Raw genomic sequence first — 57,671 nt, 5'->3', positions numbered from 1 at the left:
ATTTTGGTTTTGATCACGCCGTCAGCAGCAACGTTGCCTGCTTTTTTCGCTGCTTTAATAGCACCGGACTTACGCATGTTTTCGATTGCCAGCTCGATGTCGCCGTTAGCTTCAGTCAGTGCTTTTTTGCAATCCATCATGCCTGCGCCAGTACGCTCACGCAGCTCTTTTACCAGGGATGCGGTAATTTCAGCCATTCTAAAATCCTCGGAGATGTGATCTGCCCGGCATTAAACCGCACAGATATAAAAGTGAAAAAGGGGGCCATATGCAGGCCCCCTAACCAAACGTGTACTACCTGGTCTATAAGGGCTCTCCCCCTTCATATTTCGCGCCGCAGATGCGTTGTCTTCGCTCGCTCATCCCGGTCACTTACTGATGTAAGCTCCCGGGAATTCTCGAGCTTGCCGCCTTTCTGCAACTCGAACTATTTTGGGGGAGTTATCAAGCCTTATTACTCAGCTTCTACGAAGCTTTCTTCCGCCTGGGAAGCCAGATCCTGAGAACGGCCTTCACGTACGGTTGCAGCAACAGCGCCCAGGTACAGGGTCACAGCACGGATTGCGTCGTCGTTACCCGGGATAACGAAGTCAACACCGTCCGGATCAGAGTTGGTATCAACGATAGCAAATACCGGAATACCCAGGTTGTTTGCTTCTTTGATAGCAATGTGTTCGTGGTCAGCATCGATTACAAACAGAGCGTCCGGCAGACCGCCCATGTCTTTGATACCGCCCAGGCTGTTTTCCAGTTTCTCCAGCTCACGAGTGCGCATCAGCGCTTCTTTCTTGGTCAGCTTGTCGAAAGTACCGTCCTGAGACTGAGTTTCCAGGTCTTTCAGACGTTTGATGGACTGACGAACGGTTTTCCAGTTAGTCAGCATACCGCCCAGCCAGCGATGGTTCACGAAGAACTGGTCGCAGCTCAGAGCAGCGTCTTTCACCGCTTCGCTTGCAGCGCGTTTAGTACCAACGAAAAGGATTTTACCTTTGCGAGAAGCAATCTTGTTCAGTTCAGCCAGAGCTTCGTTGAACATCGGTACAGTTTTCTCAAGGTTGATGATGTGAACTTTGTTACGCGCACCGAAGATGAACGGCTTCATTTTCGGGTTCCAGTAACGGGTCTGGTGACCGAAGTGAACACCAGCCTTGAGCATGTCGCGCATGGAAACAGTTGCCATGATTAAAACCTCTATATAAAAGTTGGGGTTATGCCTCCACGTATCCCATATTACCGACCCCAAAGGGCACCCCGGAATATGTGCCGATACGTGTGTGTTGTTACACAAAGTGAGATTGTCGCTTCCGTCCAGTCTGTGTATACGAAATGGATCGGAAGTCCGGCGCGCTTTATACCACAAATACGTCGCGGACACCAATAATTGTTGGCGCTGTGTACAGCATCAGACGTTGAATTTTCTATTATAGAAAACCTTCAGTGGCACGTTTGGCGAAATTCAGAATGATTCTCAATTTGCCCGGGTGTGATACCATTGACGGCACTTACATATATATTGTCGGTATCACCGACGCTGATGGACAGAATTAATGGCTATCTCAATCAAGACCCCAGAAGATATCGAAAAAATGCGCGTCGCTGGCCGACTGGCTGCCGAAGTGCTGGAGATGATCGAACCGTATGTTAAACCGGGCGTCAGCACCGGCGAGCTGGATCGCATCTGTAATGATTACATTGTTAATGAACAACACGCGGTTTCTGCCTGCCTCGGCTATCACGGCTATCCGAAATCCGTTTGCATTTCTATTAATGAAGTGGTGTGCCACGGTATCCCGGACGACGCCAAGCTGCTGAAAGATGGCGATATCGTTAACATTGATGTCACCGTAATCAAAGATGGTTTCCACGGCGATACCTCGAAAATGTTTATCGTCGGTAAGCCGACCATCATGGGCGAACGTCTGTGCCGCATCACGCAAGAAAGCCTGTACCTGGCGCTGCGCATGGTAAAACCTGGCATTAATCTGCGCGAAATCGGTGCGGCAATTCAGAAGTTTGTCGAAGCAGAAGGCTTCTCCGTCGTTCGTGAATATTGTGGACACGGTATTGGTCGCGGCTTCCATGAAGAACCGCAGGTGCTGCACTATGACTCCCGTGAAACCAACGTCGTGCTGAAACCGGGGATGACCTTCACCATCGAGCCAATGGTCAACGCGGGTAAAAAAGAGATCCGCACCATGAAAGATGGCTGGACGGTAAAAACCAAAGATCGCAGCTTGTCTGCACAATACGAGCATACTATTGTGGTGACTGATAACGGCTGCGAAATTCTGACGCTACGCAAGGATGACACCATCCCGGCGATAATCTCGCACGACGAATAAGATGAAGCCGGCGAATGCCGGCTTTTTTAATGCGATAATTTAATCTTATGGGTGGCGCACAATGAATACCCTTCCAGAACAGTACGCAAACACCGCTCTCCCCACCCTGCCCGGTCAACCGCAAAATCCATGTGCCTGGCCCCGTGATGAATTAACCGTCTGTGGGATAAAAGCCCATATCGATACTTTCCAGCGTTGGCTGGGTGATGCCTTTGACAATGGGATCTCCGCAGAACAGTTGATTGAGGCACGTACCGAGTTCATAGACCAGCTCCTGCAACGATTATGGATTGAAGCGGGATTCAGCCAGATTGCCGACCTGGCATTGGTTGCCGTCGGTGGTTATGGTCGTGGCGAGCTGCATCCACTTTCCGACATCGATTTACTGATTTTAAGCCGTAAAAAGCTCCCGGATGATCAGGCGCAAAAAGTGGGCGAGCTGTTAACGCTGCTCTGGGATGTGAAGCTGGAAGTCGGTCATAGCGTGCGCACGCTTGAAGAGTGCATGCTGGAAGGATTATCGGATTTAACCGTCGCCACCAATTTAATCGAATCCCGCTTATTAATTGGCGATGTAGCGCTCTTCCTCGAACTGCAAAAACATATTTTTAGCGAAGGATTCTGGCCTTCCGACAAGTTCTACGCAGCGAAAGTTGAAGAACAGAACCAGCGCCATCAGCGTTACCACGGCACCAGCTACAACCTTGAGCCAGACATCAAAAGTAGCCCTGGCGGCTTGCGCGATATCCACACGCTGCAATGGGTGGCCCGCCGTCATTTTGGCGCAACATCGCTGGATGAAATGGTCGGGTTTGGCTTCTTAACCTCAGCGGAGCGAGCGGAATTAAACGAATGTCTGCATATATTGTGGCGTATTCGCTTTGCCCTGCATCTGGTCGTCAGCCGTTACGATAATCGCCTGCTGTTTGATCGCCAGCTTAGCGTCGCCCAGCGTTTGAATTACAGTGGTGAAGGTAACGAACCGGTCGAGCGGATGATGAAGGATTACTTCCGCGTTACACGCCGCGTCAGTGAACTCAACCAGATGCTGCTGCAACTGTTCGATGAAGCCATCCTCGCCCTTCCCGCCGATGAAAAACCACGTCCAATCGACGATGAGTTTCAGCTACGCGGTACGCTAATCGACCTGCGTGATGAAACACTATTTATGCGCCAGCCGGAAGCCATCTTGCGTATGTTCTACACCATGGTGCGCAACAGTGCGATCACCGGCATTTACTCCACCACGCTGCGCCATCTGCGCCATGCCCGTCGCCATCTGCAACAACCGCTGTGTAATATTCCGGAAGCACGAAAACTGTTTTTGAGCATTCTGCGTCACCCCGGAGCGGTGCGGCGCGGGCTATTGCCAATGCATCGCCATAGCGTACTCGGCGCGTATATGCCGCAATGGTCGCATATCGTCGGGCAAATGCAGTTTGATCTGTTCCACGCCTACACGGTGGATGAACATACTATCCGCGTGATGCTGAAACTGGAGAGTTTTGCCAGTGAAGAAACGCGCCAGCGCCATCCGTTGTGTGTGGACGTCTGGCCACGCCTGCCGTCAACTGAGCTGATTTTCATCGCCGCGCTGTTTCACGATATCGCCAAAGGACGCGGCGGCGACCACTCTATTCTCGGTGCTCAGGATGTAGTGCATTTTGCCGAACTCCACGGGCTGAACTCACGCGAAACACAGCTGGTCGCCTGGCTGGTTCGCCAGCACTTGCTGATGTCGGTGACAGCACAGCGCCGCGATATTCAGGACCCGGAAGTGATCAAGCAGTTTGCCGAAGAAGTTCAAACGGAAAATCGTCTGCGCTATCTGGTATGCCTGACAGTGGCTGACATTTGCGCCACCAACGAAACGCTGTGGAATAGCTGGAAGCAAAGTCTGTTGCGCGAACTCTATTTCGCCACCGAAAAGCAGCTACGACGCGGAATGCAAAACACGCCGGATATGCGCGAACGGGTTCGCCATCACCAACTCCAGGCGCTGGCACTACTGCGCATGGATAACATCGACGAAGAGGCGCTGCACCAAATTTGGTCACGCTGTCGTGCTAACTATTTTGTCCGCCATAGCCCAAATCAACTGGCCTGGCATGCGCGCCATTTATTACAGCATGATTTAAGCAAACCGCTGGTATTGCTTAGTCCGCAGGCTACGCGTGGAGGCACCGAGATTTTTATCTGGAGCCCGGACCGCCCCTATCTGTTTGCCGCCGTCTGTGCCGAATTAGACCGCCGCAATTTAAGTGTCCACGACGCACAAATTTTCACCACTCGCGACGGTATGGCGATGGATACCTTCATCGTGCTGGAACCCGACGGCAGCCCGCTGTCCGCAGATCGTCATGAGGTTATTCGGTTTGGTCTGGAGCAAGTACTGACACAAAGTAGCTGGCAGCCACCGCAGCCCCGTCGTCAACCTGCCAAATTGCGCCATTTTACTGTTGAAACCGAAGTAACGTTTTTGCCGACCCATACCGACCGCAAATCGTTCCTCGAACTGATCGCCCTCGACCAACCAGGTCTGCTGGCGCGAGTTGGGAAAATTTTTGCCGATCTGGGAATTTCGCTTCATGGCGCCCGAATTACAACCATTGGCGAGCGAGTAGAAGATTTATTCATAATTGCCACCGCTGACCGGCGTGCGCTTAATAACGAGTTGCAGCAGGAAGTGCATCAGCGGTTGACAGAGGCCCTCAATCCAAACGATAAAGGGTGATGTGTTTACTGATATGAAAAGAGTTTAACAATGCAGCAGTTACAGAACATTATTGAAACCGCTTTTGAACGCCGTGCCGAGATCACGCCAGCCAACGCAGACACCGTTACCCGCGAAGCGGTAAATCAGGTGATCGCCCTGCTGGATTCCGGCGCACTGCGTGTAGCGGAAAAAATTGACGGTCAGTGGGTGACGCATCAGTGGTTGAAAAAAGCGGTGCTGCTCTCTTTCCGTATTAATGATAATCAGGTAATCGAAGGGGCAGAAAGCCGCTACTTCGATAAAGTGCCGATGAAATTCGCTAACTACGACGAAGCGCGTTTTCAGAAAGAAGGCTTCCGCGTTGTGCCACCAGCGGCGGTGCGTCAGGGCGCGTTCATTGCCCGTAACACCGTGCTGATGCCGTCTTACGTCAACATCGGCGCATATGTTGATGAAGGCACGATGGTTGATACCTGGGCCACCGTCGGTTCCTGTGCGCAGATTGGTAAAAACGTCCACCTTTCCGGTGGTGTGGGCATCGGCGGCGTGCTGGAGCCGCTGCAGGCTAACCCGACCATTATTGAAGATAACTGCTTCATCGGCGCGCGCTCTGAAGTGGTTGAAGGGGTGATTGTCGAAGAAGGTTCCGTCATCTCTATGGGCGTATACATTGGTCAGAGCACCCGTATTTACGACCGTGAAACCGGCGAAATCCACTACGGTCGCGTTCCGGCGGGATCTGTGGTTGTTTCAGGCAATCTGCCGTCGAAAGATGGCAAATACAGCCTCTACTGTGCGGTTATCGTTAAGAAAGTTGACGCGAAAACTCGCGGCAAAGTCGGCATTAACGAACTGTTGCGTACCATCGACTAAAAGTATGCACACGGGCAGCACGACGCTGCCCGATTGCTTTCTGGTTCAGAATAATTCGTCCTACTCATTCTTCCTCCCCCTTTTTTAAATACTTTTTCATCTTGTTTCGGACTGTCATGTAATTCGCAAAACGAAGATAAATGTGCTAATCCATCCCATGGAATATCGCCACAATAAAGCAGGTAATTTTTTGATTTTTACGCCATGATAGAAGTCTGGAAGAAAAAGGCTTTCTGCGATCACAGTCGAGCCGGGCGGGCCAGGCCAAATGCTAAAATAAGCACAATTTACTGACTCATTTTGAGGTAACGCTATGTACGACAATCTGAAAAGTCTGGGTATTACCAATCCTGAAGAAATTGATCGTTACAGCCTCCGGCAGGAAGCCAACAACGATATTCTGAAAATCTATTTCCAGAAAGACAAAGGCGAGTTTTTCGCCAAGAGCGTGAAATTTAAATATCCGCGTCAGCGTAAAACGGTCGTCGCCGATGGTGTGGGTCAGGGTTATAAAGAAGTGCAGGAGATTAGCCCTAATCTTCGCTATATCATTGATGAGTTAGATCAAATCTGCCAGCGTGACCGCAGCGAAGTTGATCTTAAGCGTAAGATCCTCGACGACTTACGTCACCTGGAGTCAGTAGTAACCAATAAGATCAGCGAGATTGAAGCCGATCTGGAAAAACTGACGCGTAAATAATGCCATTCTGTGGGCCGGGTAAGGTCTCACCCGGCTGTAATTTTGTCATCGACCTACCGCTCTTCATCCAGTTGCAACGCGACATACAGCAGCAACCTGTCATCAAAATTGCCCAAATCCAGCCCGGTCAGTTCCGATATGCGATTAAGCCGATACTCCAGGGTATTACGATGAATAAACAGCGCCTTTGACGTTGCCAGCGGCTGCACGTTATGGCGAAACCACGCCGCCAGCGTACGTCGCAGCAAGCCGTTATTATCCATCGCTTTCAGCCGCGCCAGCGGTCGCGCCAGTTCGTTGGCCTGCCAGTCGCCACGCAAACTGTCGAGTAACACAGGCAACATCAGATCCTGATAAAAATAGCAGCGACTTTCTGGCATTCGCTGTTTACCCACCACCATCGTCGTTTTCGCCGTACGATAAGAGCGGGCAATACTGCCCGGTCCGGTAAAATAGTTGCCCAGCGAAACGCGAAAACGCAGCTGGCCGTACTCTTTCATGCGGGTAATCAGTTGTTCAACTCGCTTACGATGATCTTCTGCATCCCAGCGCCCAAAAGAGTTCAACGCCGGTTTCAACACCACCATTTCGGTCAGCGAAACAATTGCCACCAGATTATTACGCTCAGGCGTAGTCAGCGCGTTTTGCAGTTGCTGTAACTCCGCCATTGCGCTGTCCACGCCAAGCTGACCGCTGTCGACCTCAACAATAGCCACCACTCGCGGTTGATTGAGATCGATCCCCAGCCGTTGCGCCCATTCAGTAAGTGCGGGGGTATTCTCCTCAGCCTGAATCAGGTTCATCACCAGTTCTTCCCGCAAACGGCTATCCTGCGCCAACAGGTGCATCAACCGCGACTGTTCCAGCATCATTTCAGCCGTCATGCAGACCAGTTCGCCATATTTACGCAGGTTCTCTGGTTCACCAGTCAGGCCAATTACGCCGACAATTTCACCTTCCAGCCGTAACGGTAGATTAATCCCTTGCCGCACACCGTGCAGATGACGTGCCACCGCGTCATCGATATCGACGACTCGTCCCTGTGAAAGTACCAGCAATGCACCTTCGTGCAATTCACCAATACGCTCACGATCGCCGCTGCCGATAATTCGCCCGCGGGCATCCATTACGTTGATATTGGTATCGATGATGCGCATGGTACGTGCCACGATATCCTGCGCCATTTTGGTATCAAGATGCCAGCCAGCCATAAGTCCTCCGTTATGCACGGCTTAGCATAAGGAAGTACGTAACGTACGGCATTGTGCAAATGCCCAAAGGATGATGAAGATGTATGGAGTTGTGGTGAAGTTCACAGATTGTAAGGAGAACCCCTTCCCGTTTTCAGGAAGGGGTTGAGGGAGATTACTGCATTAACAGGTAGATGGTGCTGTCGCCACGCTGAATGTTCAGCGCCAGAACAGATGGTTTGCTATCGAGAATTTTACGCAGTTCAGCGATGTTTTTCACTGCCTGCTGGTTCGCGCCAATAATCACATCACCTTTTTTCAGGCCGATCTGCGCAGCCGGAGTGCCCGTTTTCACGTTGTTCACTACCACGCCCTGATCTTTGCCTTTGTTACTCATCTCAGCGCCTTCAATGCCGTTGAAGATGGTGCTGGAATCAACCTGATTCTGGCTGCTCTGCTGCAGTTCCAGGTTCACGTTAACCTGCTTCCCGTCGCGCAGTAAGCCCAGGGTCAGTTTGCTACCCACCGGCATAGTGCCCACCTGAGCACGCAGTGCGGCAAAGCTGCTGATTGGCTTACCGTTCAGGGAGGTGATCACATCACCCGCTTTAATGCCCGCTTTCGCGGCGGAAGAATTCGGCAGAACCTGGCTTACGAAAGCACCGCGCTGGGCGTCAACTTTCATCGCTTTCGCCAGATCGGAGTTCAGCTCAGTGCCCATAATACCCAACTCACCACGTTTCACCTGGCCGTATTCCACCATCTGCGAGGTCAGGTTTTTCACCATGTTGCTCGGGATAGCAAAACCGATACCGATGTTTCCGCCGTCCGGTGCGAGGATCGCGGTGTTGATACCGATCAGTTCGCCGTTCAGGTTAACCAACGCACCACCGGAGTTACCACGGTTGATCGCTGCATCGGTCTGGATGAAGTTTTCGTAGTTTTCAGCATTCAGGCCGCTACGCCCCAGCGCAGAGACAATCCCGGAAGTTACCGTCTCGCCCAGACCAAACGGGTTACCAATTGCTACGGTGTAATCACCCACGCGCAGTGCATCAGAATCCGCCATCTTAATTGCGGTCAGATTTTTCGGGTTCTGGATCTGGATCAGCGCGATATCAGAGCGCGGATCTTTGCCAACCATCTTCGCGTCGAACTTACGACCATCGCTCAGCTGGACTTTAATCACCGTCGCGTTATCAACAACGTGGTTGTTGGTGACGACATAGCCTTTATCGGCATCAATGATGACGCCGGAACCCAGCGCCATGAATTTCTGTTGCTGGCCGCCGCCATTACCGCCCTGGCCCCCCTGGCAGAACGGAGAGCTCTGGAACGGAGAACCTTCCTGGCAGAACGGAGAATCATCACCGAAGAACTGCTGGAAATTACGCGGCATACGCGGCGTATTAACGGTTGTGCTACCTTCTACGTTAATGCTGACCACTGAAGGCATCACCTTTTCGAGCATCGGTGCAAGGCTTGGCATCTGCTGGGCTGTCGTTGCTGAAGAAGTCTCAGCCGCCGTTGCAGAGAGCGGAGATAACGCCAAACCTAAACTCAGAGCCAGTGCACTCAGTGCTAATGTGGTTTTTTTCATGTATTTCAGTCTCGATTAACAGATAACGCAAAATTGCTGTGTTCTTCAGATTCGTTTTATAGCGCGAAGTTCCGAACTAAAGTTTCTGCAAAAGGTAAAAATTTATTGTTCGTCTTTACAAAAGCCTGGTTATTGTTCTACGGCCATCAGACGTCGGTATTCATCCCAGGCATAGAGGTCGGTCATACCGCTGATATAATCCTGCAGCAGGCGGCAACGGTAATAATATTCCCATAGCGGAAACTCAGGAGAATCTGACGGTAATTTACTGACAGCCTCGACATAGGCCAGCCGATGGCGCGTCGAGAGTTTGTGGAATAAGCGCGATTCAATAGGGAAACGTTTCACCCGTTCTTTTTCTACCAGTTCAGTAAAGTCTGATAACGACAGGCTTAATAAAGGACGATAAATCTCTAATAATCCGCTAATGACCCGATAGCCCTGCAATTCAAGCTGCTCGACATCTGGATGGCTAAACACATGTTTTACAGCGACATTTTTATATAACTTTAGAAGATCGCTGCATTCGCTGGCATCTTCCAATAATGCATGATTAAACGTTCCGGCGAAAATCGCAGGCAGATTATCAATAAATCGTTGTGCCGCGTAGGGTACCAGTTTATTTAGGGTGTTTACCCGTAAATACATAAAAAACTGATCTTCCGTACTGCGGCTTAAACTATTTGAGCGTGATTTTTCCCAGGCATTTTCAACCACCAGCGAAAAGAGCGAACCTTTCTCATGCTGGCCCCACGCCTCGTGCAAATGATGATAAAGCTGCTCAACGGTAAATATTCTTTTCTCTACCGCATCTTCAAGATCTGCCACACAATAGGAGATGTCGTCGGCAGCTTCCATAATCCACGTTAATGGAAAACGACTGTAAAGCGCCAAATTAAGTTCTTTACGCAACCGGGCAATATAGGCTTCCTCAGAAAGATAATAACCCGGCTTTTTCATTAAATAGTAATGTGTCTCAGGCGTTTCACCACGCCACCACGCCGGACGAGTATATTTTAAAATACCGCCAACCTGTGCCCAGGTGAGATTCATCCGCATCAATGTATGCACCAGACGAATGCCTTGTGCATTCCCCTCAAAATGACATAAGTCCTGACGTATTTTGCGCCGCAGCTCGTTAAGCGGTTCTTCCCCGTCCCGTAAACGTAGTGCTGCCACGCTGCAGCGATCGTCAGTCAGAGGCTGGCTTTCGGCATCTTCCGGGTGCAAACGCTGGCGAAACCAGTCATTTATCGCCGCTTCGCCAAAATGACCAAACGGCGGATTGCCGATATCGTGCATAAGGCATGACATCTCAACAATGCTTTCAAAGGGGCCGGTCAGTTCTTCCAGGCCGTATGCTTCCAGCAATTTAAGCTCTTTCAGACGGCTTAAAATTTCTTTGGCGATGTAGCGCCCCACCTGCTGGACTTCCATCGAGTGGGTAAGACGCGTGCGCACGGCGGCATTGCGCTCCAGTGGAAAAACCTGGGTCTTTTGTTGCAGACGACGAATTGCCGGAGAGTTGATGATACGCCCGCGATCGCTCTCGAAGATCCGCAGAATCTCATGTTCGGTTTTAACGCCCTGCGGTGAACGGTAACGACGATGCCAGTTTATTTTTTTTCGGAAATCAATCTGTGCCATGTCCTCTCCCGCGTGAGAAATACGCTTCCCCGTAAGCGCATGGTAAACTATGCCTTCAAATCGGGCTTATCGCGAGTAAATCTATGAAAATCGGCATCATTGGTGCAATGGAAGAAGAAGTTACGCTGCTGCGTGACAAAATCGAAAACCGTCAAACTATCAGTCTCGGCGGTTGCGAAATCTATACCGGCCAACTGAATGGAACCGAGGTTGCGCTTCTGAAATCGGGCATCGGTAAAGTCGCTGCGGCGCTGGGTGCCACTTTGCTGTTGGAACACTGCAAGCCAGATGTGATTATTAACACCGGTTCTGCCGGTGGCCTGGCACCAACGCTGAAAGTGGGCGATATCGTTGTCTCGGACGAAGCACGTTATCACGACGCGGATGTCACGGCATTTGGTTATGAATACGGTCAGTTACCAGGCTGCCCGGCAGGCTTCAAAGCTGACGATAAACTGATCGCTGCCGCTGAGGCCTGCATTGCCGAACTGAATCTTAACGCTGTACGTGGCCTGATTGTTAGCGGCGACGCATTCATCAACGGTTCTGTTGGTCTGGCGAAAATCCGCCACAACTTCCCACAGGCCATTGCTGTAGAGATGGAAGCGACGGCAATCGCCCATGTCTGCCACAATTTCAACGTCCCGTTTGTCGTAGTACGCGCCATCTCCGACGTGGCCGATCAACAGTCTCATCTTAGCTTCGATGAGTTCCTGGCTGTTGCCGCTAAACAGTCCAGCCTGATGGTTGAGTCACTGGTACAGAAACTGGCACATGGCTAAGTCACTGTTCAGGGCGCTGGTCGCCCTGTCTTTTCTCGCGCCGCTGTGGCTCAACGCCGCGCCGCGCGTCATCACGCTTTCTCCCGCCAACACTGAACTCGCCTTTGCCGCCGGGATCACGCCGGTTGGGGTCAGCAGCTATTCCGACTATCCTCCACAAGCGCAAAAGATTGAGCAGGTTTCCACCTGGCAGGGGATGAATCTGGAACGCATTGTCGCGCTGAAACCCGATCTGGTGATTGCCTGGCGTGGAGGTAATGCCGAGCGGCAGGTTGACCAGCTGGCTTCGCTGGGAATAAAAGTGATGTGGGTCGATGCGACAAGCATTGAACAAATTGCCAATGCGTTACGTCAACTGGCCCCCTGGAGTCCGCAACCAGACAAGGCCGAACAAGCCGCGCAATCCCTGCTGGACCAGTACGCGCAATTGAAAGCGCAATATGCTGATAAACCTAAAAAACGTGTTTTTCTGCAATTCGGCATTAATCCGCCATTTACCAGTGGAAAAGAGTCGATTCAGAACCAGGTACTCGAAGTTTGTGGCGGAGAAAACATCTTTAAAGATAGCCGGGTTCCCTGGCCGCAAGTTAGCCGCGAACAGGTGTTAGCACGCGCGCCACAGGCGATAGTCATTACAGGCGGACCGGACCAAATTCCTAAAATCAAACAATACTGGGGTGAACAGCTCAAAATTCCCGTTATTCCTCTCACGAGTGACTGGTTTGAACGTGCAAGCCCACGTATTATCCTCGCTGCACAACAGCTCTGTAATGCGCTTTCACAGGTAGATTAGCGCCTGACCTTTTCAGGTGCTCAGTGGGGATTGAACAATGCTCGTCTATTGGCTGGATATAGTCGGCACAGCGGTATTTGCTATCTCTGGCGTTTTGTTAGCCGGAAAATTGCGTATGGACCCTTTTGGTGTTCTGGTACTGGGCGTGGTTACCGCAGTAGGCGGCGGGACAATTCGCGACATGGCGCTGGATCACGGCCCGGTATTTTGGGTGAAAGATCCCACCGATCTGGTCGTTGCAATGGTCACCAGCATGCTGACCATCGTGCTGGTGCGCCAGCCAAGACGCTTACCAAAATGGATGTTGCCGGTGCTGGACGCCGTTGGTCTGGCGGTGTTTGTCGGCATTGGCGTGAATAAAGCCTTTAATGCGGAAGCCGGTCCGTTAATCGCGGTTTGTATGGGCGTCATTACTGGCGTTGGCGGCGGGATCATTCGTGATGTACTGGCCCGCGAAATCCCCATGATTTTACGTACAGAAATCTACGCAACAGCCTGTATTATCGGCGGTATTGTCCACGCTACGGCTTATTACACATTTTCCGTACCACTGGAAACAGCCAGTATGATGGGCATGGTCGTGACGCTATTGATTCGGCTGGCGGCTATTCGTTGGCATCTTAAGCTACCGACGTTTGCGCTGGATGAGAATGGGCGTTGAAGAGAGAAGATGTGCCGGATAGTTTATCCGGCACATGAACAACAGATTAGATGCTAAAGGAAGAACCGCAACCGCAGGTGCTTTTCGCGTTCGGGTTGGTCACGATGAAACGAGAACCTTCCAGTCCTTCGGTATAGTCAACGGAACCGCCGACCAGATATTGCAGGCTCATCGGATCAACCACCAGGCCAACGCCCTGTTTTTCGATGGTCATATCGCCTTCGTTCACCTGATCATCAAAGGTGAAACCATACTGGAAGCCGCTGCAACCGCCACCGGTGATATACACGCGTAATTTCAGATTCGGGTTATCTTCGTCAGCGATCAGGCTTTTAACTTTGTTGGCTGCTGCGTCGGTAAACTCCAGCGGCAGTGCTACGTCATCACTCATATTTTGCTCCAAACGACATCGGCAATTGGGCAAATTCTAACCCAATAATAATCGCCATTATCTAATACCCTGGTATTTCGTTCAAGTATTCTCGCTGGCTGATGCGGCCTTGCTTCGCGCCAGTTGCTCAGCTTCCTGTTTTGCCAGCGTGCGCGCAAGAATCGCCGAGTATAGCGGTTTCCCGCCGGTAAATTGCGCTAATAGTGTTGCGCCAAGACCGGTAATAATCATTGGCAAAATGAGCTGGTAGTTATCGGTCATCTCCAGAACCAGAATGATCCCCGTTAACGGCGCGCGAATAGATGCCGCCAGTAATGCCCCCATTCCGGCAATAGCAAATGTCCCCGCCTCAAGGTGATATTGCGGAAACAGCTCAACGGCAACCATTCCGAAAGCGGTTCCCAGCACAGTACCCAGCGCCAGCATCGGGGCAAAAATACCGCCCGGCGCGCCGGAAGAGAAGCAGAGCAAGGTGGTAATGACCCGCGCGACGAAGATAAACACCAGCATTCCCATGCTGAAATTCCCCGCGGTAGCGATAGGAATCAGGTTAAAACCGCCGCCCGACGTTGCTGGTGCCACAAACCCCAGCAATCCACACAGACCGCCAATCGCACCGCCCATCAGTACCCATTTGGTAATATTGCCGCCGTGCACACGGTGCAGCAAATCCTGCATTCCCAGCACCCATTTATTAAAAATAGGGCCGAAAATGCCAAAAATAATACCGAGGATCAGATAAAGCCACAGCGTATTAAGCGGCGCGTCAGAAAGTTTACCGACGTCAATCAACGCAACTTCATGATTAAAAATCCGGTACATAATGGTCGACATAATGACGCCAATAAATACCGCTTTAATCGAAATTAACGTATAGCGAAACTGCGGACGCATCTCTTCGATAATAAACAAAATACCCGCCAGCGGGGCGTTAAAGGCCGCAGCCAGCCCCGCCGCAGCACCGGTTGCCAGCAGCGTATGGCGCGCTTCATCACCTTTCAGGCGGAAAATATCAAGCACCATGCGACCGATATTGCCGCCGATCTGTACGGTTGGCCCTTCGCGGCCCAGCACCATGCCTCCGCCGAGTGTTCCCAGCCCGCCAAAGAATTTCACCGGCAACACACGCCACCAGCGAACGGGACGTTGATCTTCCAGCGCCCCTTCAATTTCCGGGATCCCCGAACCACCTGCTTCCGGCGCGTATTTGCGCACCAAAAAGTAGCCGAACATCGCCAGCACCGCCGAACAGAGAAAAGCGACGGTTAACAGAAGCGGATAATTATCAGCAGTATGTACCAGCGCCCCCATACGTTGGTTCTGCAACCAGGCGACACCTTTGTCAAAAGCAACCGCAGCCAGCCCGACAAGCGTGCCGACGACTGCCGCCATAAACAAAATGGCTAACGGGGTTTTATCGCGCTCAAGAAGTTGGCGAATCAGTTGTCTGCGTCGCAGGCGCGCGGCCTGCGGTGTTTCTAAAGAGGGAGTATCAGTTTTCATCCAATGATCACTTATTGGTCATACAAATAAGATGACGGCATTTTACTCGCACGTTCCATGAAAATCCTTTGCAAAGCGTAATGTTTCAAATGCACAAAACTTTTATACTCTAAGAAATCAGGATTGCACCAGTACAAGCAGCCTGATGTTTGACGAGTATTTAACTTGTTATGAATAACATAGAATAGCAGCCATTCACTTTTTCTACGAATCAGGAACCCTCCATGAGTAAGTCTGAAAATCTTTACAGCGCAGCGCGCGAGCTGATCCCTGGCGGTGTGAACTCCCCTGTTCGCGCCTTTACTGGCGTGGGCGGCACTCCACTGTTTATCGAAAAAGCGGACGGCGCTTATCTGTACGATGTTGATGGCAAAGCCTATATCGATTATGTCGGTTCCTGGGGGCCGATGGTGCTGGGCCATAACCATCCGGCGATCCGCAATGCCGTGATTGAAGCCGCCGAGCGTGGTTTAAGCTTTGGTGCACCAACCGAAATGGAAGTGAAAATGGCGCAACTGGTGACCGAACTGGTCCCGACCATGGATATGGTGCGCATGGTGAACTCCGGCACTGAAGCGACAATGAGCGCCATCCGCCTGGCCCGTGGTTTTACCGGTCGCGACAAAATTATTAAATTTGAAGGTTGTTACCACGGTCACGCTGACTGCCTGCTGGTGAAAGCCGGTTCTGGCGCACTCACGTTAGGCCAGCCAAACTCGCCGGGCGTTCCGGCAGATTTCGCCAAACATACCTTAACCTGTACTTATAACGATCTGGCCTCTGTACGCGCCGCGTTTGAGCAATACCCGCAAGAGATTGCCTGTATTATCGTCGAGCCGGTGGCAGGCAATATGAACTGCGTTCCACCGCTGCCAGAGTTCCTGCCAGGTCTGCGCGCGCTGTGCGACGAATTTGGCGCGTTGCTGATCATCGATGAAGTGATGACCGGTTTCCGCGTAGCGCTAGCTGGCGCACAGGATTATTACGGTGTGGAACCGGATCTCACCTGCCTCGGCAAAATCATCGGCGGTGGAATGCCGGTAGGCGCATTCGGTGGTCGTCGTGATGTAATGGATGCGCTGGCCCCGACCGGTCCGGTCTATCAGGCGGGTACGCTTTCCGGTAACCCGATTGCGATGGCTGCTGGTTTCGCCTGTCTGAATGAAGTCGCGCAGCCGGGCGTTCACGAAACGCTGGATGAGCTGACAACACGTCTGGCAGAAGGTCTGCGGGAAGCGGCAGAAGAAGCCGGAATTCCGCTGGTGGTAAACCACGTTGGCGGCATGTTCGGTATTTTCTTTACCGACGCCGGGTCCGTGACGTGCTATCAGGATGTGATGGCCTGTGACGTGGAACGCTTTAAGCGTTTCTTCCATATGATGCTGGACGAAGGTGTTTATCTGGCACCGTCAGCGTTTGAAGCGGGCTTTATGTCTGTGGCGCACAGCATGGAAGATATCAATAACACCATCGATGCTGCACGTCGGGTGTTTGCGAAGTTGTGATGATTTTGCCTCGCCCACCGGGCGAGGCATTCAATTAACGGCTCTGCTTTCTCAACAAATAGATAAAATATGGCGCGCCGATAAAGGTCGACAGCAGCCCCGCTGGGATCTGGAATGGAAACAGCACCATCCGCCCACACCAGTCAGCGAACACCAGCAGTAATCCTCCCACCAGCGCCGAAATTACGATGTGTGGCATCGTCCGTCGAAAGCCCATCATCCGCGCAATATGCGGTGCCATTAAACCAACAAAACTCAACGGTCCAATGGTCATTGTCGCAGTCGCTGTCAGGCAAGCCGCTAACAGCAGCAGCGCAATTCGCGTCGGCGTCAGCGCCATCCCCACGGCTCGTGCGGTATCACCTCCCAGCGGTAAAATGGTCAGCCAGCGGCGGCACAGCGGGGTAATCGCCAGCAAAATCACCATCACAATTCCGGTACGCCAGACCTGCGCATCGGTCGCGTTGTAGGTCGAACCGGAAATCCAGGTCAGAACTTGCGCCATTCGCGGGTCACCACTTGCCTGCAACATCATCAAAAGCATGGTGAACGCGGTACTTAACGCCATCCCCGCCAGTAACATGCGGTGTGGGGAAAATCCACCGCGTCCGGCGGCGATCATAATGATCAACAGCGTCACCGCCGCGCCGAGACTGCCTGCAGGTAACAGCCAGCCAAAGGCATTACCCGGCACCAGAAACAGCATCAACACCACGCCAAACGCCGCGCCGGAGCTAATCCCCAGCACTTCCGGGCTTGCCATCGGGTTTCCGGTCAGCCGCTGAATAATACAGCCCGCCACCGCCAGCATTACGCCCGCAAACAGCGCCGCCATAATTCGCGGCCAGCGCCAGGGCATCAAATCCTCGAGCAACGCCCCGCTCGCCCACGTCCAGCCGTGCGCATCACGACCAAACGACAGCGCCACCACCACAGCCATCAACAGCAGCACGCCGCCCGCGAGGGCAAACGCCAGCACGTGTTGGCGTTCAGTCGCGACACGATCGTTGACCTTCATATCCGGCACGCTAATGCTGCGTAAACGCGGCAGCAGCCACAGTAGCAGCGGCGCACCGATCAACGCAGTGACCGAACCGGTAGAAACTTCCATCCACACGCGAGTCAGCCAGAGGATGATTTGATCGGAAAGCCAGAGGATCAGTGCACCAATCAGCGACGCCAGCATCAACCTTGGTAGCAGACGCCGCGCACCCAGCATTTTTGCCAGCAACGGCGCGAACAACCCGATAAAGCCGATAATCCCCACCGCATTCACCAGCAGCGCACTGATGACTATCGCCAGCGACAGCGCCGCCAGACGCGCGAGCGACAAGGCCAGACCGAGATTGCGCGCCACGCCATCATCAAGCCCCATCAGGGTTAACGGGCGAAGTAGCAGTAACGTCAGCATCACGCCGCCCAGCAACTGCGGCCATAAACGCTCAACGCCGCCCCAGTCGGTTTGCGTCAGCGTTCCGGTGCTCCACAGGAACATGCTTTGTAGCTGGTCGTGATGGAAGATAACCAGTAACTGATTGATTGCCCCACAATAAAGGCTCACTACCAGCCCCGCGAGAATCAGCGTTACCGGCGACAGCCGTTTCCCCCACGCGACGCCAAAGACAATTAAGCCAACCACACAAGCCCCTGCCAGTGCAGCAAACTGGCTCGCCATAGCACCTGGGATCGCCCAGAGCGTGGTGACGGTAATCCCCAGTTGCGCGCCTGTAGCAACGCCCAGCGTCGTCGGTTCCGCCAGCGGGTTACGCAGCACTTGCTGAAACAGCACGCCCACCAGCCCCAGGCCCGCGCCCACCAGCAGCGAAATCGCCAGACGCGGCAACAAGCTGTAGTGAAAAATCATCTGCTCGATGACGTCAATATCCGGCGACCAGGCGGCCTGCGCCCACTGGCTACGCGGCAGCGCCTGCGAGAAGTTCATCCAGGTCAGTGCCGTAGCGACAATCACTAACAGCGCCAGCAATAACGCAGGAAAAAGCGCAATTCGTTTACTCACGCTTTACCTCCGATGGCGTTATCCAGAACGCGCACAAAGTGCATTGCAGAAAGCGTCGCACCATAGAACCAGACCGCCGGAACGCGCTGAAAGCGTCCGGCGCGGACAAACGGCATGGCCTGCCACAGCGGGGTTGCCATTAGCGCATCCATGTCTTTGCTGTTGTCGTGATCAAAACAGAGCACATCAACGTCTTTATACGCTGCCAGACGATCGATACTGACGGCGGTACTGCCCCAGAAGTTGGTTTCCCCTTGCCAGGCATTTGGGATGCCGTACTCATCAAGAATTTCCTGGAACAAGCTGTTTGGACCGAAGACCAACATATGGCGCGGATCGATAAGCGTCGTCAGCAATAACGGGCGTGCACCACGCTTCACAAAGCGGGGTTTCATGCTGCGGATAAAGTCTTCATATTGCGCTAAATGCGTTTCTGCTGCGCTTTGCAGGTTAAGTAAATCTGCCATTTCCGTCAGTGATTTACGCGCCATCGCCAGCGGCTGTTTGCCGTCGCTGAAGTTAAATCCACGCCCCGGCGCAATACGTGCCAGCATTTCTGGTGAAGGGCCATATCCTGCCGACCAGACCATAAACGACGGTTTCATTTCGGTCAGCAGTTCAAGGTTAGGTTCTGTACGCAAACCAACGTCGATCACTGAGTCCGGCAATGGCGGCTCGCTGACCCACAGGCGATAGTTGATGGTGTCCGCCACGCCGTAAGGCACGATGCCGAGCGCCAGCAGTAATTCCACCGGCAACCACTCCAGCGCCACAATACGATTGGGATCAATAGCCGCCGCGTGGGCGGTATTCATCTGCCATAACAACGGAGAAAGCGCCATCGCCGTTAACAGTCGACGGCGCGAAATAAGAGGTAAGCCGCTCATCAATAAACAAAACTCACAGGTGCAGCACCCGCCGGATGCGGCAAAATACCCATCGGGATGCCATAAATCATTTCGAGGGTTTCGCCGCGCATAATTTCCGCAGGCGTTCCCTGAGCAATCATTTCACCGCCGCGCAGGGCGACCAGATAATCACAGTAACGCGCAGCCATATTGATATCGTGCAGCACGGCAATGACCGTCAGGCCACGCTCCTGACTTAAACGATGCACCAGCGCCAGCACATCAACCTGGTGGGCGATATCCAGCGCCGAGGTCGGTTCGTCGAGCAATAGACAACGGCTATCCTGCGCCACCAGCATGGCGATCCACGCCCGCTGACGTTCGCCGCCAGAGAGACTATCGACCAACCGATGCGCCAGCGGTTTTAAGCCAACCAGCGAGATAGCTTCCTCGACCTTTTCGCGATCTGCAGCACCAAAGCGCCCTAGTGCGCCATGCCACGGGTAACGACCAATCGCCACCAGTTCACGCACGGTCATCCCTTCTGCCGGAGGAAGCTGCTGCGGTAAATAAGCCACTTTGCGGGCGAACGCCTTGCTGCTCCAGCTTTCCAGCGGCTGGGCATCAAGAAGAATTTCGCCTTCTGACGGTGGCTGATGACGGCCAAGCATTTTGAGCAGAGTGGATTTACCAGAACCGTTGTGACCAATCAGACCAGTCACTTTCCCGGCAGGAAAGGTTAACGACAGCGGATGCAAAAGCGTGCGCCCTGGCACACGAAAGGAGATATTACGCAGTGCAAAAGTGGTATCGGAATGATTCGTGTATTCCTGCATAACAGCCAACTTGTGAAGCGGGCACGGAAATCCGTGCCCCAAAAGAGAAATTAGAAGCGGAAGGTTGCGGTTGCAACGACCTGACGTTCTGCGCCCCAGAAGCAGCCATAGGTGTTAAAGCAGCTGGCGACGTATTCACGATCGAACAGGTTGTTGACATGCAGCGCCACGTTGGAGCCAGCCATGCCGACTCGTGCCAGATCATAACGCACTAACGCATCCACGACCGTATAACTTCCCACTTTAAAGGAGTTAGCCGGATCACCATAGCTGGAGCCAGTATAACGACCACCGGTGCCCAGCGTCAGACCTGAAAGCGGACCGTCAAAGAAGGTATAGTCAGCCCACAGCGAAGCCATGTGTTTTGGCACCTGTGCAGGCGTATTGCCTTTATAGGTAGTGTCGGTGGTGTATTCCGCATCGGTGTAAGTATAAGAACCGACTACGTTAACACTCGCCGACAGCGCCGCTTTCGCTTCGATTTCTACGCCACGAGCGCGGATCTCGCCACCTTCAACCGAGAAGAAGGAACCCTCAGGGTCCGCCATCAGGTTGTTGGTTTTAGTGAGATTATACACGGCACCAGTAACCACAATTGGACGATCTTCCGGTACATATTTCACGCCGACTTCATACTGCTTACCTTTAGACGGTGCAAAAATATTACCATCCTTCCCAACTTGCGAAGAAGGTTCAAACGATTCGCTATAGCTGAAGTAAGGTGTTACACCATTATCAAACAGGTAGTTAACACCACCACGCCAGGTAAACTGTTTGTCATCACGTTTATCGGTCGTTCCCGCTACGCGGTTAAGAGATTCTTGATCTGCCCAGTCGTAACGACCGCCCAGGGTGACCAGCACTTTATCCCACTGCGCCTGATCCTGAACATAAACGCCCGTTTGTTTCTGCTTATTCAGAATGCGGTAAGGACCGGAGTTTGCCGGATCTTTCGCATTGAAATCGAAATCGGTATTCACCGGATTGTACAGATCGAGCAATGGCACAGAGTCGTCGTAACCAAACCAGGCGTTGATGTCATTACGCATACGCATAAAGTCGACACCGGTCAGCAGGGTGTGGTCGATATCGCCAGTGGCAAACTTGCTCTGCAACTGGGTATCAACGGAGAAGTTTTGCAGCTTCTCATCATCAACGACGTATTTACGTGCCAGATAATGGCCTTTATCCGCTGGCGCTAATGCCGCACACTGTTTGCTGTAAGCATTCGCCGGATCGGAGCAGACGCCGTAACCATAAACGCTGTTTTGCGAGGTTTTGTTTTCAGCAAAGCGCAGGTTCTGACGCACAGTAAAGGTGTCGTTAAATTCGTGATCGAAGCTATAGCCCACCATCTTCTCATTACGAGAATAGGTGTTGTTCTTCGCCCCTTCGTTAAAATCTGTCGGCAGACGCTTACCGTTCGGCAACGGCTCAACGGTTCCCTCTTTCGGCAACCAGCCGTAATAACCGGTTTCCGGCTCGTTCTGGAAGTAAGAAAGGAAGGTGAAATTGGTTTTATCATCCGGACGCCAGGTGAACGCCGGTGCAATAGCATAACGCTGCTCTTCTGAGCCTTTCTGCTGGGCATTGGCAGAACGCGCAAGACCGGTCAGGCGATAAGAGTAAACACCGTCATCATCCAGCGCATCGCTAAAGTCAAAACCAGTCTGGAACAGGCTGTCAGTACCGGCTTTAAACTGAACTTCTTTCAGCGGTTCAGTAGTCGGACGCTTGCTGACCATATTCAACAGACCGCCAGGGCTGCTTTTACCGTAAAGCACGGAAACCGGGCCACGCATAATTTCAGCGCGTTCCAGCATATACGGGTCAATGACCGCATCGTTATAGAAGTTGCCCTGCAACTTCAGGCCATTCAGATAGTTATTCTGGCTTTGGCCTTCTGCCGCAAAGCCGCGAATGATCAGGTGGTCATAGGTGTTGGATGCGCCACGCGTACCAACAGAGACACCCGGCGTGTAGCTAAGCGCTTCTTTTACCGACTTCGGCTGATGCAGCGCCATCTCTTCGGCGGTCACAACAGAAATAGACTGTGGCACTTTTTGAATCGGCGTATCGGTTTTAGTGCCGGTAGCTGACTGTCGCGCCGCAATAGTTGCAGCCGGCCCCCATGCGCTTTCTTGCGGCGCAGGTGCAGCGGTAACGGTGATAGTGTCTTCTTTCGGTTCAACCGCTGCCTGTGCATAAACAGACATGCCGCTAACCGCTGTGGCTACTACAACTGCGATTTTACGCAGTGAGTGTTTTGGCTGAGCAGTTTTGGAACGCGCCATTGGTATATCTCTGATGTAAAGTGAATGATAACGTAAACGAGAATGATTATTATAAAGATAAGATAATATTCGAAACGCTGGCGGGTTCGCAAGCGGTACGCAATCTGAGCGTTCCTGAAGGGTTAATAAACAACCAGATGAAAAGAAAGGGTTAATACTTTGGGTGGGATGTTATTTTACCGGATGGCTGCTCGCCATCCGGTATGTCACGCTTAGACGTTAATTACTACCAAACATATCCTTGATCCAACCGGCTACACCGTCGCTGTCTTTCTGCTCTTGCTGAGCAGGTTGCTGTTGCGGCTGTTGCTGCGGCTGAGAAGACTGATCAAACGGATTGCCTGACGGCTGCTGCTGCATCTCACTCTGCTGGCACAGCGATTGCGGATCGCTGGTCCAGACCGGCAAGACACGCATACCACCGCTGCAAACAAAGTTGCCGTCGTAGTCCACGCCCATATCTGCAATATCTTCTGGCGGAACAAGATTTAGCGGCGTTGGCGTCTGGTTAGCCAGATAACGCTGATAAATCGACATTGCCCCGCTGGCTCCATACAGTTTGGTCGGCTGGTTGTTATCACGGCCGACCCAGGTGATGGTCACCGTGCTGCCGTCAATGCCCGCAAACCAGGTATCTACGTTATTGTTGGTAGTCCCTGTTTTCCCTGCCAGATGCAGGTTCGGGTATTTCGCCCCAAGCTGACGCCCCGTACCACGTTGTACCACCTGCTGCATGGTCCATAGTGTCAGATATGCCGCCTGCGCCGGAACCGCGCGTTCTGCCTGCGGGAAGCTCTGATACAGCACCTTGCCATCTTCTGCGATGACTGAACGCAGCGCAGAAAGCGGTGCACGGTTACCACCGCTGGCGATGGTCTGGAATGCCTGCGCCACTTCGATTGGCGTTAAGTTCAACGCCCCCAGCAGCATTGCCGGAACCGGATGCAGCTGATCTTTCGGTACGCCCAGTTTAATCCAGGTCTCCGTAACCGCAGGCAGCCCCAGCGCCATCCCCAGATTCACCGTCGGCACGTTCATCGAACGGGTCAACGCATCCACCAGCATCACTCTGCCGCTTTCGCTATAACGACGGTCATCGTTCTGCGGTGACCAGACCTGGCCATTCGGCTGACGTAGCGCGATTGGCGCATCCGCAATCCACGTGTTCAGGCGATAGATTTTCGGCTGGCTTAAGGCCGTCAGATAAGTCGCTGGTTTTGCAAGAGAACCAATCGAACGACGCGCCTGCATCGCACGGTTGTAGCCCGCAAACTGCGGCTCAGAACCACCGACCATCGCACGAACTTCACCACTAAAGCGGTCGACGACCACAATCGCAGTTTCAAGATCGCTCAACTTACGCTGTTTCTTCAGTGCCGGAATGCCTTCCACGGCGGCTTTTTCTGCCGCGTCCTGGGCCACCGAGTCAAAGGTAGTGAAGATCTTCACGCCGGAGAGATCTTTTACCTTATCGCCCAGTTTTGCCTGCAGCTCCTGACGCACCAGTTGCATAAAGGCTGGCTGAGGAGAGATCACCCCACCGCGCGGCTGAACACCCAGCGGACGTGCACTCAACATGTCATAGAGTTCTTGATCAATAATCTGTTGCTGTTGCAGCAAACGTAGCACCAGGTTACGTCGCTCCAGCGCCAGTTTCGGGTTACGCCACGGGTTGTAGATGGACGCCCCTTTCACCATACCCACCAACAGCGCCTGCTGATCGAGGCTCAATTCTTCTACCGGACGACCAAAGTAATACAAGCTCGCCAGCGGGAAGCCGCGGATTTCGTTGTCGCCGCTCTGACCGAGATACACCTCGTTCATATACAGCTCAAGAATACGGTCTTTGCTGTAACGCGCGTCCATGATCAGCGCCATGTAAGCTTCGTTCGCTTTACGCCAGTAAGAGCGCTCGCTGGAGAGGAACAGGTTTTTCACCAGCTGTTGCGTCAGCGTACTCGCACCCTGCACCGTGCGTCCGGCGGTCAGGTTTGCCAGCACCGCACGTCCGATGGAGTAGAGACTGATCCCATCATGCTCGTAGAAATGGCGGTCTTCTGTCGCCAGCAAAGTATCCACCAGCAAATCAGGGAAACCACTGCGCGGCACAAACAAACGCTGCTCACCGTTTGGCGAGGAGATCATGGTGATCAGACGCGGATCAAGACGGAAGAAACCGAACTGACGGTTGTTCTCCATATTGACGATCGTCGCCAGATGATCGCCATCAAAGGTCAGACGCGCACGCACCTGCCCTTCTTTACTGTCCGGGAAATCAAACGGACGGCGAATCATCTCAATGCTGTTGGCCTGCACGGTAAATTCGCCGGGACGGGTCATTTTCGACACCTGACGATACTGTGTTGCCTCCAGCAGCTTCACCATCTCGTTCTTGCTGATGGTCATGTCTGGCTCAAGGTTGACCATTCGGCCATAAACTGCCGCGGGCAATTGCCAGACCTTGCCATCAATACGGCTGCGAATTTTTTGATCGAGATAAACGCCGTAAATGGCGATCAGCACGGCAAAAACGATAGCCAGTTTTAGCAGCAGCCATAGCCAGCCGCGTTTGCCACGAGGCTTACGCCCTTTGCCTTTGCCCTTACCTTTGCGCGGCATCGGTTCTTCATCCTCATAGTCATCATAATCGTCGTAATCGTCATCTTCGTAACGACGACGGCTTACCTTTTGTTTGACCGGACGCGTCGGTTTCCCTTTGCGTCCAATTGGCTCGCGGTCATTCCCGGCCATGCTTTTTCTCCGCAATATTCAGGCGCAAAAGCCCGATTTTCTGTTCTTCTGTTGCAAGACAGAAGAAGATATCTCTCAAATTTGCTTTGGTCTTCACGAATACTTTTTCGTCCGTCGCGTCGGTGCAGTATTTGCCGGGTCGTCCGGCCAGACATGTTTGGGATAACGCCCTTTCATCTCCTTTTGCACCTCACGATACGCCCCTTTCCAGAAGGCCCCCAAATCACGCGTGATTTGCAGCGGCCTTTGGGCGGGTGAAAGCAACTCCAGCACCAGCGGCACGCGCCCCTGAGCGATCGTCGGATTGGTGGCCTCACCAAACATCTCCTGCATTCTCACCGCCAGCGCGGGCGGATTATCTTCATGATAACGAATGGCGATCCGGCTTCCCGTCGGCACAGTGTAATGCGCAGGCAATTCACTATCCAGACGTTGCTGCATTCCCCAATCAAGTAATCCGCGTAGTGCCTGATAAATGTCGAGTGATTTCAGGCCGCGTAGTGAATGTACGCCAGTCATATGTGGCAGCAGCCACGTTTCCAGCGCCGCCAATAAACTTTCATCATCAACCGCTGGCCAGTCATATTCCGGCAACCACTTTGCGGCGCATAACAAACGCAAGCGTAGCTGTTCCGCTTCCGCCGTCCAGTTGAGCACGCTTAAACCTTTATCACGAATGCCGTTAAGCATCGCCTGATGCAACTCGTCTTCCGAGGGTTTCGCCAGTGGCTGCACTTTCACCGTCAACTGACCGATTTGCAGCCGACGCCAGGCTTTCAGCGTACCTTGCGCGTCATCCCACTCCACAGTGTCAGACTGCTGTACCAGCTGCGGGCAGCGTTGTACTAACTCATCAATATCGACCGGCAGCGCCAGTAAAATCCGCGCATCCGGCGAGGCGCTGCCCTGCAATAATAACGGTGCGATCAACCATTCGTGGCGGCTTAGCGCATCGTCGGCATCGAGCATCGCCCCCATGCCGTTTGCCAGTTGATAGCGTCCATCTTGCCCACGGCGACGAGCAATGCGATCGGCATACGCCCCGGCAAGTAGCGGCGCGATAAGAGAACTGTCTGCCTCACCGCCGCGTACGTTTAAACGTTTTAACAGTTGCTGACTACGTTGCTGCCAGGCGGGTTGATTGCGCGAAAACGCCACGCCCAGGTCACAATTGCCCACCCGTGGCGGCTCTTCGAGAATAGCGGCAATTTTTGCAGCGGTAGCAGCTTCGTCGTCGCTCTTCGCTCTCACCACCATTGCTGCTAAACGCGGATCGTTACCCAGCGCCGCCATTTTTTGCCCCTGCGCACTAAGCCGTTCACCGTCCAGCGCCCCCAGCATCCGTAACAGGCGTTTCGCGGCCAGTAAATTCACTGCTGGCGGTTGATCCAGCCAGCTCATCTGCGCCGGATCGCTGCATCCCCATTGCAGTAATTCCATCAGCAAACCGGAAAGATCGCTTTGTAAGATCTCCGGTTCACTTTGCGCGGCAGCGCGTTCTGCTTGTTCTTTGGCGATTAAATGCAGGCAGATACCCGGCTCCAGACGCCCGGCGCGCCCGGCACGCTGCGTCATGGATGCCTGACTAACGCGTTGAGTAATCAACCGCGTAAGCCCCGTGCGCGGATCAAAACGCGCCACACGCTCCTGGGCACAATCCACCACCAGACGAATACCTTCGATGGTTAAACTTGTTTCAGCAATATTGGTCGCCAGCACCACTTTGCGCATCCCTTGCGGTGCCGGAAGGATCGCTTTTCGCTGATCGTTCAGCGACAACGCGCCATACAGCGGGCAGAGCAACACATCACTGCCGATGCGCGAAACCAGTTGTTCCTGCACGCGCTGAATTTCTCCGACGCCAGGTAAAAATAACAGTAATGATCCACTTTCCTGACGCAGTATTTCGGCGGTGGCTACCGCAACGGCTTCGTCAAAACGCTGATGCGTGGGCAGTGGTAAATAACGGCGTTCAACCGGAAACGAGCGCCCTTCTGAGATGATGACGGGCGCTTCTGGCAGCATTTGCTGCAAGCGGTCGTTGTCCAGCGTAGCCGACATAATCAGCAGTTTAAGGTCATCACGCAGACCTTGTTGCACATCGAGTAACAGCGCCAACGCCAAATCCGCCTGCAAGCTGCGCTCATGAAACTCATCGAGGATCACCAATCCAACACCGCTCAGTTCCGGGTCACGTTGGATCATGCGCGTCAGCACGCCTTCGGTAACCACTTCCAGGCGGGTATTCGGCCCGACGCAGTTTTGCGCACGCATCCGGTAGCCAACGGTATCGCCTGGCTTTTCGTTAAGCAGCTCCGCCAGTCGTTGCGCAACGTTACGCGCCGCCAGACGACGCGGCTCCAGAAGGATAATTTTCCCGTTAATGCCGGGATGCGCCAGCAGTTGCAGCGGCAGCCAGGTTGATTTCCCGGCCCCAGTCGGCGCACTTAATAATACCTGCGGCGCACAATCGAGAGCGGTAAGTAATTCAGGTAAGACGGCAGCAACGGGCAACGACGACACAAAACGCTCCAGAGGGTTAACATTCTTCGAGCCACATTGTAGCATCGCGGTAGTTCATAACCGAGTGCCTCACATGTCTGAACCGCAACGGCTGTTCTTTGCTATCGACTTACCTGCAGAAATCCGCGAACAGATTATCCACTGGCGCGCCACACACTTCCCACCTGACGCGGGACGTCCGGTCGCCGCCGATAATTTGCATCTGACTCTGGCATTTTTAGGCGAAGTGAGCGCCGAGAAAGAGAAGGCGCTTTCTCTTTTAGCCGGGCGGATTCGTCAACCGGGTTTCACACTCACGCTTGATGACGCCGGTCAATGGCTGCGTTCGCGTGTGGTGTGGTTAGGGATGCGTCAACCACCACGCGGCTTAATCCAGCTGGCGAATATGCTCCGTTCACAGGCTGCCCGCAGCGGTTGTTTTCAAAGCAATCGTCCGTTTCATCCACATATTACCTTATTGCGCGACGCCAGCGAGGCGGTGACAATCCCGCCGCCAGGTTTTAACTGGTCGTATACGGTGACGGAGTTCACCCTTTACGCCTCCTCGTTTGCCCGTGGACGCACACGCTACACGCCGCTAAAACGCTGGGCGCTAACGCAATAACAAGGATTGTCGTAATGGAATTTTCTCCCCCTCTACAGCGCGCGACGCTAATTCAGCGTTACAAACGTTTTTTAGCCGATGTGATCACACCCGATGGTCGCGAATTAACGCTACACTGCCCGAATACGGGTGCGATGACCGGTTGTGCAACGCCTGGCGATACCGTCTGGTATTCGACTTCAGACAACACCAAACGGAAATACCCACACACCTGGGAATTGACTCAAAGCCAGAGCGGCGCAATTATTTGCGTCAATACGCTTTGGGCTAACAGGTTGACGAAAGAGGCTATCCTTAATGAATCAATTTCAGAACTGTCAGGCTATAGCTCGCTGAAAAGCGAAGTTAAATACGGCGCAGAACGCAGCCGTATTGACTTTATGTTGCAGGCGGATTCGCGTCCAGACTGCTATATTGAAGTGAAATCGGTTACGTTAGCGGAAAACGAACAGGGATATTTTCCCGATGCGGTCACTGAACGAGGTCAGAAACACCTTCGGGAGTTGATGAGCGTAGCGGCTGAAGGCCAGCGTGCGGTTATCTTTTTTGCCGTGCTGCATTCAGCCATTACACGGTTTTCACCCGCGCGCCACATCGATGAGAAATACGCGCAACTATTGTCAGAAGCTCAACAGAGGGGGGTAGAAATTCTGGCTTACAAAGCGGAACTTTCTGCCGAAGGCATGGCTCTTAAAAAATCACTACCGGTTACATTGTAGTAGAGTAAGTAACTGGTTAATTTACATTCTGGTCGCGTGCGCAAATACGCTTTTCCTCACACAGTTGTCAAGTGTTACGTTTAGATAATTGCTATCCGGAAAAGCATCTGCTATTTATAGCGGCCTCATTTTTCCCCCGAACATGGGGATCGATAGTGCGTGTTAAGGAGAAGCAACATGCAAGAAGGGCAAAACCGTAAAACATCGTCCCTGAGTATTCTCGCCATCGCTGGGGTGGAACCATATCAGGAGAAGCCGGGCGAAGAGTATATGAATGAAGCCCAGCTGGCGCACTTCCGTCGTATTCTGGAAGCATGGCGTAATCAACTCAGGGATGAAGTCGATCGCACCGTTACACATATGCAGGATGAAGCAGCCAACTTCCCGGACCCGGTAGACCGTGCAGCCCAGGAAGAAGAGTTCAGCCTCGAACTGCGTAACCGCGATCGCGAGCGTAAGCTGATCAAAAAGATCGAGAAAACGCTGAAAAAAGTGGAAGACGAAGATTTCGGCTACTGCGAATCCTGCGGTGTTGAAATTGGTATTCGCCGTCTGGAAGCGCGCCCGACAGCCGATCTGTGCATCGACTGCAAAACGCTGGCTGAAATTCGCGAAAAACAGATGGCTGGCTAATTACAGCCGTTCCATCACGTTTACCACAGGCGGGAAATGCTCCCGCCTTATTTTTTGTTCAAAGAGATGACAGACACACACTATATTGGCCGCTTTGCCCCCTCTCCTTCCGGCGAGCTTCATTTTGGCTCTCTGATTGCCGCGCTTGGCAGCTATTTACAGGCTCGCGCTAGGCAAGGTCGCTGGCTGGTACGCATTGAAGATATCGACCCGCCTCGTGAAGTTCCCGGTGCCGCAGAGACTATCCTGCGCCAGCTGGAACATTACGGTCTGCACTGGGACGGCGACGTTCTCTGGCAATCGCAACGTCACCACGCCTATCGCGAAGCACTCGCCTGGTTACATGAGCAAGGATTAAGTTATTACTGCACCTGCACGCGTGCGCGTATTCAAAGCATTGGCGGTATTTACGACGGTCATTGCCGGGAATTACATCATGGACCAGACAACGCCGCAGTACGTATCCGCCAGCAGCATCCGGTCACCCAGTTTACTGACCTGCTGCGCGGCATTATTCACGCCGACGAAAAACTGGCACGGGAAGATTTTATTATTCATCGCCGTGATGGTTTGTTTGCCTATAACCTGGCGGTGGTGGTGGATGATCACTTCCAGGGCGTGAGCGAAATTGTCCGCGGGGCAGATTTGATCGAACCGACAGTGCGGCAAATCTCGCTGTACCAGCTTTTTGGCTGGAAAGTGCCAGATTACATCCATTTACCGCTGGCGCTTAATCCACAAGGCGCTAAACTTTCCAAGCAGAATCATGCGCCTGCGTTGCCGAAAGGCGATCCACGCCCGGTGTTAATCGCGGCACTTCATTTTCTGGGTCAGCAGGTAGAAACACACTGGCAGGATTTCAGCGTCGAGCAAATCCTTCAGTCAGCCGTCAAAAACTGGCGGCTCACCGCCGTGCCTGAGTCGGCAATTGTAAATTCAACATTCTCAAATGCGTCATGCTGAGCTATGATTAGCCGCTATTTTTTTGTCCTGAATGATGTTTGACACTACCGAGGTGTACTATTTTTACCCGAGTCGCTAATTTTTGCCGCAAGGTGCTAAGCCGCGAGGAAAGCGAGGCTGAACAGGCAGTCGCCCGTCCACAGGTGACGGTGATCCCGCGTGAGCAGCATGCTATTTCCCGCAAAGATATCAGTGAAAATGCCCTGAAGGTAATGTACAGGCTCAATAAAGCGGGATACGAAGCCTGGCTGGTTGGCGGCGGCGTGCGCGACCTGTTACTTGGCAAAAAGCCGAAAGATTTTGACGTAACCACTAACGCCACGCCTGAGCAGGTGCGCAAACTGTTCCGTAACTGCCGCCTGGTGGGTCGCCGTTTCCGTCTGGCTCATGTGATGTTTGGCCCGGAGATTATCGAAGTTGCGACCTTCCGTGGACACCACGAAGGTAACATCAGCGACCGCACGACCTCCCAACGCGGGCAAAACGGCATGTTGCTGCGCGACAACATTTTCGGCTCCATCGAAGAAGACGCCCAGCGCCGCGATTTCACTATCAACAGCCTGTATTACAGCGTGGCAGATTTTACCGTCCGTGATTACGTTGGCGGCATGAAGGATCTGAAAGACGGCGTTATCCGTCTGATTGGTAACCCGGAAACGCGCTACCGTGAAGATCCGGTACGGATGCTGCGTGCGGTACGTTTTGCCGCCAAATTGGGTATGCGCATCAGCCCGGAAACCGCAGAACCGATCCCTCGCCTCGCTACCCTGCTGAACGATATCCCACCGGCACGCCTGTTTGAAGAATCGCTTAAACTGCTACAAGCGGGCTACGGTTACGAAACCTATAAGCTGCTGTGTGAATATCATCTGTTCCAGCCGCTGTTCCCGACCATTACCCGCTACTTCACGGAAAATGGCGACAGCCCGATGGAGCGGATCATTGAACAGGTGCTGAAGAATACCGATACGCGTATCCATAACGATATGCGCGTGAACCCGGCGTTCCTGTTTGCCGCCATGTTCTGGTACCCACTGCTGGAGACGGCACAGAAGATCGCCCAGGAAAGCGGCCTGACCTATCACGACGCTTTCGCGCTGGCGATGAACGACGTGCTGGACGAAGCCTGCCGTTCACTGGCGATCCCGAAACGTCTGACGACGTTAACCCGCGATATCTGGCAGTTGCAGTTGCGTATGTCCCGACGTCAGGGTAAACGCGCCTGGAAACTGCTGGAGCATCCTAAGTTCCGTGCGGCTTATGACCTGTTGGCCTTGCGAGCTGAAGTTGAACGTAACGCTGAACTGCAGCGTCTTGTGAAATGGTGGGGGGAGTTCCAGGTTTCCGCGCCACCAGATCAAAAAGGGATGCTCAACGAGCTGGATGAAGAGCCGTCACCGCGTCGCCGTTCTCGTCGTCCACGCAAACGCGCACCGCGTCGTGAGGGTACCGCATGACAGTGGCGTATATTGCCATAGGCAGCAATCTGGCCTCTCCGCTGGAGCAGGTCAATGCTGCCCTGAAAGCATTAGGCGATATCCCTGAAAGCCACATTCTTGCCGTTTCTTCGTTTTACCGCACCCCACCGCTGGGGCCGCAAGATCAACCCGATTACTTAAACGCAGCCGTGGCGCTGGAAACCTCTCTTGCACCTGAAGAGTTACTCAACCACACACAACGTATTGAGTTACAACAAGGTCGCGTCCGTAAAGCGGAACGCTGGGGGCCGCGCACACTGGATCTCGACATCATGCTATTTGGTAATGAAGTAATAAATACCGAACGCCTGACCGTTCCGCACTACGATATGAAGAATCGTGGATTTATGCTGTGGCCGCTGTTTGAAATTGCGCCGGAGCTGGTGTTTCCTGATGGAACAGCATTAGGAAATTTATTAAAAATAAATAAATTTCATGAATTAAACAAATGGTGATTTAATGATTTCATGAATATAAATAAATTCCGAAAAATAGCCTTACCCCATTGCAATTAATATATTCCCTAAGCTACAACCATAATTAATATTATATACCCCGTTAACACCTTCCGCCTCACATACAATATTTTTCCTGCTTTGTACATTAAGTTTTACTTAAAGATGAATTAAGTGGATATATAAATTTAAATATGCACAATATCCCACTTGGTGATGAACAGATGTTACATTCAGTAAATCTTCACATTCATCATTAACAAAACAATCTATTTTTCTCTATCGGGATTCTTTGTCTGAAAGCACCCGATTGTAGTTAAACTCATGGAATATAATTCAAGGATTATTATGTCTAAAAAATTAGGTTTTGCCCTGTCTGGTCTTATGCTGGCAATGGTTGCAGGTACTGCTTCTGCTGATATGGACGGTGGTCAGATTAACATCAGTGGCTTGGTTAGCGATAACACCTGTGAAACAAAAGTTGATGGCGGCAAGCAAGATGGCCTGGTTCTTCTGCAAACTGCAACGGTTGCTGAAATTACCGCTGGTGTATCTGAAACTGCTGTCGGTGCCAAAGCGAAACCGTTTAGCATTACTGTAGACTGCAGCAAAGCGACTCCGGGAGGCCAACCGACTCTGACATTCGGTTCAGTTTTCTTTGGTAACAGTCGTGGCACTTTGAATAACGATATGTCCATCACCACCCCGTCATCTGGTGTGAATATCGCCCTGCACAACATTGACGGCACCACTGTTAAACAAGTCAAAATTAATAACGCATCTGATGCTTACACTAAAGCATTAACCAATAATGTTGCAGTCTTTGACTTCAAAGCCTCCTATGTTCGTGAAGACGACTCAACACCAGCAACGGCTGGTTATGTAAGAACCAACACAGCTTACACCATCACCTACAATTAAGTTATTCGTTGGTGATTTAAATTACTACAAGGGTGCGACACCTATTGTCGCCCCCTTGTCTTGAAAACAATTCATGTCATGGATGGTATATTTTGTTAAATAAAAAGAATATTGTCGCATTATGTGTTGCCAGTAGTATGGCATTTAGTATGCCTGTTATGGCTGATATTGTTATTTCCGGTACACGCGTCATTTATAAAAGTGATCAAAAAAGCGTTAGCGTACGCCTGGAGAATAAAGGCAATAGCCACCTGTTAGTACAAAGCTGGCTGGATACCGGTGACGATAACGCTGAGCCAGGAAGCATTAATGTACCATTTACGGCAACACCTCCCGTTTCACGTATTGATGCTAAACGCGGTCAAACCATCAAATTGATGTATACCGGCAGCACCGTACTCCCCAGCGACAAAGAAAGCGTATTCTGGTTTAACGTGCTGGAAGTGCCCCCAAAACCAGATGCTTCAAAAGTAGAGAATCAGAGCCTGTTACAACTGGCTTTCCGTACCCGTATCAAGCTGTTCTATCGTCCGGCAGGATTAAACGGTAACCCGTCTGAAGCACCATTAGCCCTGAAATGGAAATGGGCTGAAGGGAAGTCTGGCCTGAGTGTATATAACCCAACGCCTTATTACGTCTCTTTCAATAACGCAGAGTTAATCGCTGGCGGTAAGTCGAACCCGCTCAATGTAAAAATGGTTGCACCGAAAAGCGAAGAGATTTTCACCATAAGCGGTTCAGGCGGGAAAGCAACGTCAGGAAAGGTACATTTCTCCACGATTAATGATTTTGGCGGCGCAATTGAAGGCGATGTCAATTTGTAAGACTAGGGACCTTATGCAGCAGGAAGCCAATGTAATGAAAACAACGACATCGACTAAACGCCATAATCTTACGCGTATCGCAATGTATTGCTCAATCATGTATAGCGGCGCTACCATCGGAGCCGAAAGTGTTGAGTATGACCCTACCTTTTTAATGGGTGGCAACGCTTCCAGTATTGATGTTAGCCGCTATAGCGATGGCAACCCGACTTTGCCTGGTGTTTACGATGTTAGCATCTATGTTAACGAGCAACCTGTTGCTAACCTGGAGATCCCCTTTATCGCGATCCCCGATAAAAAGAATGCTCAAGCCTGTATTACCCTGAAAAATCTACTACAACTGCATATCAAGACACCCCCGGCAGACGAGGAAAATACTATCCTTCTTCCACGGGATGAAACGCTTGGCAACTGTCTTGACCTGTCGTTAGCCATACCTAAATCCTCAGTGAACTATGACCCCTCTGAACAACGTCTGGATATCAATGTTCCCCAGGCATGGGTGATGAAGAATTATCAAAACTATGTGGACCCATCACTTTGGGAAAATGGCATTAACGCGGCTACGCTGTCTTATAACATCAACGCTTATCGCAGTGAAAATTCAAATTATACAAATGATAGCGTTTATACATCGTTCAATGGTGGCGTCAATTTAGGGGCCTGGCGTCTGCGTAGCAGCGGTAACTATAGCTGGAGAAACGACGCGGGAAGCAATGTTGAGTTTATGAATCGCTACGTCCAGCGCGACATTACCGCTATTCGCTCGCAGCTCATTATGGGGGAATCCTACACCACAGGTGAAACGTTCGACTCCGTTAGTATCCGCGGCATTCGCTTATACAGCGACAGCCGAATGCTGCCGCCTGTATTGGCAAACTTCGCCCCGACAATTCGTGGTGTAGCAAATACTAACGCCAAAGTCAGCATCACCCAGAGTGGATACAAAATTTATGAAACCACTGTTCCACCGGGACCTTTTGTCATTGATGATCTCAGCCCGTCAGGGTATGGCAGCGATCTTATCGTAACCATTGAAGAAGCTGATGGCAGCAAGCGTACATTTTCTCAGCCATTTTCTTCAGTAATTCAAATGCTGCGCCCGGGTGTTTCTCGCTGGGATATCAGCGGCGGGCAAATTAATAAAGACGACTTGCATCATGAACCAAACTTACTACAAGCGACCTATTACCGTGGTTTAAGTAACCTTTTCACTGGCTATACTGGTTTTCAGGTCACAGATAATCATTATGCTGCAGGCTTACTTGGCATTGGGATGAATACTTCTGTCGGCGCAATTTCCTTCGATGTCACCCACTCCAGTGTCGATATACCGGATGATAAAAGGTACCAGGGGCAAAGCTATCGCATCTCCTGGAACAAATTTTTTGACCTGACAGATACATCATTAAACATCGCGGCTTACCGCTACTCCACGCAGGACTATCTGGGCCTGAATGATGCATTAACACTTATTGATGAAGTTGAACATCCCACTCAGGATCTTGATCCCAAAACTATGCGCAACTACGGGCGCATGAAAAACCAGTTCACCGTAAGCATTAACCAACCGCTACGCTTTGGGAAGGATGATTATGGCTCGTTCTATACATCTGGAAGCTGGTCTGATTACTGGGGGGGCAGTAAGAGCCGTAGCAACTATTCGGTCGGCTACAGTAACAGCGCTTCATGGGGAAGCTACAGTATCAGCGCTCAACGATCCTGGGATGAGTACAGCCAAACAGAAAACAGTATTTACCTCAGCTTTTCGATACCTATCGAAAAGCTGATGGGTACGGAGCACCGTGATTCCGGTTTCCAAAGTATTGATACACAACTTAGTACCAATATGGATGGTAATAATCAGTTCAATATGAGCAGTAGCGGTTATAGCAACGATAACCGCGTGAGCTATAGCGTGAACGCGGGTTATGGGATGAATAAAACCGGCAAAGATCTCAGCAACATTGGGGGTTATGCCAGCTATGAATCGCCATGGGGAACGCTAGCTGGGTCAGTCTCTACTACCAGCGATAATAACCGCCAGTACTCCGTTAATACAGATGGTGGATTTGTGTTGCACAGCGGAGGACTGACGTTCAGCAACGACAGTTTCAGTGATAATGACACCATTGCTCTGGTTAAAGCACCGGGTGCAAAAGGGGCGCGTATTAACTACGGCAACAATACCGTTGACCGTTGGGGATATGGCGTAACCAGTGCTCTTTCACCATACCAGGAAAACAAAATTGCTCTGGACACTGAAAACCTGGAAAACGACATCGAAATGAAGAGCACCAGTACGGTTGCCGTACCACGCCAGGGCTCGGTTATCTTTGCTGGTTTTGAAACCAATCAGGGACAATCTGCGATTATGAATATCAAACGCAGTGACGGAAAAGGTATCCCCTTCGCCGCCGATATTCATGATGAAACAAATGCAATCATTGGCAACGTTGGGCAGGGCGGGCAGGCATTTGTTCGCGGTATTCAGCAGCAGGGCACGATAAAAATCACCTGGCTGGAAGCCAGCATGCCCAAAACCTGTATTGCGCAGTACCAGCAACCCAATGTGACATCGGAGAAAATCCAGCAAACGATTATTCTCAATAATATTCTTTGCCAGCTCCAATAATACGAAAGAGAGATGACAATGATAAAAAACACACGGTATAAAATAGTACTCCTGGCAGGCATTTTTTTACTGCCCGGCGCACTGGCACAAGATATTAATGTTGATTTTGTTGCCACAATCAAAGGCACGACATGTAATATCACTCTGGAAGGGACACGCGTCACCGCTGATGGCAATAATCAGTACACGCTACGGATATTAAATGTTGCTCTGGATAAAATCATAAACAAGATGCCAGAAGCACAAGCCGACTTTAAACTGGTCGCTAATTGTGATGGTAACATAGGCAAGATTACGACATCGCTGGCAGGGAATCCTTCAGTAGAGTTACCCTATTTAATTTCTCCATTAACTTCAGATAATTCATCCACCACAGAATATATTGCTATGGGGATTAAACTTCGAAATGCCTCTGACACTGAATTTATTCCCCCAGATGGTTCTAAAAAGATTTCCTGGGGAGAGGGATTAACAAAACCGGAACTTGAGATGACGGTAGCACTTCGCGAAACCCGACCAGGTTCAGGAAGAGCAGGTAATTTTAAAGCACTTGCGACATTCAATTTCACCTACGAATAAAAGGATAATAATAATGCAGATGAAATCATTACATTATGGGATATTTGCAAGCATTACTCTGAGCTTATTATTATTCAGCACGTTTTCTATAGCCATCACGGATAACATTGGCCTAAACGTTATGACCACTGTTGAAAACAGAACTTGTCAAAGCGAAATCAGCAACCAGGGGTTGGTTAACCTTGGCACTGTTGGAGTGGGATATTTTGCCAGTAATGTTAGTGCGGAAGATAATTATCCAGGCGGAAAGACCTTTACTGTGACAGTAAAAGATTGCCCCTCCGCTGGCACAACATCAAGCCAGTTGCATATAGAATTTAAACCTGTCAGTGGTGTAATGGCCACTGGTAGCCAACAGATATTCGCCAATAATCATGTCGGCGGTGCACAAAATGTAGGAATCGTGATTTTTAGCCAAAATAATCAGTCATCGGACACAGTGAATGTGCTGTCACCAACAGGGCAGTTTCGCACAGTCTGGCCAGTTGCCTCTGCAAACATGAATAATTCATCGTGGCAATTTTATACACGAATGCAAAAAATTGATCCGTTACTTCCCGTTGGTGCAGGATTTGTCACCAGCAATGTATTAGTTGATATTTATTATCAATAAATGCCAGACATAACGCATCTACAAATATTATTTTTTCAAAGGAGTGATAAGATGAAGTCAGCGTTCCAATACTTTCTTTTTTTATGGATTATCACAGCCAGCATTAATAATGTAAATGCTGAAAATCTTACTTTTATGGTCGGTGACGATGCTGGCGTAGGAAACCTTAATGGCCCATCAGGCGATAAACTAATATCATTTTCCTATCCGGTTGGTGGAGTAAACAATATTGTATTTTATAATCCAACATCCACCACACCGACCAATGCAAAAATAAAATTATATTGGAGTGAACTGGACACATCAAGTAGCCGTGGGTTTGTATATTGTACTTCAAAAAATAATTCCAGCGGTATGCCAATTACTGTCCGGCATAACATGGTTGACTCAGGAAAAATGGCAGATGGGCACAGATTATATGAAACTAATGTAACCGGTCTATATTATACGTTAATGCTCAATAGATTCTGGTCGTATGAACTTCGCTCAAGCTCTCCAGATATATACGTTGGAGACGATGGCTGGCACACTGTACAATTTTCTATTACGGGTGATTATATACGAGGTCAATGTAATACTTCCAGGTATCAAGCAGTCGGAGGTCTTTTGCACGATGCCACGGTGGAATTCTATACCGACAGCAGTTTTAACCCTGCTCCAAATACTAACGTGCAATTAAAACATACTGGTGATTATTTGTATTCATTCGCAAATGAAGGGCCAGGGGTTCCAAATGTAAGTGCATCTAAGATGCTAAAAATTGATTTTAATTTAACAGACATCAATATCCAACTGCCAACATGCTTTACGTCTATCCTTTTGGGTGAGAGCGTAACGCGATCAACCGTAAATCTCGGGGAATATACTGTTGGACAGATCACCTCAGATTCTACAACACCTGTTAATTTTCAGATCTCGCTGCAAAATTGTGTTCGTATAAGCAGTATTAAAACAAAACTAAAATCTAATGTAGTAGGAGTGAATAATCTTCTGTTGCTTGGTAATACTTTGACAGGAACCGATGATGCAAAAGGTGCCGGAGTACTTATTGAAGGGTTACCCAACAGCAAAAATTCACAAAATTTCACGCTTAAGCCAAATGATGAGACATCAAGCTATAACGATGCTGAAGATGATCCTGGAGAAAACAATGGAATTTATAACCCAGATTATCCTAATGCCAACGGTCGTACTACAACCCAGGACCTGAAATTTCAGGCAACATTAAAACGCGATGGTAATGCAACTGTGAAACCCGGCGGATTTAAGGCTACCAGTACATTCCAGGTCACCTACGAGTAACAGGTTTAACCGCACCGCCATCATCTGGCGGTGCGGTAATTGATAAATCATTGCCCCCACCAATGTGACTGATAAAATGCCAGACAGCACGACATTACTTATCAGGATACGTTATGAAACCAACCACTATTGCTTCATTGCAAAAATGCAAACAAGAAAAAAAACGTTTCGCGACCATCACCGCTTACGACTATAGCTTCGCAAAACTGTTTGCCGATGAAGGGCTTAACGTCATGCTGGTTGGCGATTCACTGGGCATGACGGTTCAGGGGCATGACTCCACTCTGCCAGTTACCGTTGCCGATATCGCCTACCACACTGCTGCTGTACGTCGCGGTGCGCCAAACTGCCTGCTGCTGGCTGATCTGCCGTTTATGGCGTATGCCACACCAGAACAAGCCTTTGAAAACGCCGCAACGGTTATGCGTGCTGGGGCCAACATGGTCAAAATTGAAGGCGGTGAGTGGCTGGTAGAAACCGTACAAATGCTGACCGAACGTGCCGTTCCTGTTTGTGGTCACTTAGGTTTAACCCCACAGTCAGTGAATATTTTCGGTGGCTACAAAGTCCAGGGGCGCGGCGATGAAGCGGCCGATCGACTGCTCAGCGATGCATTAGCCTTAGAAGCTGCTGGGGCACAACTGCTGGTACTGGAGTGCGTGCCGGTTGAACTGGCAAAACGCATTACCGAAGCACTGGCGATCCCGGTTATCGGTATTGGCGCAGGCAACGTTACCGATGGACAGATCCTCGTGATGCACGATGCGTTCGGCATTACTGGCGGTCATATCCCTAAATTTGCCAAAAATTTCCTCGCCGAAACGGGCGACATCCGCGCGGCTGTGCGGCAGTATATGGCTGAAGTGGAGTCCGGCGTTTATCCGGGCGAAGAACACAGTTTCCATTAAGGAGTCACGTTGTGTTAATTATCGAAACCCTGCCGCTGCTGCGTCAGCAAATTCGCCGCCTGCGTATGGAAGGTAAGCGCGTGGCGCTGGTGCCAACCATGGGGAATCTGCACGATGGCCATATGAAGCTGGTTGACGAAGCCAAAGCCCGCGCCGATGTGGTCGTCGTCAGTATTTTCGTTAACCCGATGCAGTTCGACCGCCCGGAAGACCTGGTACGTTATCCACGGACCTTGCAGGAAGACTGCGAGAAGCTAAACAAACGTAAAGTGGATTTAGTTTTCGCCCCTTCGGTAAAAGAGATCTACCCGAACGGTACAGAAACCCACACCTATGTTGATGTTCCTGGCCTTTCGACCATGCTGGAAGGTGCCAGCCGTCCGGGACATTTTCGCGGCGTTTCGACTATTGTCAGCAAGCTGTTCAACCTGGTCCAGCCAGATATCGCCTGCTTCGGTGAAAAAGATTTTCAGCAACTGGCGCTGATCCGCAAAATGGTTGCTGATATGGGCTTTGATATTGAGATTGTCGGTGTGCCAATTATGCGCGCCAAAGACGGTCTGGCGCTGAGTTCCCGTAACGGTTATCTGACGGCGGAACAACGCAAAATTGCGCCTGGTCTGTACAAGGTTTTAAGTTCGATTGCCGACAAATTGCAGGCTGGCGAACGGGATCTCGATGAAATTATTACTATTGCCGGGCAAGAACTGAATGAAAAAGGCTTCCGCGCCGATGATATTCAGATTCGTGATGCCGACACATTGCTGGAAGTCTCTGAAAACAGCAAACGTGCAGTGATTCTGGTAGCCGCCTGGCTTGGCGATGCCCGCCTGATCGACAACAAAATCGTCGAGCTGGTGTAATACTTAACTGGCGCTACGGCTGATGGCGCCAGTTATTCATTGCCACGTTATCTGTAAGCGATAATTCATAACGCAGACAACTTAGTTAGAGTTAATTAGCTTATCAACCTCTGTAAGAGATAAAGTTGCCATCTCTGCAACGTCTTCCCGAGACATTCCTTTACTCAGAAGACGCTGGGCGAATTCCTGACTTACCTCCTGTCTAAGCGCCTGCCTTCCCTTCTCTTCAAACCACTGCGCCAACGTCTGCCTGGTTTCTCTCCGTGTCTTTATTTCCATATGTTCCCTTAATTATCTGGTCAGTTAACAATAACAATTATCTGGCTAAAACTGATAATGCAGATAACTTAGTTAATCAGTTTATCAATCTCAGCAAGAGGTAAATTTGCCATCTCTGCAACGTCTTCCCGAGGCATTCCTTTACTTAGAAGACGCAGGGCGAATTCCTGACTTACTTCCTGTCTTCCCTGCTGAATCCCCTTCTCAATCCCTTTCTCTTCAAACCACTGCGCCAGCGTCATCATAGACTTCCCTCCCGTTTCCCTGTCTCTCAGCACGCCATAAAACAAATCCGCTTGTTCAGTATGACCGCGTTGCAGCATATAGTTTTGCATGGCAACTAACTGACTTCCGCTAGTGTACCCTTCGTCAATCAGCGTGACCAGTTGCTCCAGCAATAACATTAAGTCGCGCTGGCGAATATGTTTTTGCAGTAGTTCGAGAATCGCAATCCGCCGATGTTGCATGATTTCGTCATCCGGTGTGATGGTGATATCCACCAGCGGGAAAGGGTTGTTGTAAACGCGTCGCGCCAGCTCCGGCGAGTAAAACATATCAAACCAGCACATTGAGAGCGGATAAGGTGTGGCCTCGCCCTGATAAAACAGAATCGGCACCACCAGCGGCAGCTTATCGTGATCCGCCTCCAGATGCCGGTGCATGGCGGCAATGGCATAGCGCATCATGCGAAAGGTCATTTTCTTATCCGGCTTGCTTTGATGTTCAATCACCACATGCAAATAACCGGGATTGCCCTGCATTTGTACGGAATAGAGTACGTCCGTGCTGTGTCCTTTCAGGCTTTCCTCAATAAAACTCCCCGACTCAAGATGCAGCGTGTCGAGGTCACACAGTTCGCGTAGCTCCGCTGGCAAATGAATATCCAGAAAGTCGCGAGCCGTTTCCGCATGCATTAAAAATTGTTTAAATACCGCATCATGCGGTGTGGTACTCGGTGCATCCATCTTCCCTGCCTTCCGTGTTGTCTTGCGTGAAGGCAGTATCCAGTCAAGGCGCGCCGTCGTCAGCCACCTCTTTAGTGTTTACCGAGCAGCGTTCAGAGAAATATCAATTCGTTACAGGCGTTACATGGCACGCTTCGGCGTGGTACGCAAACTGCTGATGCAAATGCCATCAGATGAGTAGACACTCATCAAAAATCGGGCAATACTGCGTGAGAATTTCCTCAAAGCAGGCATCGCCTGCTTCGTTAACGACAGGGTAGAAAGGTAGAAGTTATGATTCGCACGATGCTGCAGGGCAAACTCCACCGCGTGAAAGTGACTCATGCGGACCTGCACTATGAAGGTTCTTGCGCCATTGACCAGGATTTTCTTGACGCAGCTGGTATTCTCGAAAACGAAGCCATTGATATCTGGAATGTGACCAACGGCAAGCGTTTCTCCACCTATGCCATCGCGGCAGAACGCGGTTCGAGAATTATTTCCGTTAACGGTGCGGCGGCCCACTGCGCCAGCGTCGGCGATATTGTCATCATCGCCAGCTTCGTTACTATGCCAGATGAAGAAGCTCGCACCTGGCGACCCAACGTCGCCTATTTTGAAGGCGACAATGAAATGAAACGTACCGCGAAAGCCATTCCGGTACAGGTTGCCTGATTGTTATCCCTGCGGCTGGTTACTCACCAGCCGCGACATCGTCTCCAGCGAATCCGTTCTTAAGATATAAAGTCGTTTTAGTAACAACGGATTATCCCCCGGTTTTACTTTGCCTTTCATGGTTGTCACCGCCAGGTGAAATCCGGCTTCTTTTGCTGCCTTCACGGCTTTGTCATTAAATCCGCCAAACGGATACGAAAGATACCAGACATGCGGATTAAATTGCGCCAGAGCGCGTCGTGAACGTGAAAAATCAAACAGAATATTATGCTCACTACGGCTCAGTAATATGGGTCGGCGATAACCATCCACCCGATGCAAAAAATGGGTATGTGACTGGAAATCAAAAACATCGCGAATTTCGTTAAGCTCAGAAACGCTCATAAATTGCAGCGATTTTGGGTCCCACTTCTGCGGGTGACGTTTGATGCGCGAGGTAACAATAAACGCCGTCGCCTTCATGCCATATTGTTTCAACACAGGATACGCATAGCGGCTCACCGACTTGAGGCCATCATCAAAGGTAATCACCACCGCTCGCGCAGGGAGATTGATCTTATTCTTCACGTAACCTTCCAGCTGCACCATGCTCAGTGTCGTGTATCCCCTGTCGCGCAGCCAGGCCATCTGGTTATTGAAAGCGCGTACCGAGGTGGTCGTCGAAGTATGGCGAAAACGGGTGTTTTCTTCGTCGCGCAGAATATGGTGATAGGTTAGCACCGGCAGGCCATTATCGGGTTGGGCATCCAGCGCGCTGATATAGGCCAGTCGATCGCCAATACGGATCTGATACCAGGTTTGATTTAACCTGTCTTTCAGTTTATGCAAAATCGGGTAGCGCAAATTGTCCGCCAGTACCCCAAACGGCGCACTGCCCGCACTCGGCGCGTTATAGACCGGCGTATCTTTCCAGGTAACTAAGTTCTGATTACTCAGCGGCTTGTTGAGGTCACCCAAACCGTCTTCAACTTTTTGTCGCCCCTGAACCGGCTCGAGATGACCTTTATCGATAAACCCTTTACCAAAGCCAAAATTAAATGCGTAATAACTTGCGGCAGTGGGCTCCACGGCAATGATTTGTCCGGCCCGAATATTCCCCACCGTCACCATCTTGTCGCCAATTTGCGCCCAGACCGCAGCATTTTCGATGGTTTGCATATAACGGGCAGGTAACGCGGCACTGACGCTTGCGGTAAACAGCATCAGCAGGAGAATAACAGCTTGTTTGTACATGAAAAAATAACCGAGGGTGAAACAACGCTTTTATTGTAGCAAAAGCGTCATCAGAATCGCGGGTTAATACTCATACAAATTATGTTTGAGGACGAAAGGCGGATTTTTTTGTTGCTGGTGCCAAAGACTACTCACCTCCGGCGCACCCAGTTCGACAATACGCTCGCGAAACTCTGCGCTGGATAACGTTTCACGGTAGGCCAGCATCTGCTCAATTAACGGTAACGTGACGCCAGAAATCACTTCGCAGCGGGAATGTTTATGGCTTAATAGCGAAGCCACGCGGTACGGCGGCGCTCCGGCTATATCGGTTAAGAAGATGACACCTTCACCAGAGTCCGCTTCATGCAGAGCATCGCACATCATGCGGCTGAGCATATTAGAGCTTAATCCGCGCCAGAAATTCACGGCCCGGCACTGAAGAAGCGCCCCATGTTTTTTCTCCAGCGCATCCAGTATCTCTTGCGCCCGGTCATCGTGACAGGTAATTACCCAACCTAACATCGCCTTCCTCCTTAGCCGAAAATCAGTCTACCCTGACCATTGTTGATAAAGGGTGATAGCCGTCAAAACTCCTCTCCCCTAAATCCAGAAGAGAGGAAATAGCCTTAGCTACGCAAACCACGTCCACGTTGGATCAGCGACCAACAGATCAAATAAAACGCCACAATAAAGACCACCAGTACACCGAAGGTAGTGACCAGCGGAACATCATTGATACCGAGGAAGCCGTAGCGGAAACCACTGATCATATAAACGATTGGGTTCAGATGCGACAGCCCTTGCCAGAACGGCGGCAACAAAGTCAGTGAGTAAAAGACCCCGCCCAAATACGTAAGTGGCGTTAACACAAAGGTTGGCACCAGGCTGATGTCATCGAACGTTTTGGCAAACACGCCGTTCAGCAAACCCGCAAGGGAGAACAACACCGCCGTGAGCACCAGCGTTAAAGCGACAAATACCCACGAATGCACCTGAAACGGCACAAAAAACAGTGAAATTGCCGTCACCAGAATGCCAACAAACAGACCACGCGCCACGCCACCGCCGACATATCCGGCAATAATGACGTGAGTCGGAACCGGCGCTACCAGCAGCTCTTCAATATTACGCTGGAATTTGGCACCAAAAAATGATGACGCGACGTTAGCGTAGGCGTTGGTGATTACCGACATCATGATCAGCCCCGGTACAATGAACTGCATGTAGCTGAAGCCATGCATATCGCCAATACGCGAACCAATCAGGTTACCGAAGATAATAAAGTAAAGGGTCATGGTGATGACTGGCGGCACCAGCGTCTGCACCCAGATACGCATAAAGCGATGGATCTCTTTCGCCCAGATGCTTTTTAGCGCCACCCAGTAAAGATGCATCATGCGCGATCTCCTTGTTTTTCATTAACCAGTGAAACAAACAGCTCTTCCAGACGGTTAGCTTTGTTACGCATACTTAATACCTGAATGCCCTGCTCACTTAACTGCGTAAATACGCTGTTGATCCCCTGCTCACGCAGCACTTCAACTTCCAGCGTCGCGGTATCGACCAGTCGATACTGATAGCCATCGAGCTTCGGTAACGGGCTTTTCGGTGCGAGATCGAGAATAAAGGTTTCTGATTTCAGCTTCGCCAGCAGCGCCTTCATCGAAGTATTTTCTACCAGCTCACCGTGCTGAATAATGCCGATATTGCGGCACAGCATTTCTGCTTCTTCCAGGTAGTGTGTGGTGAGAATGATGGTGGTGCCTTTGTCGTTTAAATCCTTCAAAAAGCCCCACATTGAGCGGCGAAGTTCGATATCCACGCCTGCCGTTGGCTCGTCGAGAATCAGTAGTTTAGGTTCATGCATTAACGCACGGGCAATCATTAAACGGCGCTTCATCCCGCCCGATAACATGCGAGCACGTTCGTTGCGTTTCCCCCATAGATCGAGCTGTTTAAGATACTTTTCGCTGCGGATATACGCTTCTTTACGCTCCACACCGTAGTACCCTGCCTGATTCACCACAATTTGCTGCACGGTTTCAAACGGGTTGAAGTTAAATTCCTGCGGCACCAGTCCCAACTGACGTTTAGCGTTCACGACATCCTTCTCGAGATCGTAACCAAATACGCTGACCCGCCCGGAGGTTTTATTTACCAGAGAGCTGATAATACCGATAGTGGTCGATTTCCCGGCCCCGTTCGGCCCGAGAAGCGCATAAAAATCACCCGCTTCGACCTGCAAATCTATTCCACGAAGCGCCTGAACGCCGCCTGGATAGGTTTTTTTAAGCTGTTGAAGTTCCAGTGCAATGGTCATAAATTTTTACTTACCTTACGTTCTTACACTTTATCTGTGGTTTAAATCGTCCCGGAGTTGCCCTATATTAGCCAAACGTAATTATTTGGTTACAGGTCGTTAACCTCCATGAAAGACATAGATACACTCATCAGCAACAATGCACTATGGTCAAAAATGCTGGTGGAAGAGGATCCCGGGTTTTTTGAGAAACTGGCACAAGCGCAAAAACCGCGCTTTCTATGGATTGGATGTTCCGACAGTCGCGTTCCTGCAGAACGTTTAACCGGTCTTGAGCCGGGCGAACTCTTTGTTCACCGTAATGTTGCTAACCTGGTCATTCACACCGACCTGAACTGCCTTTCCGTGGTTCAGTATGCAGTGGATGTACTCGAAGTTGAACACATTATTATCTGTGGTCACTACGGTTGCGGCGGCGTACAAGCCGCAGTTGAAAACCCGGAACTGGGGCTTATCAACAACTGGCTGCTGCATATCCGCGATATCTGGTTCAAACATAGCTCATTGCTCGGCGAAATGCCGCAAGAGCGCCGTCTGGATACCTTGTGTGAACTGAACGTCATGGAACAGGTGTATAACCTGGGCCACTCCACCATTATGCAATCAGCGTGGAAACGCGGGCAGAAAGTCACCATTCACGGCTGGGCCTACGGCATTCACGACGGCTTGCTGCGTGATCTGGATGTCACAGCGACCAACCGCGAAACTCTTGAGCAACGTTACCGTCACGGGATTTCCAATCTCAAGCTGAAACACGCCAACCACAAATAAAAATGCCATGCCGGATGCAACACATCCGGCAACTTCACACTTACTCGTCCAGCAGAATCACTTTGCCGATATACGGCAGATGACGGTAACGCTGTGCGTAATCAATGCCGTAACCCACCACAAACTCATCCGGGATCGAGAAACCGATGAATTCTACCGGGACGTTCACTTCACGACGGGACGGTTTATCCAGCAGCGTACAAATCGCCAACGACTTCGGTTCGCGCAGGCTTAAGATCTCACGCACTTTCGACAGTGTATTACCCGAGTCGATGATATCTTCAACAATCAGCACGTCCTTGCCACGGATATCTTCATCCAGATCTTTGAGGATTTTCACATCACGGGTGGTGGACATGCCACTACCGTAGCTGGAGGCGGTCATAAAATCGACTTCATGAGATACCTGAACTTCACGACACAGGTCCGCCATAAACATAAATGAGCCACGCAGCAGACCCACCAGCACCATATCGCTGCCGCTGTCTTTGTAACGCTCAGTAATCTGACGACCCAGTTCGGCGATACGCGCTTTAATCTCCGCTTCGGGGATCATTACTTCTACAGTATGTTTCATATCTCTAACCATATGATTTAAAAACAAATCACTTCGCACGGGCAGGTTTTGGCACCGCAACAAAGCGCAAGACACGCAGTATACCAGTAAAACTATTCATTCGCGGAATCTGTTAATAAAGCTCGAATTGTGATGACGATCACACATGTTAAAACCTATAATTAATTGCTACTAAAATATTAATGAATTGAAATGGTGTCTCTTTATGGCAATTAACAATACAGGCTCGCGACGATTACTCGTCACGCTAACAGCCCTTTTTGCAGCGCTTTGCGGGCTGTATCTACTCATTGGCGGAGGCTGGCTGGTCGCGATTGGCGGCTCCTGGTACTACCCTATCGCTGGCCTTGTGATGCTCGGCGTCGCCTGGATGCTGTGGCGCAGTAAACGTGCCGCGCTTTGGCTATACGCCGCCCTGCTGCTCGGCACCATGATTTGGGGCGTCTGGGAAGTTGGTTTCGACTTCTGGGCGCTGACTCCGCGCAGCGACATTCTGGTCTTCTTCGGCATCTGGCTGATCCTGCCGTTTGTCTGGCGTCGCCTGGTCATTCCTGCCAGCGGCGCAGTTGCCGCTCTGGTGGTGGCGTTGCTGATTAGTGGCGGAATCCTCACCTGGGCGGGATTTAACGATCCGCAGGAAATCAACGGCACCTTAAGCGCCGATGCCACACCTGCCGAAGCCATCTCACCGGTTGCCGATCAGGACTGGCCTGCGTATGGTCGCAATCAGGAAGGTCAACGCTTTTCGCCGCTGAAACAGATTAACGCCGATAACGTCCATAACCTGAAAGAAGCCTGGGTGTTCCGTACAGGCGATGTGAAACAGCCGAACGATCCGGGCGAAATCACCAATGAAGTGACGCCGATTAAAGTGGGCGACACCCTTTACCTGTGTACCGCGCACCAGCGACTGTTTGCGCTCGATGCCGCCAGCGGCAAAGAGAAATGGCATTACGATCCTGAGCTGAAAACCAACGAGTCTTTCCAGCACGTAACCTGCCGTGGCGTCTCTTATCATGAAGCAGAAACGGCCTCGCCGGAAGTGATGGCGGATTGCCCGCGTCGTATCATTCTTCCGGTCAATGATGGTCGCCTGATTGCGATTAACGCTGAAAACGGCAAGCTGTGCGAAACCTTCGCTAATAAAGGCGTGCTTAATCTGCAAAGCAATATGCCGGACACCAAACCGGGTCTGTATGAGCCGACTTCGCCGCCGATTATCACCGATAAAACCATCGTGATGGCCGGTTCAGTTACCGACAACTTCTCAACCCGCGAAACGTCTGGCGTGATCCGTGGTTTTGATGTCAACACCGGGGAGCTGTTGTGGGCTTTTGATCCCGGCGCGAAAGATCCTAACGCGATCCCGTCTGACGAACACACCTTTACCTTTAACTCACCAAACTCGTGGGCACCTGCGGCCTATGACGCGAAGCTGGATCTGGTGTATCTGCCGATGGGCGTGACCACGCCGGATATCTGGGGTGGTAACCGCACACCGGAACAGGAACGTTATGCCAGCTCGATTCTGGCGCTGAATGCCACTACCGGGAAACTGGCGTGGAGCTACCAGACCGTTCACCACGACCTGTGGGATATGGATCTTCCGGCACAGCCGACGCTGGCGGACATCACCGTTAACGGTCAAAAGGTTCCGGTCATTTATGCTCCAGCGAAAACCGGCAACATTTTTGTGCTCGATCGTCGTAACGGCGAACTGGTGGTTCCGGCCCCGGAAAAACCGGTTCCTCAAGGTGCAGCGAAAGGCGATTACGTCACCCCAACTCAACCCTTCTCGGAACTGAGCTTCCGTCCGACGAAAGATTTGAGCGGTGCGGATATGTGGGGAGCCACCATGTTTGACCAGCTGGTGTGCCGCGTGATGTTCCACCAGATGCGCTATGAAGGCATTTTCACCCCACCATCTGAACAGGGTACTCTGGTCTTCCCTGGTAACCTGGGGATGTTCGAATGGGGCGGGATTTCCGTTGATCCGAATCGTGAAGTGGCAATTGCCAACCCAATGGCACTGCCGTTTGTTTCGAAACTGATCCCGCGCGGTCCGGGTAATCCGATGGAACAGCCGAAAGATGCCAAAGGCACGGGTACGGAATCCGGCATTCAGCCGCAGTACGGTGTACCGTATGGCGTCACGCTCAATCCGTTCCTCTCACCGTTTGGTCTGCCATGTAAACAGCCAGCATGGGGCTATATCTCGGCGCTGGATCTGAAAACCAATGAAGTGGTGTGGAAGAAACGTATTGGTACGCCGCAGGACAGTATGCCGTTCCCGATGCCTGTACCGGTGCCGTTCAATATGGGTATGCCGATGCTGGGCGGGCCAATCTCCACAGCGGGTAACGTACTGTTTATCGCCGCTACGGCAGATAACTACCTGCGCGCTTACAACATGAGCAACGGTGAAAAACTGTGGCAGGGCCGTTTACCGGCGGGTGGTCAGGCTACGCCAATGACCTATGAAGTGAATGGTAAGCAGTATGTGGTGATCTCCGCAGGCGGTCACGGTTCATTTGGTACGAAGATGGGCGACTATATTGTGGCTTATGCGCTGCCGGATGATGTGAAGTAACCATAATGCCCGGAGAGATCCGGGCATATTTCCGAATACGGTCTTTTTATACCGTAAACCCTAACATCATCCCCGTATCTTCATGCTCCAGCAAATGGCAGTGCGCCATATAAGCATGTTCTTTCGGTGCATCGTGATTAAACTTCACCAGCACTTCGCTGACATTACCTTCTACCTTAACGGTATCTTTCCAGCCTGCGCGATGAGTCGCTGGCGGTTTGCCATTTTCTGACAAGATACGGAACTGCGTGCCGTGAATATGGAACGGATGCAGCATCATGTCGCCCACGCCAGAGATAACCCAACGTTCGTACTGCCCTTTCGCCGCCGCAAACATCGGCTTATTCATATCAAACGCCTGACCGTTGATTTTATTGGCATGGTGGAAATCGAACTTCCCGCCGTGGTTCATATGATTCATATTGCCGTGCCCCATATGGCCCATCATCTGGCTGTGATCCATCCCGGCCATCGCCTGATCGCCATATTTCTCCATCAGCATCTGCATCCCCATCATATCGAGCATCGGGTCCATAGAGAGTTGCAGCTTACGTACCGTCAGCCCTTCCAGCGAAGGTAATGCTGGCAGGCTACTTAATGTGTCTGGCAAAGCACCAGAGGCACTAATGGCAATCGGCTGAATCCGCATTACCGGATGCGGCTTATCAAAAGGCGCAATCGCCATTCCCATCTGGCTGACCGGCAGCGTCACCAGGTCAAAGGGGTTGTTGTCGTTAACCTCCACCAGCACTTCAAAACGCTCGCCCATCAGCACCGGCAGCTCGCTCACCTTCACCGGTTCAGGTAGTAGACCACCGTCGCTGGCAATCACATACAGCGGGCGATTGTCGCTGGTGGCGAAATTGAGCGAGCGGGCGTTACAGCCATTGAGCAAACGCAGGCGCAGCCAACCACGCGGGGCAGCGTGTTGTGGGTAGATTGCACCGTTGGTCAGCAACGTATCGCCAAACCAGCCCACGGCGGCGGTCATCACATCCAGTTGATAATCAATCTGCCCGTCAGCGCTAAATTTCTTATCCTGAACGATCACCGGAACATCATCGATACCCCACTGTTTTGGCAGCATTAATTTCAGGATCTCGTCATCTTCAATCACCACCAGACCAGCCAGCCCCATCGCCACCTGTCGCCCGGTCTTGCCATGTTGATGTGGATGGAACCAGCAGGTAGCGGCAGGTTGATCAACGTTCAACGTCACCGAGCGCTTGCCACCTGGCGGAATAATTCCCTGCGGGCCGCCGTCGACTTCACCCGGTACTTCCAGCCCGTGCCAGTGCAACGTCGTCTCTTCCGTCAGTTGGTTATAGATATCAACCGTTACCGCTTTGCCGCGCTGTAATTTCACCGCCGGCCCCAGCAGATTGCCGTTATAGCCCCAGGTAGTTGCGGTTTTCCCGCCAAAGGTGGACTGGCCTGCGCCAATAGTTAACTGAATGCGATTACGGGCATCGGTCGTGAGCAAATCAGGGATCGGTAACGTTGGGCGTTCCGCCGCAAATACTGCGCGGCTCCACAGCGGTAAAGCCGAAGCCACGCCCAGCGCGACGGAATATTTTAAGAAATCACGACGTTGCATAGTTATTTCCTTATTCTTAAGCAGGCGAAACAAAATCAAACGTTGAGCATAGTCCTTCCCCTTACGGGAAGGTCAAGCCGCAGACACAATTTAATCGACAATAATGGTCGTCGCCTCGCTCGCAGTGTGCTAACGTTTATCTTCTTTAAGCCCCTGGTAGAAGCAATGAAGACGTTTTTCAGAACAGTGTTATTCGGCAGCCTGATGGCCGTCTGCGCAAACAGTTACGCGCTCAGCGAGTCTGAAGCCGAAGATATGGCCGATTTAACGGCAGTTTTTGTCTTTCTGAAGAACGATTGTGGTTACCAGAACTTACCTAACGGGCAAATTCGTCGCGCACTGGTCTTTTTCGCCCAGCAAAACCAGTGGGATCTCAGTAATTACGACACCTTCGACATGAAAGCCCTCGGTGAAGACAGCTACCGCGATCTCAGCGGCATTGGCATTCCCGTCGCTAAAAAATGCAAAGCCCTGGCCCGCGATTCCTTAAGCCTGCTTGCCTACGTCAAATAATCCCTGATACCTTTTTGTAGAAATATTGACCGTGCATCCACGGTCAATGTTAGCTATTATGTTGCGCCCTTTTTTTACGGGTGTTAACAAAGGAGGTATCAACCCATGGCCGAAAAAAAACAGTGGCATGAAACGCTACACGACCAGTTTGGGCAGTACTTTGCGGTAGATAACGTTCTGTATCATGAAAAGACCGATCACCAGGATCTGATCATTTTTGAGAATGCCGCATTTGGTCGCGTAATGGCGCTGGATGGCGTAGTACAAACCACCGAACGCGACGAGTTTATCTATCATGAGATGATGACCCATGTTCCGCTACTGGCCCACGGTCACGCGAAACATGTGCTGATTATCGGCGGCGGCGACGGTGCCATGCTGCGTGAAGTGACCCGACATAAAAACGTTGAGTCAATCACGATGGTGGAAATCGATGCGAGTGTCGTGTCGTTCTGCCGTCAGTATCTACCCAACCATAACGCTGGTAGCTACGACGATCCGCGCTTTAAACTGGTGATCGACGATGGCGTCAATTTCGTTAATCAAACCAACCAGACTTTTGATGTCATTATCTCCGACTGCACCGATCCTATCGGTCCCGGCGAAAGTCTGTTCACCTCAGCATTTTATGAAGGTTGTAAACGCTGCCTGAATCCTGGCGGTATCTTCGTCGCACAAAACGGCGTCTGCTTTTTACAGCAGGAAGAGGCTATCGACAGTCATCGCAAACTCAGCCATTACTTCAGCGACGTTGGCTTTTATCAGGCGGCGATCCCGACCTATTACGGCGGCATCATGACCTTTGCATGGGCGACAGATAACGATGCCTTACGCCATCTCTCAACCGAAATTATTCAGGCGCGTTTTCTCGCTTCTGGCCTGAAATGCCGTTATTACAATCCGGCAATCCATACGGCAGCTTTTGCCTTACCTCAGTATCTGCAAGACGCACTGGCTTCACAGCCGTCCTAAGGAGAAGATAAGAAATTGAAAAAACTGAAACTGCATGGCTTTAATAATCTGACCAAAAGTCTGAGTTTTTGTATTTACGATATCTGCTACGCCAAAACTGCCGAAGAACGCGACGGTTATATTGCTTATATCGATGAACTCTATAATGCCAACCGTCTGACCGAAATCTTGTCAGAAACCTGTTCCATTATCGGGGCCAATATTCTTAACATCGCCCGCCAGGATTACGAACCACAGGGTGCCAGCGTCACTATTCTGGTGAGTGAAGAACCGGTTGACCCGAAACTCATCGACAAAACAGAACACCCCGGCCCACTGCCAGAAACGGTCGTTGCCCATCTCGATAAAAGTCATATTTGCGTACATACCTACCCGGAAAGTCATCCTGAAGGCGGTTTATGTACCTTCCGCGCCGATATTGAAGTCTCTACCTGCGGCGTGATTTCTCCGCTGAAGGCGCTGAATTACCTGATCCACCAGCTTGAGTCCGATATCGTAACCATTGATTATCGCGTGCGCGGTTTTACTCGCGACATTAACGGTATGAAGCACTTTATCGACCATGAGATTAATTCGATTCAGAACTTTATGTCTGACGATATGAAGGCGCTGTATGACATGGTGGATGTAAACGTCTATCAGGAAAATATCTTCCATACCAAGATGTTGCTTAAAGAGTTCGACCTTAAGCACTATATGTTCCACACCAAACCGGAAGATTTAACCGACAGCGAGCGCCAGGAAATTACCGCTGCGCTGTGGAAAGAAATGCGCGAGATTTATTACGGGCGCAATATGCCCGCTGTTTAACGGCTCTGGCGGAGCTCGCGGGCTCCGCCAGATTTATTTACTTTTGCTGCACGAAATTACGATAAGCAGCCACCACCTGCAGAAAATCCTCAACGCCGCATAGCGACAGGCTTTCTTCGTCGTAGTAGTTCATCCCCTCTTCCATTTCATCGCCAGCGAATTCCAGTTGATTGGCGCGAACCATCACTTCTTCGCCGTCCATCCATAGCGTGTACTCATGCCCTGCCCGCTGCCAGGAACGTTCGCTACCTTTGAGCGTGCGCGCGGCGTCTTCTACTTCATCAAGCAAGGCCAGGTTTTCTTTCACCTCTTCGTTAAACCAGTGCCCGACCACTTCATGCCCCATGGACATACGCACCTTTACCACTCCGGTAATATCACGCAGAAATTCGTAATCCATAGTGTGTTCCTCTGCTCCCGGCAATGCGCCATTACTGCATTGCACCTTAGGTTTAATTATCGCAGCACTATGCAAGATTAAAAGGTGGAAAAGAATAAGGAATAAAAATAAACCCCCTTTCCTTGAGCAGAAAGGGGGTTTAAAGAAGTGTTACTTGTCAGGTATTCAGGAGAACACCTGAGCTATTTTCAGGCTGTTACACCGCAGTCTGGAAAATCACCCCGTCCGCTTTTTCGGTGTACTGAGAAAGCTGGTTGAAGTTCAGGTAACGGTAAGTATCAACGGCAGTTTTATCCACCTGTGCCACGTAGGTCTGGTACTCTTCCGGCGTCGGTAGTTTGCCAATCAGCGCCGCAACAGCAGCCAGTTCCGCAGAAGCCAGGAAGACATTCGCGCCAGTACCCAGACGGTTCGGGAAGTTACGGGTAGAGGTGGAAACCACCGTCGCACCGTCTGCTACACGCGCCTGGTTACCCATACACAGGGAACAGCCAGGGATCTCGATACGCGCACCGCTCTTACCGAAGACGCTGTAGTAGCCTTCTTCGGTCAACTGCGCGGCGTCCATACGGGTTGGCGGTGCCACCCACAGGCGGGTCGGCAACTGGCCTTTATGCGCATCCAGCAGTTTACCCGCAGCACGGAAGTGACCGATGTTGGTCATGCAGGAACCGATAAACACTTCGTCGATCTTCTCACCCTGTACCGCAGACAGCGGACGTGCGTCATCCGGATCGTTCGGAGCACACAGGATTGGCTCTTTAATATCCGCCAGATCGATGTCGATCACTGCCGCGTATTCCGCATCTGCATCGGCTTCCAGCAGCTCAGGATTCGCCAGCCATTTTTCCATGCCCTGAATACGACGTTCCAGGGTACGACGATCGCCGTAACCTTCCGCGATCATCCACTTCAGCAGGACGATGTTGGAGTTCAGGTATTCGATGATCGGTTCTTTGTTCAGCTTGATAGTACAACCAGCGGCAGAACGCTCGGCGGACGCATCGGTCAGCTCAAAGGCCTGCTCAACTTTCAGATCCGGCAGACCTTCAATTTCCAGAATGCGACCAGAGAAGATGTTTTTCTTGCCTTTCTTCTCAACGGTCAGCAGACCTTGTTTGATCGCATACAGCGGAATAGCATGTACCAGATCGCGCAGGGTGATGCCCGGCTGCATTTTGCCTTTGAAGCGCACCAGAACGGATTCCGGCATATCCAGCGGCATTACGCCTGTTGCGGCTGCAAATGCCACCAGACCAGAACCCGCCGGGAAAGAAATGCCGATCGGGAAACGGGTATGGGAGTCACCACCGGTACCGACGGTATCCGGCAGCAGCATACGGTTCAGCCAGGAGTGGATTACGCCGTCACCCGGACGCAGCGACACACCACCACGGTTCATAATGAAGTCCGGCAGCGTGTGGTGCGTGTTCACGTCAACTGGCTTCGGATACGCCGCGGTGTGGCAGAAAGACTGCATCACTAGGTCAGCCGAGAAGCCCAGGCACGCCAGGTCTTTCAGTTCATCACGGGTCATCGGGCCGGTGGTGTCCTGGGAACCTACAGAAGTCATTTTCGGTTCGCAGTACGCGCCCGGACGAATGCCTTTCACGCCGCAGGCACGACCTACCATTTTCTGCGCCAGCGAGAAGCCGCGGTCGCTCTCAGCGACATCTTTCGCCTGACGGAACACATCGCTGTGCGGCAGACCAAGTGCTTCACGCGCTTTGGTGGTCAGGCCACGCCCGATAATCAGCGGAATACGACCACCGGCACGCACTTCATCAATCAGCACGTCGGTTTTCAGTTCGAAGGTCGCCAGCAGTTCGCCGGTTTCGTGGTTACGCACTTCACCTTTGTACGGGTAAACGTCAATTACGTCACCCATGTTCAGGTTAGAGACGTCCACTTCAATTGGCAGTGCACCCGCATCTTCCATCGTGTTAAAGAAGATGGGTGCAATTTTACCGCCGAGGCACAAACCACCGCCGCGTTTGTTCGGCACATGTGGAATATCATCGCCCATAAACCACAGAACGGAGTTCGTGGCGGATTTACGCGATGAACCCGTACCCACAACGTCACCGACGTACGCCAGCGGGAAACCTTTCTGTTGCAGAGCTTCAATCTGTTTGATCGGACCAACAACACCAGGCTGATCTGGCTCAATACCTTCACGGGCGTTTTTCAGCATCGCCAGCGCGTGCAGTGGGATATCCGGGCGTGACCACGCATCCGGTGCCGGAGAAAGGTCATCGGTGTTGGTTTCGCCTGTGACTTTGAAGACGGTAACGGTCAGTTTTTCAGCCAGTGCCGGGCGATTCAGGAACCATTCGGCATCCGCCCAGGACTGCATTACCTGCTTCGCATATTCGTTGCCTGCTTTGGCTTTCTCTTCTACGTCATAGAAGTTATCGAACATCAGCAGCGTGTGAGAAAGTGCTTTGGCAGCGATCGGTGCCAGTTTGGCATCATCCAGCGCGTCGATCAGCGGATGAATGTTGTAACCACCCTGCATAGTGCCCAGCAGTTCGATGGC

Annotated in this window: 53 protein-coding genes (2 of these 53 running past the window's edge); 28 read left to right on the top strand and 25 right to left on the bottom strand. The window is 51.3% G+C overall.

Going from position 1 to position 57,671, the window contains the following annotated elements:
* Both tsf and rpsB read right to left on the bottom strand, forming a co-directional pair.
* A protein-coding gene (gene tsf, locus ACJHWK_RS06800; protein WP_000818114.1) for a translation elongation factor Ts crosses the window boundary here: on the bottom strand, positions 1-197 show its start. 655 nt of this gene lie to the left of the window's left edge; only the first 197 of its 852 coding nucleotides appear in the window; its start codon is at positions 195-197; its stop codon lies beyond the left edge, outside the window.
* A gap of 257 nt (positions 198-454) precedes the next feature.
* Positions 455-1,180, bottom strand: coding sequence for a 30S ribosomal protein S2 (gene rpsB / locus ACJHWK_RS06795; RefSeq protein ID WP_000246882.1), 726 nt, complete (start codon positions 1,178-1,180; stop codon positions 455-457).
* 367 nt (positions 1,181-1,547) lie between these two features.
* Here rpsB and map point away from each other — a divergent pair, with 367 nt between their 5' ends.
* The 4 genes from map (at position 1,548) to ACJHWK_RS06775 (ending at position 6,631) form a co-directional block, all read left to right on the top strand.
* Entirely contained in the window at positions 1,548-2,342 is a 795-nt protein-coding gene (gene map / locus ACJHWK_RS06790; RefSeq protein ID WP_001018194.1) for a type I methionyl aminopeptidase, read from the top strand.
* 61 nt (positions 2,343-2,403) lie between these two features.
* The gene (gene glnD / locus ACJHWK_RS06785) at positions 2,404-5,076 is read left to right on the top strand and encodes a bifunctional uridylyltransferase/uridylyl-removing protein GlnD (protein WP_001520515.1); all 2,673 of its coding nucleotides are present in this window, start codon (positions 2,404-2,406) and stop codon (positions 5,074-5,076) included.
* 30 nt (positions 5,077-5,106) lie between these two features.
* On the top strand, positions 5,107-5,931 hold the full coding sequence (dapD, locus tag ACJHWK_RS06780) for a 2,3,4,5-tetrahydropyridine-2,6-dicarboxylate N-succinyltransferase (RefSeq protein WP_001186656.1): 825 nt from the start codon (positions 5,107-5,109) through the stop codon (positions 5,929-5,931).
* A gap of 313 nt (positions 5,932-6,244) precedes the next feature.
* Positions 6,245-6,631 carry a DUF3461 family protein gene (locus ACJHWK_RS06775; RefSeq protein ID WP_000272188.1) on the top strand — a complete coding sequence of 129 codons (387 nt, stop codon included), beginning with the start codon at positions 6,245-6,247 and terminating at the stop codon, positions 6,629-6,631.
* A gap of 53 nt (positions 6,632-6,684) precedes the next feature.
* Here the strand turns inward: ACJHWK_RS06775 and cdaR are convergent, their stop codons facing one another.
* The 3 genes from cdaR to dgt all read right to left on the bottom strand — a co-directional run bounded on the left by cdaR (position 6,685) and on the right by dgt (position 11,068).
* Positions 6,685-7,842, bottom strand: coding sequence for a DNA-binding transcriptional regulator CdaR (gene cdaR, locus ACJHWK_RS06770; RefSeq protein WP_000929439.1), 1,158 nt, complete (start codon positions 7,840-7,842; stop codon positions 6,685-6,687).
* A gap of 154 nt (positions 7,843-7,996) precedes the next feature.
* On the bottom strand, positions 7,997-9,421 hold the full coding sequence (gene degP / locus ACJHWK_RS06765; protein ID WP_001520514.1) for a serine endoprotease DegP: 1,425 nt from the start codon (positions 9,419-9,421) through the stop codon (positions 7,997-7,999).
* A 129-nt stretch (positions 9,422-9,550) separates the two neighbouring features.
* Positions 9,551-11,068: a dGTPase gene (dgt, locus tag ACJHWK_RS06760; protein ID WP_001520513.1), complete on the bottom strand. Its 1,518-nt coding sequence runs from the start codon at positions 11,066-11,068 to the stop codon at positions 9,551-9,553.
* Between the two features lie 83 nt (positions 11,069-11,151).
* Between dgt and mtnN the strand changes: the two genes are divergently transcribed.
* From mtnN to ACJHWK_RS06745, 3 genes are read left to right on the top strand one after another with little or no spacing between them, the layout of a single operon-like run.
* Entirely contained in the window at positions 11,152-11,850 is a 699-nt protein-coding gene (gene mtnN / locus ACJHWK_RS06755; protein ID WP_000689844.1) for a 5'-methylthioadenosine/S-adenosylhomocysteine nucleosidase, read from the top strand.
* Positions 11,843-12,643: a vitamin B12 ABC transporter substrate-binding protein BtuF gene (gene btuF / locus ACJHWK_RS06750; protein ID WP_001306218.1), complete on the top strand. Its 801-nt coding sequence runs from the start codon at positions 11,843-11,845 to the stop codon at positions 12,641-12,643. Before mtnN ends, btuF begins: the two co-directional genes overlap by 8 nt.
* 37 nt (positions 12,644-12,680) lie before the next feature.
* On the top strand, positions 12,681-13,304 hold the full coding sequence (locus ACJHWK_RS06745; RefSeq protein ID WP_000964221.1) for a TRIC cation channel family protein: 624 nt from the start codon (positions 12,681-12,683) through the stop codon (positions 13,302-13,304).
* 46 nt (positions 13,305-13,350) lie between these two features.
* Here ACJHWK_RS06745 and erpA read toward each other — a convergent pair whose 3' ends face one another.
* Genes erpA through yadX form a run of 4 tightly spaced genes read right to left on the bottom strand, consistent with a single transcriptional unit; the run spans position 13,351 to position 15,257 of the window.
* Positions 13,351-13,695, bottom strand: a complete 345-nt coding sequence (gene erpA / locus ACJHWK_RS06740; protein ID WP_001295564.1) for an iron-sulfur cluster insertion protein ErpA — start codon at positions 13,693-13,695, stop codon at positions 13,351-13,353.
* On the bottom strand, positions 13,688-13,753 hold the full coding sequence (gene yadW, locus ACJHWK_RS06735) for a small protein YadW (protein WP_120795373.1): 66 nt from the start codon (positions 13,751-13,753) through the stop codon (positions 13,688-13,690). The genes erpA and yadW overlap by 8 nt, the downstream gene beginning before the upstream one ends.
* Before the next feature lie 23 nt (positions 13,754-13,776).
* Complete coding sequence (clcA, locus tag ACJHWK_RS06730; RefSeq protein WP_000845394.1) at positions 13,777-15,198, bottom strand: H(+)/Cl(-) exchange transporter ClcA; 1,422 nt, start codon at positions 15,196-15,198, stop codon at positions 13,777-13,779.
* An 11-nt stretch (positions 15,199-15,209) separates the two neighbouring features.
* Positions 15,210-15,257, bottom strand: coding sequence for a protein YadX (yadX, locus tag ACJHWK_RS06725; protein ID WP_211180485.1), 48 nt, complete (start codon positions 15,255-15,257; stop codon positions 15,210-15,212).
* 165 nt (positions 15,258-15,422) lie between these two features.
* Here yadX and hemL point away from each other — a divergent pair, with 165 nt between their 5' ends.
* Positions 15,423-16,703 (top strand): glutamate-1-semialdehyde 2,1-aminomutase, encoded by a 1,281-nt coding sequence (gene hemL / locus ACJHWK_RS06720; RefSeq protein WP_000045297.1) that lies wholly within the window; start codon positions 15,423-15,425, stop codon positions 16,701-16,703.
* A gap of 34 nt (positions 16,704-16,737) precedes the next feature.
* On the opposite strand, the gene fhuB is transcribed toward hemL, so the two are convergent.
* From fhuB to hrpB, 6 genes are all read right to left on the bottom strand, one after another.
* On the bottom strand, positions 16,738-18,720 hold the full coding sequence (gene fhuB, locus ACJHWK_RS06715; protein WP_001520512.1) for a Fe(3+)-hydroxamate ABC transporter permease FhuB: 1,983 nt from the start codon (positions 18,718-18,720) through the stop codon (positions 16,738-16,740).
* The gene (gene fhuD / locus ACJHWK_RS06710; RefSeq protein ID WP_001310529.1) at positions 18,717-19,607 is read right to left on the bottom strand and encodes a Fe(3+)-hydroxamate ABC transporter substrate-binding protein FhuD; all 891 of its coding nucleotides are present in this window, start codon (positions 19,605-19,607) and stop codon (positions 18,717-18,719) included. Before fhuD ends, fhuB begins: the two co-directional genes overlap by 4 nt.
* On the bottom strand, positions 19,607-20,404 hold the full coding sequence (gene fhuC, locus ACJHWK_RS06705) for a Fe3+-hydroxamate ABC transporter ATP-binding protein FhuC (RefSeq protein ID WP_001158929.1): 798 nt from the start codon (positions 20,402-20,404) through the stop codon (positions 19,607-19,609). Before fhuC ends, fhuD begins: the two co-directional genes overlap by 1 nt.
* Before the next feature lie 50 nt (positions 20,405-20,454).
* The gene (gene fhuA / locus ACJHWK_RS06700) at positions 20,455-22,698 is read right to left on the bottom strand and encodes a ferrichrome porin FhuA (protein ID WP_000124416.1); all 2,244 of its coding nucleotides are present in this window, start codon (positions 22,696-22,698) and stop codon (positions 20,455-20,457) included.
* Positions 22,699-22,917: 219 nt separating this feature from the next.
* Positions 22,918-25,449 (bottom strand): bifunctional glycosyl transferase/transpeptidase, encoded by a 2,532-nt coding sequence (mrcB, locus tag ACJHWK_RS06695; RefSeq protein WP_000918206.1) that lies wholly within the window; start codon positions 25,447-25,449, stop codon positions 22,918-22,920.
* Positions 25,450-25,542: 93 nt separating this feature from the next.
* Entirely contained in the window at positions 25,543-27,972 is a 2,430-nt protein-coding gene (gene hrpB / locus ACJHWK_RS06690; RefSeq protein WP_248422722.1) for an ATP-dependent helicase HrpB, read from the bottom strand.
* A 73-nt stretch (positions 27,973-28,045) separates the two neighbouring features.
* Between hrpB and thpR the strand changes: the two genes are divergently transcribed.
* The 14 genes from thpR to panC all read left to right on the top strand — a co-directional run bounded on the left by thpR (position 28,046) and on the right by panC (position 41,469).
* On the top strand, positions 28,046-28,576 hold the full coding sequence (gene thpR, locus ACJHWK_RS06685; protein WP_001294687.1) for an RNA 2',3'-cyclic phosphodiesterase: 531 nt from the start codon (positions 28,046-28,048) through the stop codon (positions 28,574-28,576).
* A gap of 14 nt (positions 28,577-28,590) precedes the next feature.
* Positions 28,591-29,295 (top strand): DNA/RNA nuclease SfsA, encoded by a 705-nt coding sequence (sfsA, locus tag ACJHWK_RS06680; protein ID WP_000396050.1) that lies wholly within the window; start codon positions 28,591-28,593, stop codon positions 29,293-29,295.
* A 177-nt stretch (positions 29,296-29,472) separates the two neighbouring features.
* Entirely contained in the window at positions 29,473-29,928 is a 456-nt protein-coding gene (gene dksA / locus ACJHWK_RS06675; protein WP_001155227.1) for an RNA polymerase-binding protein DksA, read from the top strand.
* Positions 29,929-29,994: 66 nt separating this feature from the next.
* Entirely contained in the window at positions 29,995-30,891 is an 897-nt protein-coding gene (gene gluQRS / locus ACJHWK_RS06670; protein ID WP_032141179.1) for a tRNA glutamyl-Q(34) synthetase GluQRS, read from the top strand.
* A gap of 59 nt (positions 30,892-30,950) precedes the next feature.
* The gene (gene pcnB / locus ACJHWK_RS06665) at positions 30,951-32,348 is read left to right on the top strand and encodes a polynucleotide adenylyltransferase PcnB (protein WP_203717019.1); all 1,398 of its coding nucleotides are present in this window, start codon (positions 30,951-30,953) and stop codon (positions 32,346-32,348) included.
* Positions 32,345-32,824, top strand: a complete 480-nt coding sequence (folK, locus tag ACJHWK_RS06660; RefSeq protein ID WP_000215129.1) for a 2-amino-4-hydroxy-6-hydroxymethyldihydropteridine diphosphokinase — start codon at positions 32,345-32,347, stop codon at positions 32,822-32,824. Before pcnB ends, folK begins: the two co-directional genes overlap by 4 nt.
* A gap of 348 nt (positions 32,825-33,172) precedes the next feature.
* The gene (locus ACJHWK_RS06655) at positions 33,173-33,745 is read left to right on the top strand and encodes a fimbrial protein (RefSeq protein ID WP_000038432.1); all 573 of its coding nucleotides are present in this window, start codon (positions 33,173-33,175) and stop codon (positions 33,743-33,745) included.
* A gap of 89 nt (positions 33,746-33,834) precedes the next feature.
* Complete coding sequence (locus ACJHWK_RS06650) at positions 33,835-34,569, top strand: fimbrial chaperone (protein WP_170886343.1); 735 nt, start codon at positions 33,835-33,837, stop codon at positions 34,567-34,569.
* 34 nt (positions 34,570-34,603) lie between these two features.
* The gene (locus ACJHWK_RS06645; RefSeq protein ID WP_170886338.1) at positions 34,604-37,204 is read left to right on the top strand and encodes an outer membrane usher protein; all 2,601 of its coding nucleotides are present in this window, start codon (positions 34,604-34,606) and stop codon (positions 37,202-37,204) included.
* Between the two features lie 18 nt (positions 37,205-37,222).
* The gene (locus ACJHWK_RS06640) at positions 37,223-37,783 is read left to right on the top strand and encodes a fimbrial protein (RefSeq protein ID WP_000594819.1); all 561 of its coding nucleotides are present in this window, start codon (positions 37,223-37,225) and stop codon (positions 37,781-37,783) included.
* 13 nt (positions 37,784-37,796) lie between these two features.
* Positions 37,797-38,396 carry a fimbrial-like protein gene (locus tag ACJHWK_RS06635; RefSeq protein ID WP_001178095.1) on the top strand — a complete coding sequence of 200 codons (600 nt, stop codon included), beginning with the start codon at positions 37,797-37,799 and terminating at the stop codon, positions 38,394-38,396.
* A gap of 51 nt (positions 38,397-38,447) precedes the next feature.
* Positions 38,448-39,698 (top strand): fimbrial-like adhesin, encoded by a 1,251-nt coding sequence (locus ACJHWK_RS06630; RefSeq protein WP_410234808.1) that lies wholly within the window; start codon positions 38,448-38,450, stop codon positions 39,696-39,698.
* A gap of 113 nt (positions 39,699-39,811) precedes the next feature.
* Entirely contained in the window at positions 39,812-40,606 is a 795-nt protein-coding gene (gene panB, locus ACJHWK_RS06625) for a 3-methyl-2-oxobutanoate hydroxymethyltransferase (RefSeq protein ID WP_000805471.1), read from the top strand.
* An 11-nt stretch (positions 40,607-40,617) separates the two neighbouring features.
* Positions 40,618-41,469, top strand: coding sequence for a pantoate--beta-alanine ligase (panC, locus tag ACJHWK_RS06620; protein ID WP_001520505.1), 852 nt, complete (start codon positions 40,618-40,620; stop codon positions 41,467-41,469).
* Positions 41,470-41,550: 81 nt separating this feature from the next.
* On the opposite strand, the gene ACJHWK_RS06615 is transcribed toward panC, so the two are convergent.
* Positions 41,551-41,748 (bottom strand): transposase, encoded by a 198-nt coding sequence (locus ACJHWK_RS06615; protein WP_410234807.1) that lies wholly within the window; start codon positions 41,746-41,748, stop codon positions 41,551-41,553.
* 68 nt (positions 41,749-41,816) lie between these two features.
* Positions 41,817-42,713 (bottom strand): recombination-promoting nuclease RpnC, encoded by an 897-nt coding sequence (rpnC, locus tag ACJHWK_RS06610; RefSeq protein WP_000339918.1) that lies wholly within the window; start codon positions 42,711-42,713, stop codon positions 41,817-41,819.
* A 273-nt stretch (positions 42,714-42,986) separates the two neighbouring features.
* Between rpnC and panD the strand changes: the two genes are divergently transcribed.
* Complete coding sequence (gene panD / locus ACJHWK_RS06605; RefSeq protein WP_000621515.1) at positions 42,987-43,367, top strand: aspartate 1-decarboxylase; 381 nt, start codon at positions 42,987-42,989, stop codon at positions 43,365-43,367.
* A gap of 3 nt (positions 43,368-43,370) precedes the next feature.
* Here panD and ACJHWK_RS06600 read toward each other — a convergent pair whose 3' ends face one another.
* The 4 genes from ACJHWK_RS06600 to ACJHWK_RS06585 form a co-directional block, all read right to left on the bottom strand.
* Positions 43,371-44,600, bottom strand: coding sequence for a polysaccharide deacetylase family protein (locus tag ACJHWK_RS06600; protein WP_001520502.1), 1,230 nt, complete (start codon positions 44,598-44,600; stop codon positions 43,371-43,373).
* A 63-nt stretch (positions 44,601-44,663) separates the two neighbouring features.
* Positions 44,664-45,104: a PTS sugar transporter subunit IIA gene (locus tag ACJHWK_RS06595; RefSeq protein WP_000901983.1), complete on the bottom strand. Its 441-nt coding sequence runs from the start codon at positions 45,102-45,104 to the stop codon at positions 44,664-44,666.
* 104 nt (positions 45,105-45,208) lie between these two features.
* Entirely contained in the window at positions 45,209-45,979 is a 771-nt protein-coding gene (locus ACJHWK_RS06590) for an ABC transporter permease (RefSeq protein WP_000972203.1), read from the bottom strand.
* On the bottom strand, positions 45,976-46,902 hold the full coding sequence (locus ACJHWK_RS06585) for an ABC transporter ATP-binding protein (RefSeq protein ID WP_000150637.1): 927 nt from the start codon (positions 46,900-46,902) through the stop codon (positions 45,976-45,978). Before ACJHWK_RS06585 ends, ACJHWK_RS06590 begins: the two co-directional genes overlap by 4 nt.
* 108 nt (positions 46,903-47,010) lie before the next feature.
* Between ACJHWK_RS06585 and can the strand changes: the two genes are divergently transcribed.
* On the top strand, positions 47,011-47,673 hold the full coding sequence (gene can, locus ACJHWK_RS06580; protein WP_000651599.1) for a carbonate dehydratase: 663 nt from the start codon (positions 47,011-47,013) through the stop codon (positions 47,671-47,673).
* Positions 47,674-47,713: 40 nt separating this feature from the next.
* Here the strand turns inward: can and hpt are convergent, their stop codons facing one another.
* Positions 47,714-48,250, bottom strand: coding sequence for a hypoxanthine phosphoribosyltransferase (gene hpt / locus ACJHWK_RS06575; RefSeq protein WP_000683335.1), 537 nt, complete (start codon positions 48,248-48,250; stop codon positions 47,714-47,716).
* Between the two features lie 205 nt (positions 48,251-48,455).
* On the opposite strand from hpt, the gene gcd reads away from it, so the two are divergent.
* Positions 48,456-50,840, top strand: coding sequence for a quinoprotein glucose dehydrogenase (gene gcd, locus ACJHWK_RS06570; RefSeq protein WP_021516789.1), 2,385 nt, complete (start codon positions 48,456-48,458; stop codon positions 50,838-50,840).
* A 46-nt stretch (positions 50,841-50,886) separates the two neighbouring features.
* Here gcd and cueO read toward each other — a convergent pair whose 3' ends face one another.
* Entirely contained in the window at positions 50,887-52,437 is a 1,551-nt protein-coding gene (gene cueO, locus ACJHWK_RS06565; protein ID WP_001550615.1) for a multicopper oxidase CueO, read from the bottom strand.
* A 165-nt stretch (positions 52,438-52,602) separates the two neighbouring features.
* Between cueO and ACJHWK_RS06560 the strand changes: the two genes are divergently transcribed.
* The 3 genes from ACJHWK_RS06560 (at position 52,603) to speD (ending at position 54,732) form a co-directional block, all read left to right on the top strand.
* Entirely contained in the window at positions 52,603-52,950 is a 348-nt protein-coding gene (locus tag ACJHWK_RS06560; RefSeq protein WP_001295568.1) for a YacC family pilotin-like protein, read from the top strand.
* A gap of 105 nt (positions 52,951-53,055) precedes the next feature.
* On the top strand, positions 53,056-53,922 hold the full coding sequence (speE, locus tag ACJHWK_RS06555) for a polyamine aminopropyltransferase (protein ID WP_000818425.1): 867 nt from the start codon (positions 53,056-53,058) through the stop codon (positions 53,920-53,922).
* Between the two features lie 15 nt (positions 53,923-53,937).
* Positions 53,938-54,732 (top strand): adenosylmethionine decarboxylase, encoded by a 795-nt coding sequence (gene speD / locus ACJHWK_RS06550; protein WP_000734287.1) that lies wholly within the window; start codon positions 53,938-53,940, stop codon positions 54,730-54,732.
* Between the two features lie 37 nt (positions 54,733-54,769).
* Here the strand turns inward: speD and yacL are convergent, their stop codons facing one another.
* Together yacL and acnB are read right to left on the bottom strand one after the other, a co-directional pair.
* Positions 54,770-55,132, bottom strand: a complete 363-nt coding sequence (gene yacL / locus ACJHWK_RS06545) for a protein YacL (protein ID WP_000384304.1) — start codon at positions 55,130-55,132, stop codon at positions 54,770-54,772.
* Between the two features lie 196 nt (positions 55,133-55,328).
* A protein-coding gene (acnB, locus tag ACJHWK_RS06540) for a bifunctional aconitate hydratase 2/2-methylisocitrate dehydratase (RefSeq protein WP_001303793.1) crosses the window boundary here: on the bottom strand, positions 55,329-57,671 show its 3' portion. 255 nt of this gene lie beyond the right edge of the window; 2,343 of the gene's 2,598 nt are visible here — the last part of the coding sequence; its start codon lies off the right edge, out of view — the gene reads right to left on this strand; the stop codon is at positions 55,329-55,331.

Origin of the sequence: Escherichia sp. WS547 (assembly GCF_046486065.1) — a bacterium.
Classification (GTDB): domain Bacteria; phylum Pseudomonadota; class Gammaproteobacteria; order Enterobacterales; family Enterobacteriaceae; genus Escherichia; species Escherichia coli.
Note: the sequence above shows the minus strand (reverse complement) of the source record. Positions and strands in the feature narration are given on the sequence as shown.

Bases quoted from the DNA above. Each gene is read 5' to 3' on its own strand.
- rpsB (WP_000246882.1), bottom strand. From the start codon at position 1,180: ATGGCAACTGTTTCCATGCGCGACATGCTCAAGGCTGGTGTTCACTTC.
- map (WP_001018194.1), top strand. From the start codon at position 1,548: ATGGCTATCTCAATCAAGACCCCAGAAGATATCGAAAAAATGCGCGTC.
- glnD (WP_001520515.1), top strand. From the start codon at position 2,404: ATGAATACCCTTCCAGAACAGTACGCAAACACCGCTCTCCCCACCCTG.
- dapD (WP_001186656.1), top strand. From the start codon at position 5,107: ATGCAGCAGTTACAGAACATTATTGAAACCGCTTTTGAACGCCGTGCC.
- ACJHWK_RS06775 (WP_000272188.1), top strand. From the start codon at position 6,245: ATGTACGACAATCTGAAAAGTCTGGGTATTACCAATCCTGAAGAAATT.
- cdaR (WP_000929439.1), bottom strand. From the start codon at position 7,842: ATGGCTGGCTGGCATCTTGATACCAAAATGGCGCAGGATATCGTGGCA.
- degP (WP_001520514.1), bottom strand. From the start codon at position 9,421: ATGAAAAAAACCACATTAGCACTGAGTGCACTGGCTCTGAGTTTAGGT.
- dgt (WP_001520513.1), bottom strand. From the start codon at position 11,068: ATGGCACAGATTGATTTCCGAAAAAAAATAAACTGGCATCGTCGTTAC.
- mtnN (WP_000689844.1), top strand. From the start codon at position 11,152: ATGAAAATCGGCATCATTGGTGCAATGGAAGAAGAAGTTACGCTGCTG.
- btuF (WP_001306218.1), top strand. From the start codon at position 11,843: ATGGCTAAGTCACTGTTCAGGGCGCTGGTCGCCCTGTCTTTTCTCGCG.
- ACJHWK_RS06745 (WP_000964221.1), top strand. From the start codon at position 12,681: ATGCTCGTCTATTGGCTGGATATAGTCGGCACAGCGGTATTTGCTATC.
- erpA (WP_001295564.1), bottom strand. From the start codon at position 13,695: ATGAGTGATGACGTAGCACTGCCGCTGGAGTTTACCGACGCAGCAGCC.
- clcA (WP_000845394.1), bottom strand. From the start codon at position 15,198: ATGAAAACTGATACTCCCTCTTTAGAAACACCGCAGGCCGCGCGCCTG.
- hemL (WP_000045297.1), top strand. From the start codon at position 15,423: ATGAGTAAGTCTGAAAATCTTTACAGCGCAGCGCGCGAGCTGATCCCT.
- fhuD (WP_001310529.1), bottom strand. From the start codon at position 19,607: ATGAGCGGCTTACCTCTTATTTCGCGCCGTCGACTGTTAACGGCGATG.
- fhuC (WP_001158929.1), bottom strand. From the start codon at position 20,404: ATGCAGGAATACACGAATCATTCCGATACCACTTTTGCACTGCGTAAT.
- fhuA (WP_000124416.1), bottom strand. From the start codon at position 22,698: ATGGCGCGTTCCAAAACTGCTCAGCCAAAACACTCACTGCGTAAAATC.
- mrcB (WP_000918206.1), bottom strand. From the start codon at position 25,449: ATGGCCGGGAATGACCGCGAGCCAATTGGACGCAAAGGGAAACCGACG.
- thpR (WP_001294687.1), top strand. From the start codon at position 28,046: ATGTCTGAACCGCAACGGCTGTTCTTTGCTATCGACTTACCTGCAGAA.
- sfsA (WP_000396050.1), top strand. From the start codon at position 28,591: ATGGAATTTTCTCCCCCTCTACAGCGCGCGACGCTAATTCAGCGTTAC.
- dksA (WP_001155227.1), top strand. From the start codon at position 29,473: ATGCAAGAAGGGCAAAACCGTAAAACATCGTCCCTGAGTATTCTCGCC.
- gluQRS (WP_032141179.1), top strand. From the start codon at position 29,995: ATGACAGACACACACTATATTGGCCGCTTTGCCCCCTCTCCTTCCGGC.
- folK (WP_000215129.1), top strand. From the start codon at position 32,345: ATGACAGTGGCGTATATTGCCATAGGCAGCAATCTGGCCTCTCCGCTG.
- ACJHWK_RS06655 (WP_000038432.1), top strand. From the start codon at position 33,173: ATGTCTAAAAAATTAGGTTTTGCCCTGTCTGGTCTTATGCTGGCAATG.
- ACJHWK_RS06645 (WP_170886338.1), top strand. From the start codon at position 34,604: ATGAAAACAACGACATCGACTAAACGCCATAATCTTACGCGTATCGCA.
- ACJHWK_RS06640 (WP_000594819.1), top strand. From the start codon at position 37,223: ATGATAAAAAACACACGGTATAAAATAGTACTCCTGGCAGGCATTTTT.
- ACJHWK_RS06635 (WP_001178095.1), top strand. From the start codon at position 37,797: ATGCAGATGAAATCATTACATTATGGGATATTTGCAAGCATTACTCTG.
- ACJHWK_RS06630 (WP_410234808.1), top strand. From the start codon at position 38,448: ATGAAGTCAGCGTTCCAATACTTTCTTTTTTTATGGATTATCACAGCC.
- panB (WP_000805471.1), top strand. From the start codon at position 39,812: ATGAAACCAACCACTATTGCTTCATTGCAAAAATGCAAACAAGAAAAA.
- ACJHWK_RS06615 (WP_410234807.1), bottom strand. From the start codon at position 41,748: ATGGAAATAAAGACACGGAGAGAAACCAGGCAGACGTTGGCGCAGTGG.
- rpnC (WP_000339918.1), bottom strand. From the start codon at position 42,713: ATGGATGCACCGAGTACCACACCGCATGATGCGGTATTTAAACAATTT.
- panD (WP_000621515.1), top strand. From the start codon at position 42,987: ATGATTCGCACGATGCTGCAGGGCAAACTCCACCGCGTGAAAGTGACT.
- ACJHWK_RS06600 (WP_001520502.1), bottom strand. From the start codon at position 44,600: ATGTACAAACAAGCTGTTATTCTCCTGCTGATGCTGTTTACCGCAAGC.
- ACJHWK_RS06595 (WP_000901983.1), bottom strand. From the start codon at position 45,104: ATGTTAGGTTGGGTAATTACCTGTCACGATGACCGGGCGCAAGAGATA.
- ACJHWK_RS06590 (WP_000972203.1), bottom strand. From the start codon at position 45,979: ATGATGCATCTTTACTGGGTGGCGCTAAAAAGCATCTGGGCGAAAGAG.
- ACJHWK_RS06585 (WP_000150637.1), bottom strand. From the start codon at position 46,902: ATGACCATTGCACTGGAACTTCAACAGCTTAAAAAAACCTATCCAGGC.
- can (WP_000651599.1), top strand. From the start codon at position 47,011: ATGAAAGACATAGATACACTCATCAGCAACAATGCACTATGGTCAAAA.
- hpt (WP_000683335.1), bottom strand. From the start codon at position 48,250: ATGAAACATACTGTAGAAGTAATGATCCCCGAAGCGGAGATTAAAGCG.
- gcd (WP_021516789.1), top strand. From the start codon at position 48,456: ATGGCAATTAACAATACAGGCTCGCGACGATTACTCGTCACGCTAACA.
- cueO (WP_001550615.1), bottom strand. From the start codon at position 52,437: ATGCAACGTCGTGATTTCTTAAAATATTCCGTCGCGCTGGGCGTGGCT.
- ACJHWK_RS06560 (WP_001295568.1), top strand. From the start codon at position 52,603: ATGAAGACGTTTTTCAGAACAGTGTTATTCGGCAGCCTGATGGCCGTC.
- speE (WP_000818425.1), top strand. From the start codon at position 53,056: ATGGCCGAAAAAAAACAGTGGCATGAAACGCTACACGACCAGTTTGGG.
- yacL (WP_000384304.1), bottom strand. From the start codon at position 55,132: ATGGATTACGAATTTCTGCGTGATATTACCGGAGTGGTAAAGGTGCGT.